This is a genomic window from Collinsella sp. HCP28S3_E9 (genome assembly GCF_052065455.1).
In the GTDB taxonomy this organism is placed as follows: Bacteria; Actinomycetota; Coriobacteriia; order Coriobacteriales; family Coriobacteriaceae; genus Collinsella.
On sequence record NZ_JBQHTZ010000001.1, the window covers coordinates 53,792 to 111,462 of the forward strand.

Consider the following 57,671-nt stretch of genomic DNA (forward strand, 5'->3'; position numbering starts at 1 on the left):
TTAGAGGAGATATCGTGTGGTGGGCCGTCAGGGGGTCGAACCCTGGACCTTGGGATTAAGAGTCCCCTGCTCTACCAACTGAGCTAACGACCCGATATCAACACGAAGCAAGAACTGGGGTGGGTAAAGGGACTCGAACCCTCGACCTACGGGACCACAACCCGTCGCTCTAGCCAACTGAGCTACACCCACCGTGTCCTGTGCGCTTCGCGCTCGACTATTATTGCAAGGAACGCCACGCGACGCAAGCCCCAATTTTCAAGAATTTTGAAAAGAGTTTTTCGGATCCATTTCGAGCAAATCCCACCGGTTCCATAGGAGTAAACTTGCCCCACCCCGATGTTCGAAAGGACAAGTATGAAAGAACTCTCCAATCGCACGGCAACGTTTACCGATTCGGTCATCCGCCGCATGACGCGCATCTCCGATATGTACGGCGCCGTCAACCTCTCGCAGGGCTTCCCCGACTTTGATCCCCCAGCGCAGCTGCTCGAGAGCCTGGGCACCATCGCCACCGACCCTAAGCCGCTCTACCACCAGTACTCCATCACCTGGGGCTCCCAGGCCATGCGCGAGGCGCTTGCCGCCAAACAGGAGCACTTTATGGGCATGCCGATCGACCCCAACCAGAACATCGTAGTCACTTGCGGCTCCACCGAAGCCATGATGGCTGCCATGATGACGGTCACCAACCCCGGCGACAAGGTCGTCATCTTCTCGCCGTTCTACGAGAACTACGGCGCCGACACGATCCTTTCAGGTGCCGAGCCCATCTACGTGCCGCTCAACCCGCCCACATTCGACTTTGACCGCGAGACACTCGAGGCGGCCTTCCGCGACAACGACCCCAAGGCCATCGTCCTGTGCAACCCTTCCAATCCCTGCGGCAAGGTCTTTACACGCGAAGAGCTCACCTTTATCGCCGATCTCTGCAAAAAGTACGACGCCTACTGCATCACCGACGAAGTCTACGAGCACATCGTCTACGCGCCCCACGAGCACGTCTATATGGCCACGCTGCCCGGCATGTTCGAGCGCACCATCAGCTGCAGCTCGCTGTCCAAGACGTACTCCATCACCGGCTGGCGTCTGGGCTACACCATCGCCCCGGCCCAGATCACCGAGCGCATCAAGAAGGTCCACGACTTCCTCACCGTGGGTGCCGCCGCTCCCCTACAGGAAGCCGTCGTCACCGCCCTCAACTTCGACGACAGCTATTACCAGGAGGTCCTCGATCTCTACACAGCCAAGCGCGATCTGTTCTGTCAGGGACTCGATAGCATTGGTCTTGAGCATAACGTGCCGCAGGGCGCCTACTACGTCATGATGGACATCTCTGAGTTTGGCTATGACAGCGACCTCGACTTCTGCGAGGACCTCGCTTCTAAGGTGGGCGTGGGCGCCGTGCCCGGATCGAGCTTCTTCCGGGAGCCCGTCAACCATCTGATTCGCCTCCACTTTGCCAAGCGAGACGAGACGCTTAACGCGGCGCTGGAGAACCTCAAGTCGCTACGCGATAAAATCAAGCCGCGCGGGTAAGGACGGCCCGGCAACTAAAGCACCCAAAGAAGCCCCGCACCGCACGCGCGTTGTGGGGCTTCTTTTTATAGCGCTTTCTTAATTTGTTTAAAGCGCTATACTTTAGTCACGGAGCAACTCGTCCCAGGGGGAGGAATACTATGGCAGAGCAGCAGCTTATCGGAGCGCTCGAGGCCGGCGGCACCAAGATGGTCTGCGCCACGGGCTATGTAGACGGTACGGTTCTGGAGCGTGAGCAGATCGCAACCACGACCCCGCAGGAGACCGTTGAGGCCGTCAACGCCTGGTTTGCAAACAAGGGCATCGCCGCGCTGGGTATCGGCGCCTTTGGCCCCACCGCAGTCAACCCTGCCTCGCCCCAATACGGCAAGATCTTGGAGACGCCCAAGACGGCATGGCGCTACTTTGACCTGCTGGGCACCATCCAAAACGAGCTCAATATTCCCTGTGGCTACGACACCGACGTCAACGTCGCCTGTCTGGGCGAGGTCACCTTTGGTTGCGCCCAGGGCCTCACCGACGTGGTGTATCTGACCATCGGCACCGGTGTGGGCGCCGGTGTGCTCTCGGGCGGCCAGCTCGTTCATGGCATGATGCATCCCGAGGCAGGGCACATCCTGGTCACACGCGATCCGCGCGACACCATCGGCGAGCACAGCGGCTGTCCTTTCCACGACAACTGCCTCGAGGGCCTCATCGCCGGCCCCGGCATTAAAAAGCGCTGGGATGGCAAAAGCGCCGGAGACATGGCCGATGACCCGAAGGCCATGGACCTGCTCGCAGGCTACCTGGCACAGGCGCTCATGACCTACACGCTGTGCTATGCGCCGCAAAAGATCATCATCGGCGGCGGCGTGGCCGACCACACCCCCATCGTGCCGCTCGCCCGCAAAAAGTGCGCCGAGATGCTCAACGGCTATATCGTCACGCCCGAGGTCAACGACATCGATACCTTCATTGTCAACAACAGCCTCGAGGGTAAGCAGGGCATCATGGGTTGTCTGGCCCTTGGCGCACAGGCGCTCCAGTAAAGGGTGCACCAACGACACACGGTATTGCCGGGCCCGTATAACGCGCAGACAACGCTATCGCGTCCTGCAGGGCCCCCAAACGCACAAGGCCGCCTAGGACCAAGCAAAACGTCCTAGGCGGCCTTTTTGGTGCATACAAGCGATCGAAGGAGATATCGGAGCACGACGCCGGTAGCCGCTCCGCAGCAGTCAATCATCACGTCGGTAATCATGCCGGCGCGCCCCGGCACAAATAACTGAATCGTCTCGTCGATTGAGGGGACCAGCAACAGAAAAACCACCGTGGGAAGCAGTCTGTCATAAGTGCGTCGACCCTCGATATCAAAGGCATGTGTCACCAAAACACCGAGCACCATATACTCGGTAAAGTGTGCGCACTTGCGGACGACAAAGTTGGTTACCCATTCATACGGCAGGCTCAAGCTATGCAAAAACCCGCGGACGTCCTCCATGATCGCCAAGCTCAGTGAGCCGGACCCCGTGCCGGGAACCAGTGAATTGCCCCAGATCAGCAACACCATGACGCAGGCCGCAACCGCCCACTTACGATCGATCTTAATCATGCAGAACTAGGCCTCGGCACGAAGCGGCGTAAAACTGGCGGTACCGCCCTCGATAACACTCAAATAAGCACGACCCGTACGTTTGGCGGTAGAGGACTGCAGGCGCTCGATCTCTTCCTCAAGGATCTGATTGACGCGCTCGTGGCGACGGTTTTCCATAACGCCGGCGGCGATAGCCTCGGCGCGCTCGATACTCTCGCGCGAGATACGCGCGGTATCCTCGGGAAACACGGAGCTGTGGCGGCCGACATAGACGGGAGCAACCGAGACAGGTGAGGCTGCAGGCGTGGGCATCGGCGCGGGGGCGGGCTCGGCGACCTCGGCCATGATCGCCATGGCGGCGGCCCACATGTTCTCGTGGCCCGAATAATCGGCCATGGGGATATCTTCCTCGAGGGAGGCATCGGGGAGACTGTCGGTATCCACGCGATTCTGGGCATCGATAGAGGCAGTGATGGCGGCGGGCTCGTCCAAATCGGCGAGATCCACACCCTTGGCATCGGAAATGATGGGCATGCTGGCGAGCTTGGCGTTGTACGGCACCGCCTCCGCGGCCTGCATTTGGGCCGAAGCGCCCCAAAGCGAGCTTTCGGCAGCACGACGAGCGGCGATGGTCTCCTCGTCGACAACCAGGGGCTCATCGGCAAAGGGGTCGGCGACAGGAGCCGGCTGAGCCGCGCCCTGCTGGCCGGTCGAAGCGGCCGTCGCGGCAGAGGCGTACGCAGCCGAAGAAGCACCGTTATAGGCGGCATTGTTGGCGGCGTTGGCCACAAGCGCCACGAAAGCTGCAGTGCTGCCCGCAGGAGCGGCATGAGAGCCCGAAACGGCACGTGCGGCAGCAGCGATGTCGTCGCGGTTATAGGAGCCAGTCTTTTCACCGTTTGTGAGCTCGTCAATTGCGACCTGGTAGACATCGCGCGAGCGAGCGGGATCGCAGCTAACCGGCGAATCGTCGTCGAGCATGCTATCGATCATAGCCCAGGCATCGGCCTCGTCCATGGCGTTGGCGGCACGGGCGATGGTCGGAACGCCATCATCGGCATGACGGCGTTGAAACGCGCCGGTCAGACCGGAGAGAAGCGAAGAGGATTGACCCTGCTCGTCCAAAGTGACAGGCGCAGCAGCCCGGGGAGCGGCCTCCTCCTGCTGAGCGGGAATCGAGGCGGTCTTGAACTCGTTGTAGGTCCGACTAAACTGAGCGGCGCCGCCCACGGCATCGGGCTCAAACAGGCGGCCATCGTGCTCCGCACGATACTCAGAGATGCCCAGCGAGGCGGCATAGATACCCACGCCGGCCACCGCGCCCACGGCAAAGGGAACAGCACCCGCGACGACCGTCTCGTTGATTGACGAAAACGGCAGTGTAGCGGCATACACGACCACGGGTGCGGCAAGGCCGATCCCGCAGGAAAGTCCGGCAAGGACTGCTCGTTGTGTTGCATCAGAAGAAGCCATGAGCTCTCCCCATCTTCCAGCACCCAAATCGCATCATTCAGTTGGCTGCGCGAGAGAAGATGAAGCGGGGCCTGAGCCCCAAAGCAACGGTATAAGGTTCGTTTCATCTGCGTTTTCCGTCGCGAAGCTTAACTGCTATTATGCGAAACCCCCTTGGGGATTGCAAGCGACGAAGCGGAATTGAAACGGGAAAATCGCTGCTTGCCGGTCGTGAGGTCAATAATCGTTGGCGAGCGGCTATACGAAAAGGGCCAGGATCTAAACCCCGGCCCTTCTGGCATGTCTATGGTTGCTGTCGCATGCAGCGGACAAACTAGAACGTCTGCTCGTAATCGCTGTGCTTTTTGGCCGAACGCACCAAAAATTCCTGGTTGGTATTAGTGCCCTTAAGGCCCTTGATAAACGACGCTGCCGCGCGCTCGGTATTGTTCATGCCGGCGAGGATGCGGCGCAGGCCAAAGACAAACGGACGCATTTGCTCGTCGACCAGCAGGTCCTCGTTGCGCGTGCCCGAGGCAACGGGGTCGATGGCCGGGAAGATGCGGCGGTCGGCCAGATCGCGATCGAGCTTGAGCTCCATGTTGCCGGTGCCCTTGAACTCCTCAAAGATGACCTCGTCCATCTTGGAGCCGGTATCGATAAGGGCGGAAGCAAGGATGGTGAGTGAGCCGCCGTTTTCGATATTGCGGGCAGCACCCAGGAAGCGCTTGGGCGGATACAGGGCCGCCGAATCGACGCCGCCCGAAAGGATGCGGCCCGAGGCGGGCGCCGCCAGGTTGTACGCACGGGCAAGACGCGTGATGGAGTCGAGAACCACCACGACGTCGCCGCCCAGCTCCACGATGCGCTTGGCGCGCTCGATGACGAGCTCGGCCACGCGGGTATGGTTGTCGGCGGGCATATCGAAGGTGGAGGCCACGACCTCGCCCTCAATGGAGCGCTGCATATCGGTGACCTCTTCGGGGCGCTCGTCGACGAGCAGGCAGATGAGGTGCACCTCGGGGTTGTTGATCGAGATAGACTGGCAGATCTTCTTGAGAATCGTAGTCTTACCGGCCTTGGGCGGTGACACGATCAGGCCACGCTGGCCCTTGCCGATCGGCGACACGATATCGATGGCGCGACCGGTAATGGAATCCTTGCCATGCTCCAAGCGCAGCGGCTCATTGGGGTAGACCGGCGTGAGATCGCCGAACTTGGGGCGGTTACGGGCCTGCTCAGGATCAAGACCGTTGACGGTCGTAATTTTGGCGAGACCGGCACGCTTGTCGCCGCCGCGCGAGGGACGAAGCGAACCCTCGATCACGTCGCCCGTGCGCAGACGCGCGGAGCGGATGAGGTAGGCGGGCACGAAGGCGTCGTCATTGGACTTCATGTAGCCGTGGGCATGGATGATGCCGGAGCTGTCCGGGCGAATCTGCAGGATGCCCTTAATATCGCGGAAGCCCTCGGCCTTCGCGGCTGTGGTGTAGATCTCTTCGACGAGCTCGGCCTTCTTCTTGCCGGTCGTCTCGATCTCGAACTCCTTGGCCTTCTCGCGCAGCTCGGCGACCTTCATGGCCGCGAGCTCCTCGCGCGAAAGCGTGGGCTCAGTCGGAGCAGCATTGCGCTCCTTATTGCGCTGTTTGCGGTCGCGCTGACGGGTGCGGCGGTCGTTGTTACGATCATCCTTGCGCTCGCTGCGCTCATCGTTACGCTTGTGCTGACGGCGGTTGGGGCGGGAGCCCTCTTCGGCCTCAGCGCTCTCGACGGCAGGCGTCGTGGGCGCATCGGCGGTCGCCGGGGTCTCGCCGTCCGACTTAGCGTCGGACTCGGGCTGTTGCTCAGCATCCCCCTGCTGTTCGGCAGACTTGGTCTTGGAAGATTTCTTGCGCGTGCGCTTGGGCTTCTCGCCTGCCGACCGATCGGCGCCCTCCGTCTCGGGAGTCGTGTCGACACTCGCCTCGGTAGACTCAGCTACCGCAGATTCGGCGCCGGACTTCGCCTCTGCCTTAGCTGGGCGTTTGGCTGCGGTGTGACGGCTGCGCCCGGGACGAACGTCGGCAGGCTCGGCAGCGGCAGAAACAGCGACCTCAGGAACATCAGCACCCTCGGCCGAAACCACGGCAGCCGTTGTAGGCTCGACGAACGCCGGGGCATCTTGGACAGAAGCCGCGGCAGCGGCCGCCTTCTCCGCCTCGACAAATGCCTTGGGCTTGCGGCCGCGGCGATGCGGGCGCAAAGCAGGATCGACGACAAATGCACCGCCGGCCTCGGCAGGCACGACAGACTCAGCAGAGGAAGCGTCCTCCCCCGCCGCAGAGCGAACCGGGGTCTCGGCGGCATCGAACGAAACCTGCTCGGCAGCCTGCTGGACCTTGGCCGCCGTGCGACGGCGCGTGCGTGGAGCCGGCTTTTCTGCTACCTGCTCGGGAGCCGGAGCCGAAGGCGCCTCGGGGGCGGACGGAGCCGCGAGTTCGGTCAGAGCCGCGGCATCGCGCTCGGCGGCACGACGGCGAGCACGAACAACCTGGGCTTCGCTGATCTGCGCAAGCGCGCGGGCCTGCGCAACCTCATCTGAAAGCGGCGCCGAAACCTCGGCGGCAACCGGACGCTTGGCACGCGTCGTGCGCGTGGTGCGGCGTTTGGGCTTTGCAGCCTCATCGCCATCCGCAGCGGGCTTGGCCACACGACGCGTGCGCTTGGGCTTCACGGGCGCAGCCTCCTCCCCGGTAGCAGGTGCGACGGGAACAGGGTTCTCACTCAAAGCCGAGGCAGCGTTCTGGTGTGTCTCGGGGACCGACGCCTGCGACGGTACGGGTTTCGCGATCTGGTCCGACGAAACCGGTGCAGCGGGAGTGGTTTGTGCCGTGCTTATTTCATTTTCTTGCTGTTGATCAGACACAGTGTTTGCTCAACTTTCTTTTAAAGCCCTGTGATCACATGCTCCCTGCATAAACCTTCAGGGCGGCTAAACAGTCTAGCTCCGTTCAAAACACAACGGGCATCATTGATCTGTATCGAGATGATTACGTCAAATACGCAGCGTTAGTGTAACACAACCACTGTCACCTGCAACTTAGTCATTGGACGTTCTTATACAACTGGTCAAAAGGGACACTCTCCCTCAAAAGCGCTTCCTCTGTCGCACCAGAGGAGTGAAGCCGTGGCATACGGAATAGCCGCGCCACGAAACGCGCCTATCTACTACGTTTGACCCGCGACCCCTGACCATCCCCTCGATCTTCCTAAAATCGCAAGCCCGCTACCTGCGGTTTTAATATCGTACTTTTCGGCATGGTTCGGGGTATGCGACTAAACGTAGTAGATAAGCCCGATTCGTGGCGGACGGTTTCGCACCGCTCTCCCACCGGACAAAAATGATCCGTTTTCCTCCGTCCCCAAGGGGTCGTTTTCAAAACATTCGCGGATTACGGTGCAAGAACGGCGTAAGCCAACCATACCCTGCATTTTTAATATTCGGCAAGCCGTCTACCTGCGATTTTATTTTCGCTGCTGTTGCTATGGTCGCCAGGCAGCGATTCAGCCCCGTAAACCGGTATAGTTGCGTTTTTGTAGCATTTTTCAACACGCCAAAAAGCCCCGCCAAACGCAAAAAGCCCGACCTCCGCATGGAGATCGGGCTTATAGGGCTCAGCAAAGCCAAACCTACACGGTTAAACGACCCGTAGATTACATCTGCTCGGGTGCAGAAACGCCAACCAGAGTGAGCACCAGGGCGAGCGTCACGCGGACGGCGTCGCAAGCGGCCAGACGGGCGCGCGAAAGCTCGGGGTCGACGGGACGGCCCTCGCTCGGAAGCACCTGGCAGGCAGCGTAGAAGCTGTGGAAGTCGCCGGCGAGCTCCTCGGCAAAGTGCGTCAGACGGAACGGGGCGCGGTCGCGAGCGCAGCTGGCGATGAGGTCGGTGAGCTCGTTGAGCTTACGCGAAAGGGCAAGCTCGGTGGGGTCGGTCAGCAGCGAGTAGTTGACGTTCTCGCCGATGGCCTTGGCGGCGACGGCCTTCATGCCCATCTCGTCAGCCTGCTCGGGCGTAACGTCAGCGGCACGGCGCAGAATGGAGCACACACGAGCGTGAGCGTACTGCACGTAGTAGACCGGGTTGGAGTTATCACGCTTCTTAACGGCCTCGATATCGAAGTCGACCATCTGGTTGGAGCTCTTGGAGATGAGCGTGTAACGGGCGGCGTCGGAACCGACCTCGTCAACAAGCTCCTGCAGGGTCACCATGGTGCCCTTGCGCTTGGACATACGGACGGGCTTGCCGTTGCGCAGCAGGTTGACGAGCTGGCCCAGCAGAACCTCGAACTTGCCGGGATAGCCAAGAGCGTCGCAGACACAGCGGACGCGGTCGATGTAGCCATGGTGGTCGGCGCCCCAGATGTCGATGACGTGGTCGACGCGCTGGAACTTGTCCCAGTGATAGGCAACGTCGGAGGCGAAGTAGGTGTACTCGCCGTCGGACTTGATCAGGACGCGGTCCTTGTCGTCACCCAGGTCGGTGGAGCGGAACCACAGAGCGCCGTCCTTGGTGTAGAGGTAGCCCATCTTGTCGAGCTTCTCGAAAGCGCGGTCGACGGCGGAGGTGCCGGCGGTCTCGCCCTCGGTGTCCTTCACGTACAGCGAGCGCTCGGAGAACCAACGATCGAAGTCGCAGTTGACGGCATGGCAGAGGTCGCGCATGTTGTCGACCATCTTTACGTAGCCGCGCTCGCGGAAGCTCTCCATGCGCTCCTGCGGATCGGCGTCGACCCACTTGTCACCGTCGGTGCGCCAGAACTCGGCGGCCTCGTCGATGATGTAGTCGCCGCCGTAGGAATCCTTGCCCAGAGTCTCGGCAAAGTTGTCCTGATACGGATGGGTCTCGGGATGCTCGTCGTTCTCATCTGCAACAAAGGCATCGCGGTCGGCAATCAGCAGCTTGTGAGCCGCGTCGATATCCACGTCCTGCTTGGCGATGATGTCGGCAAGCTGCATATAGCGCGTGCTGATGGAGTTGCCGAAGGTGTTCATCTGAGAGCCGTGGTCGTTGATATAGAACTCACGCTGGATATCGTAACCGGCATGGTCCATAACGCGGCAGAGGGAGTCGCCCAGAGCGGCCCAACGGCCATGGCCAATATGCATGGGGCCGACGGGGTTGGCGGAGACAAACTCGACCTGGGTCTTCAGGCCGCCGCCGACGTTGGACTTAGCGAAGTCCATGCCCTTCTCGCGAGCCTCGCCGAAGATAGCGTTCTTGACGGCGACGGAGAGGTAGAAGTTGATGAAGCCAGGGCCGGCGATCTCGACCTTCTCGATCGCGGGATCCTCGGGCATATGGGCAACGACGGCCTCGGCGATCTTGCGCGGGGCGCAGTGAGCCAGCTTGGCGGACTTCAGGGCCATGGTGGAGGTCCACTCGCCATGAGAAGTGTCAGCCGGTCGCTCGATAGCGCAATCGTCAAGTTCAAATGCGGAAAGGTCGCCGGCCTCCTGGGCCGCAGCAAGCGCAGCGCGTACCAGCTCTTCAATCTTCTCGGGCATAGATCCTCCTTGTGTTAAAGCCCCCGAGCTCTTGGTCACTCGTAGGGCAAAAGCCAGAGTTTGCAGCACTCTATCACAAGCGGTAACTACTGTCGCAGGGTAAAGTCAATCGATATTGCATATGCACATAATTGACCACAGTTGTCGCAAGGCCATTCAAAGATGGCGGTCTGCCTGCTGGTTGTGCACCCGCCGAAAATGCATAAACATCTGCATGGGCAGCTCAGAATATCGAATACTCTTACCTATCGGATTTGTGTGCTTTTCCTGCATAAAGTAAGGGTTTGCGCACGTCAGCGTGGTATTCTAGACATACGTAAATTCGTATAAGTTGGAGGTAGCATGTTCTCAATCGGTCAACACGTCATTCATCCGGGTCAGGGAGTCTGCACCGTCGTCGGTTTTAGGGAAGACACACCGCAGCCCATGCTGTTGCTCGAGACCAAGCAGGGACATGCGCAGACGATCCTCATGTACCCCGTGGCGCAGGCCGACCGTCTACATGCCGCCATCTCCCAGCAAGATGCCGAGCACCTACTGAGCCATTACGACGAGCTGGAGTGCGACACCTTTACCGAGCGCAACAGCTCGCTCGAGGAGACGCACTTTAAGCAGCAGCTCAAGCTGGGTGCGCCCGAGACGGTCCGCGTGGCAAAAACAATGATGCACCGTATTCGCCAGGCCGAGGAAGCAGATAAAAAGCCCAGCTCCTACTACATGCGCGTACTCAAGGAAGCCAAGCGCCGCTCCATCGAGGAGATTGCCGTGGCCTTGGGCGTCACCGAGGAAGACGCCGAAGCCCGCCTATCCCAAGCCGCCCTCAACTAACCTGCCAAAAAGGGACAGGTTTATTTTGGCAGGTTTTATCTGGCCAAACGTCAACAAACAATTGGTAAACGGCCGGGTGCTCCGTTTTGTTTGTAAGCCCCGGCCATTTTTCTATCGCCGCGAAAATGCGTGAAGCCCATTTGTGATGACATCACGCGAGGGCCGTCCAGATCGACGCAACCAACGCCCGTATCCGCAACAAGCGTGCCCGTCTTGCTCAATTACCATTAAAAAGCATCAATTTGAAAACGCAATAACATTTCGGCAGGTAGCAGCTATAGTCGGTGAACTGAATCTCGACAACCGAAGCCCCCGAATAAGGTATCTTCAGCCCATCCAAGCTAAAGGAGGGGCCATGCCGAGAAAACCTCGTTCAAAGTCACCAACCGGTTATTTCCACGTCACGTTGCGTGGAAACGGAGGGCAATTGCTGTTTGACGATACCGAGGACCGAATCGCCATGCTTCAGATCCTCGATGCAATCCTCCCCAAACACAATATCGAGCTTATCGCTTGGTGCCTTATGGGAAACCATATTCATCTGCTCATCGACGACCCGGACGACCGCAAAAGCGACGCGATGCACGCGGTAGCCGTATCGTATGCGGGCAGGTACAATGCGCGGACGGAGCATGTCGGCCACGTGTTTCAGGAGCGGTTTTGGGATTCGCCCATTAAGTCGGAAGCATATTTACTTGAGGCAATTCGATACATTCATCTGAATCCACAAAAAGCAGGACTGGCGGCATACGACGAATATCCCTGGAGCAGCCATCGCGAGTATCTAATGAGTGCCAGGTCACGGCCGCATGTCACCGGCAGCGTTGTCGGTGTTTTATTCCCAACACCTCGCTCATACCTTCAACTCATGGAAAGTGCGCCGTCGCTTCCCTATCGCCCCAGCGCAACAGCCAAGGTTCGCGAGGAAGATCTATGCGAATTTGGCACGGCAATCGTGCAGAGTGTCGCAGGATGCGCTCCGACGGAACTCAAATCTGTCTCCAAGCCACTTCGCAATGAGGCGATTCTCGCGCTTCGAAAACAAGGGCTAACCGTTAAGCAGGTTCAGCTGCTGACAGGACTCGGAACATGGATTATCAAGAACGCGTCCTAGCGTCGCGTTTGCCGAGTTACGGGTACGGCGAAGCGCAGCTGCCTGCCGCGAGGCGCCGCCATTCGCAAGCGCCACCATGTTAAACAGAAAACGCTTCCGCTGAATAACGTCCAACGGAAGCGTCTTCCCAGATAAAACCTGCCAAAATAAACCTGTCCCTTTTTGGCAGGTTAGGCCTGGAAGGTGTCGCGGTCGGGCGCGAAGGACTGCATGGCCGCGATGGTGCGGTCGAAAAGCTCGGGGAGCTCCCAGCCCAGCATCTCGGCGCCCTGCGTAATCACGTCGCGCGAGCAGCCGGCGGCAAAGCGCTTGTCCTTGAACTTCTTCTTGAGCGACTTGGTCGTAAAGTCCATGACGCTCTTGCTCGGACGCATGATCACGGCAGCCCCAATCAGGCCGGTAAGTTCGTCGCAGGCAAACAGGATCTTTTCCATCTGCAGCTCGGGCTTGGGCAGCGAGGTGTTGAAGTCCGAGGTATGCGTCTGGATGGCGCGGATGAGCTCGGGCGATGCGCCCTCGCCCTCGAGGATCTCGGCCGCATAGATGGTGTGGTTCACGGGGTCGTCCTCATGCTCCTCCCAATCCAAGTCGTGCAGCAGTCCGACGATGCCCCAAAACTCCTCGTTCTCGGGGTCGAACTCGCGCGCAAAGTAGCGCATGGTGCCCTCGACCGTCTCACCGTGGGTGATGTGAAACGGGTCCTTGTTGTGCTCGTTGAGCAATTCGAACGCACGGTCGCGGGTAATTCCGGCGGAAAGCGTCTGGGACATGGCAATACCTCCAGGTGAGTCGGTGCTAGGACACGGTGTCACTATCGTATATCGCCGCGGCTCAAGCCGAAAGGCAGAAAAGGCATACGGAGAAAAAAGCCGGGCGGACGCGTCGCCCGGCAAAACCGCAGATAAAACCTGCCAAAATAAACCTGTCCCTTTTTGGTAGGTTTAGGGGCGGACCTGGCCGGTGCCGCGAAGCTTGTATTTGTAGGTGGTGAGGGCCTCGGCGGCAAAGGGGCCGCGGGCGTGGAGCTTTTGGGTCGAGATGCCGATCTCGGCGCCCAGGCCAAACTCGCCGCCGTCGGTAAAGCGCGTGCTGGCGTTGGCATACACGGCCGAGGCATCGATCTCATCCAAGAAGCGCTCGCAAGCGTCCGCGTCCTCGGCGATGATGGCCTCGGAATGCATAGTGCCATAGCGGTTGATGTGCACGATGGCCTCGTCCTCGTTCGCCACGACCTTCACGCTCATCTCGAGCGCCAGGTACTCGCGGCCCCAGTCCTCCTCGGTCGCGGCCACGTAGTCGTCGCCCTCGGCAAGACCGGCGGCGGCGCATGCGGCACACATGGCCTCGTCGCCGTGAATCAGCACGCCGTGGTCGTGCAGCACGGCCACGACCGCCGGCAAAAACGAATCTGCCACGGCGCGGTCCACAAGCAGCGACTCGGCGGCGTTGCACACGCCCACGCGCTGGGTCTTAGCATTGACGATAATGTTGAGCGCCTTGTCAAAGTCGGCCGACTCATGCACGTAGATGTGGCAGTTGCCCGTGCCCGTCTCGATAACCGGCACAAGCGACTCGCGCACGCAGCGCTGGATCAGGCCCGCACCGCCACGCGGAATAAGCACGTCGACGATGCCGCGAAGCTTCATGAGCTCGCCGGTGGCCTCGCGATCGGTGGACTCGATCATCGAGATAGCCTCGCGCGGGAAACCCTTGGCCTCGAGCGCATCGGCCAGCAGTTCGGCAATCATGGCGCACGAGTGATAGGCCAGCGAACCGCCGCGCAGAATGCAGGCGTTGCCGGTGCGGATGCAGATGCCCGCGGCATCGGCCGTCACGTTGGGGCGCGCCTCATAGACCATGGCGACCAGGCCCAGCGGCACGCTCACGCGGGTGAGGTCCACACCACTTGCAAGTACACGGTGGTCGAGCACGCGGCCGACAGGGTCGGGCAGCTCAGCGAGCTTCTCCAGGCCGGCGGCCATGCCCTCGACGCGCTCGGGCGTCAGCAGCAGACGGTCGAGGAGCCCCGCCGAGGTCCCCGCATCGCGCGCAGCGGACATATCGAGCTCGTTGGCGGCGACGATGGAATCGACGCCATCGCGCAGAGCCGCGGCCATGGCGCGCACGGCCTCCTGGCGCTGCTCGTCGCTCGCCGTGGCAAGCGAGGCCGACGCTGCCTTGGCGGCAACGGCAAGATCGTGGACATACGTGGCTATATCGACCGACATGGGCGGCCCTTTCTCTTAGAAGTTTGCCAACCATGGTAGCCGATTTGTGCGCATCCTCGCTGGCGGCGGTAGAATTGGTCAACCCGAAACACCGCAACGAACGGAAGTACCGCATGGCCCTCATCACTTCGTACCACGTCCCCGGCCTCTATGTCGAGGACCACAGCACCGACGTCCCCTTGGATTGGCGCGGCCTGGAGCCAATGCTTTTGGCCTTCGGCAGTACCATGCGCCGCGGCGCCATGCCGGCGCCCATCGCCGGCGCACCCGAGAGCATCAAGCTTTTCTACCGCGTGGTTTGCGCTCCCGACCGTATCAACGACGACCTGCCACTCCTCCTCTTTTTGCAGGGCGGCCCCGGCGGCGAGAGCCCGCGTCCGCTGTCGCCCACAAGCGACGGCTGGATCGAGGAGGCCGTCAAGCACTTCCGCGTCGTCCTGCCCGACCAGCGCGGTACCGGGCGCAGCAGCTGTGTAGACGGGCGCACGATTGCCGCACTGGGCGAGCGCGCCGAGGCGGCAGGCTCCGATGCGGCCCGCTCGCAGGCGGATTTTCTCAAGCGCCACCTCGCCAGCTCCATCGTGCGCGACTTTGAGTACCTGCGCCTGGTAGGCTTTGGCGGCAAGCCCTGGGTCACACTCGGCCAGAGCTACGGCGGCTTTTTGACGTTGAGCTATCTGTCGCTCTTCCCCGAGGGCGTGGCGGCGAGCTTTACCTGCGGCGGCATTCCGCACGTACCGGCGAGTGCCAGCGAGGTCTACGCGCACACCTTCCCGCGTATGGCGGCCAAGACTCAGCAGTATTACGACCGCTACCCCACCGACGTCGAGCGCGTGGCGGCCCTGGCAGATGCCCTCGAGGAGCAAAAGCCCGCGCTGCCCGACGGCTCGCCGATGACGGTCGAGCGCCTGCAGCTCATGGGCAGCGACTTTGGCATGAAGCCGAGCTTTGAGCGCATGCACTGGATTATCGACCATGCTTTTGTTGACGGCGACGGCACGTTGAGCTGCGGATCCTCGGTATCAGAAAGCTTTTTGATGCGCGCCTTCGAGCGCACCAACACGCGCACGAATCCGCTGTACTGGACGCTGCAGGAATTCATCTACGCCGATGGCGACACGATGCCCATTGGCTGGGCAGCCGCCGAGGAAAAGGCCCATCGTGCCGAGTTCGACACCCTCGCGCGCCCACTCATGTTTACCGGCGAGGCCATGTTCCCGTGGATGTTTGAGCAGATGCCCGAGCTCAAGCCCTTCAAGCCCGCCATGGACCTGCTGATGGAAGACACCAGCTGGGACAAGATCTACGACCCGCAGCGCCTGGCCTGCAACGAGGTGCCGCTCCAAGCCGCGGTATATTTCGACGACATGTACGTGGATTCGGGCCTGCAGCTCGACACGCTCAGCCGCGTGGGCAACTCACACGCCTGGGTGACCAACGAGTTCGAGCACGACGGCCTGCACGGCAGCGTGGTGTTCAAGCACCTCTTCGACGAGTCCCTCAACCGCGGAGACCTGCGTCAGATCTTCTAGCAAAGGAGTGTCCCCCATCAGCCGGCACAAAAGGAACGTCCCCAAGTGCCGGCACGAGAAAGACAGCGCTGCGGGAAACGATCCGCAGCGCTGTCTTTCTTTATGCAAAGACGATCAAGTTGTCTCGGTGGATCGCGGGCTTCTCGGCCAAGTCTGCCAGCAAGCGGTTGCCGGCAATCTGGTCCTGGCGGCGTCCGGCTGCAAGCTCCAGCACGTCCGAATCGGCCTCGGCGATACCGCGGGCGACAACCATGCCGCTCGGGTCGCACACGTCGAGCACATCGCCCTCGGCAAACGTGCCATCGACCTCGCGAATACCCACTGCAAGCAGGGAAGAACCGCGGCTGACCAGCGCTTTCGCGGCGCCGTCATCGACCGTCACCGAGCCATGCGCCTTGTCGCCCAGTGCAATCCACAGCTTGCGGGGCGCAATGTCCAGGCGCTCCGCCGGCGGATCGAACAGCGTACCCACGCTCTCGCCGCGGGCAAGGCGCACGAGCGCATCGGGCTCCTCGCCCGAGCAAATCACGCTCTGAATGCCCGCCGTCATCAGGATGCGGCTCGCGCGGATCTTGGTAATCATGCCGCCTGTGCCAACCGATGTGGAAGAATCGCCCGCCGAGGCGATAATCTTGGCATCGATCTTATGCACGACCGGAACGAACTCGGCCGTGGGGTCCTCGTGCGGATTGGCGGTATAGAGGCCATCGATGTCCGAGAGCGTCACGCACAGGTCGGCAGAAACCAGGCAGCCCACAAGCGCCGCCAGCGTGTCGTTGTCGCCAAACTTGATCTCGTCGACGGTAACGGTGTCGTTCTCGTTGACGACCGGCACCACGCCCAGTTCCACCAGACGCAGCAGCGCGTCGCGCGCGTGCAGATAGGACGTGCGACGGGCCGTGTCGTGACGCGTGAGCAGCACGAGCGAGGTGAGCAGGTCGCGCGCATGGAACTCCTCGTCGTAGGCCGACGAGATGATGCACTGACCGGCCGAGGCGCAGGCCTGCAGGCTCGGCAGGTCACCGACCGGCTTGCGGTCAAAGCCCAGCACGGGATAGCCACAGGCAATGGCGCCCGAACTCACCACGACCAGACGCCAGCCGAGCTTGCGCAGGGCAGCAGCCTGACCGGCGAGCCCGCCGATAAAGGCGCGGTTGACCTTGCCATCGGCGCCCACCACCGTGGACGAACCGATCTTTACCACCATCGTTTTATAAGAAGTCGTCATACGTCAAACCAATCAACTGTTGAGGGTTCGGGCGAGCTGACGGCCGAGGGAACGTAATTCCACCCTACACCCAACAAAATTAGCGAGCCCAGGGGAAGGCAGAAGCCGCGGCCATATTCTTGCGCACGAGCTCGTCACGCACCTGCGCCAGGCCCTGCTCCATGCCCACCACATAGGTCTGCGGGTACAGGAAGCGCTTGTAGACCGGATCCAGATGGTCCAGCGCCCAAGCGCAACGCTCGCGTGCGGCCTCGATGCTCTCGCGCGGGGCAACAGCACTACCGTCTCGCACGATCGGCGCCAGCAGCTCGCGATACTCAAGCTCGGACACGTCGGTCACTAGAGCGGCATCGTTCACGGCCACGAGGGTATTGCCGCGCGCGGCGCCCTCCCCCGCCAGATGGTCCTCGTCATAGATCATGTCGCAGACCGGGCCGCCAAAGCCGTCGTAATAGCGGCGCACGCGCTGCACGCCCGGAATCGTGCGCTTGTAGGGCTGCTCGGAGAGCTTGACCACCGGCGTCCACGGGTCCGCCTCGCTCGCACGGCGGGCGGAAAGCTTGTAAACGCCGCCCAGCGCCGGTTGGTCGTAGCAGGTCGCGAGCTTGGTGCCCACGCCAAAGCTATCGATGGGCGCGCCCTGGTCGAGCAGCGACTGAATCGTGTATTCATCCAGATCGTTGGAAACCGAGATCCCCACATAGGGCAGGCCCTCGGCATCGAAACGGCCGCGGACATACTTGGACAGCTTGGCGAGGTCGCCGGAATCGATGCGAATGGCCGACAGACGCTCGCCCACCGCCTCCATCTCCTTGGCAACCGTAATGGCATGCTCGCAGCCCTCGCGCACATCATAAGTGTCGATGAGCAGCGTGCAGTTCTTGGGGCTCGACTTGGCAAAGGCACGGAAAGCCTCGAGCTCGGAATCGAAGCTCATCACCCAGCTGTGCGCATGCGTGCCAAAGACGGGAATACCGTAGCGGCGACCGGCGAGCACATTGGACGTAGAGGAACAGCCGGCAACGTAGCTCGCGCGCGCGACGGCCAGACCGCCATCGGGACCCTGGGCGCGGCGCAGGCCAAACTCGGCCACAGGACGGCCGTCCGCCGCCAGCACCACGCGCGCCGTCTTGGTGGCGACAAGCGTCTGGAAGCCGACGATGTTGAGCAGCGCCGTCTCGAGCAGCTGGCACTCCAGCGCGGGGCCGGTGACGCGCACCATGGGCTCGCGCGGAAAGACGAGCTCGCCCTCGGGGACGGCGTCGATGTTTACATGCGCACGAAAATCGCGCAGGTAGTCGAGGAATTCGGGCTTAAACATCGCGCCGCCGGCCGGGGCCTGGAGCGATGCGAGGTAGTCGATGTCCTCGGGCGTAAAGCGCAGGTTCTCGACCAGCTCGGGCAGCTCGGCGGTGCCGCACATGACGGCATAGGCGCTGCCAAACGGATGGTCACGGTAAAACGCGGTAAAACAGCCCTGCTCATTGGCCTTGCCGCTCTCCCACAGGCCCTGGGCCATAGTGAGCTCGTACAGATCGGTGAGCATTGCGATGTCGGTGGGATGCGAGATGTCGGTCAAAGCCATGGGGCGACCTTTCGGATGCGTTGTGCAGAGGTTGAGGGTTGGACGAGAGCAGAGCATGCGGACATGACGCCCGATGCAAATCGGTTAGAGCAGGCCCATGCTGGTCATGATCGTGTAGCCCATAAAGACGACAAACGCGACCAAGGCGAGCGCGATGATGATCTTTTGAGCCGGGGCCATACCGGGGATCTCGCCCTCGGCCGTGGGCTCCTTGGAAGTGACCATGCGCTGGGCAAACGTCATCTCATCACGGCTCGGCTTGGGCTCGGCGGGCTTGGGGCGGGCGGCTTTCTTAGGCTGAGGCTTGGGTGCAGCAGGCGCAGGCTTCGCAGCGGCGGGCCTGGGCGCGGGCGCGGGCTTGCGCTCGGATGCGGCGCTCGCGGCAGCCTCCTCGGCCTTCGCATGCTCGGCACGCAGGGCGGCCAGCTCCTCACGCTCGCGACGGGCCTCTTCCTGGGCCTCGCGGCGGGCCTTCTCGGCGCGGAGCTCTTCCAACTCGGCGCGCTCCTCGTCGGACAATGGTTGGGAATCAAGCTCGGCCATAGTGCAGCCCTTTCTTTTTAAAAAAAGCCGCCGACACAATGTCGACGGCTTATCAAATCCAAGGGTGGAGACGAAGGGAGTCGAACCCTCGGCCTCTGCCATGCGACGGCAGCGCTCTCCCAACTGAGCTACGTCCCCAGGACAAGTTGATATTTTACCTACGGCTCGCCAACTGTCAACGCCCAATACCCAGTCTTTTTGGGACGGGGCTTTTTTGACTACTTTTCGGATGGTAGCTCGACCCCCACCGGGAGCAGTCTTTTTGGGACGGGGCTTTTTTAGCTACCCAGGCAGATAGCGAAAACGATTTGGACGATTAACGGCAGGGGCAGCTAAAATAGCCCCGTCCCAAAAAGACTGCTCAAAAGAGCTACTTTGCGCTGGTGAGGACGCCAGTGGTGTCGAACGCCGGGGTAAAGCTCTCGTCTACCGCGCCGCCCTCTTGCCAGAACATCGTCGTAAAGCCCAGGTCGTCGGCATGGTCGAGCACCCGCTCGTACTCCTCGCGCGTCACAGCTCGCGCCAAGTCGCCGCCCTGCTCGCGCATGAGCGCGTTGGGCGTGTACTGGTTCATGACCGAGATCGGCACATCACCCACCGTCTGCCACACCAGGTCTAGCACGCGACACGAATCGTCCGCATGTCCCGGCAGAACCAAATGACGCACGATCATGCCGCGCTTCATGAGCCCGTCCTCGTCCACCAGCTCTCCCCCACGGCGCTCAATCTCGCGCACCATTTGCGCCAAACCCGACACGGCCACACGCGGGTAGTCCCGAATATGAGAGAGCGACTGCGCAAGCCTCGCATCGGCATATTTAAAGTCGGTTAGCCACACATCGACCAGATCGCCGAGCGCCGCCACGGCACCCGCGCGCTCATAACCGCTTGTGTTGTAGACGATTGGAACAACCAGCCCGCGCGCCCGTGCCGCGGCAATCGCAGCCGGCAGCAGGTGCGCGTAGTGCGTCGCCGTCACCAAGTTAATATTGTTTGCACCCTGGTCCTGCAGCTCCAACATAATCTCGACCAGGCGCTCGGGCGAAATTTCAAGCCCAAAATTGCCCGTCGAGATCTCGTGGTTCTGGCAATAGACGCATTTGAGCGAGCAGCCGCTAAAGAAAATCGTGCCCGAACCGGCCTCGCCCGAGATAGGCGGCTCCTCCCACATATGAAGCGCCGCACGGGCCACCTTGAGCGTGTCGTTAGCACCGCATACGCCGCGCGCACCCTCATCGCGCGCCGCGCCGCAACGGCGCGGACACAAATGGCAGGCGGGCGAAAAAAGTTCGGTCAACGACGTCGGCATAAAAACATGCTCCAAAACAACGATTCAGCAGGTCAAACGCAAAAGGACCAACCGCGCAGACGGCTCGAGCCCAAGGCGCCGTAATCGTCCGACACGATTTTTGTAATGTCAAGACTGGAATCGATAAAGTGCAGCTTTATGATGTAGGTATTCCGCCCCCCGCGGAGCAACTGGGTGAACCGTCGCGTTTATTTAGGGAGCCCACACAGTCGTACGTAGTACAGGTATCCTTCGTTGTTAAGGACGCTGGAACGGTCGATGAGGGCACCCACCTGTTTTAGGTGGGTTCATTTTCGTAACGTGGGGGGTGGTTTTCTTTTGCCGATTTTGCCAAAAATTGCCATCGCAGATCCCGTATGACACCCAACGACACTCGGCAGAACCCCCGCCACCATCCCAATATCTGGTAAGCGCGTGATTATCGATTGGCGCGATTCCCCGCACCCCCTTTGGTCGAGTATCATGGGTCAGCTATACCCTTTGCGGCATGGCATCCTTTGACCTTTTCCTTCGACGCTTGGCGGTTTTTGATACATGGCTTCATCCACGAGCTACATACCGTTCCTTTGCGTGGCAGCCGCGGCATATATCACGACCTTCCTCACGGTGCCCCTGGTTAAACGTCTGGCAATCAAGCTCGACGCCGTTGACTATCCTTCAAAACGCCGTATCAACACCAAGCCCATCCCGCGCTTGGGAGGTACGGCGGTCTTTTTGGGCCTGGTCGTTGCCTGCATCGTTCAGATTATGGGCACCTGGCATCTGGGCTGGCCGCCCGTCTTGGTCCCGCATCCGCGCCTGCACATTAGCTACCCCATGCTGGCGCTTTCTTTTACCGTCATTTTTGCGACCGGCGCGATCGACGACGTCTTCCAGCTTAAGCCCAAGCAAAAGCTCGCCGGCCAGGTCCTCGCCGCGCTCATCGCCTGCGTGGGTGGCCTAAAAATCGGCGTCATCGTCAACCCGGTTGCCCCCGGCGAGATTATGCTCGGCTGGCTTGCCTATCCCATCACCGTGGTCTACCTGGTGGCGTTCACCAACATTATCAACCTTATCGACGGCCTCGATGGCCTGGCCACAGGCATCTGCGGCATCGCATCGTTCACGATGTTCTCGATGGCCGTTCTCTCGGGCCGCATCGATGCCGCCGCGCTCTCCATCGCGTTGTTTGGCGCCTGCCTGGCCTTCTTGCGCTACAACTTCAACCCCGCGAGCATCTTTCTGGGCGACTCGGGGTCGCTGCTGCTGGGCTTTGCGCTGGGCTCCATTTCGCTGCTTAATGTGAGTCGCACCGCCGCGCTCACCTCGCTTATCATTCCGCTCATCGTTGCCGGTGTGCCCATCATCGACACGTTTAGCGCCATCGTGCGCCGCAAGCGCGCCCACATTAGCATTGGACAGGCCGACAAAGGCCACATCCACCACCGCCTCATTCAAGAGGGCTATAACCAAAAGCAAGCTGTGCTGCTTATCTATGCCTGGTGTGTCCTGCTTTCGGCCGGTGCGGCCGCCATCAACCAGGTCGAAGTCCCCATGCGCGTGCTCATCTTTACCGTCCTTGGCATTGGCTCGGCAGCCTTCGCCAAGCACCTGCACCTGTTTGAGCCCGTGCTACGCCACCATTACAACAAGCGCACGCACGAAGACGAGCTGATAACCCCCGACGACCCCGCCTTTAAGCAGGAGGAGCAAGCGGCCGAGGAGCGTAAGGGAGAGCGCCACCACAGGCATTAAGGTTTGCTGCAGAAGGTTGGTCTGCTTACCGTCGGCCGCTCGTGACCGCGCCTCGACCGCCACGCATGTCTCGCCTTACCACCCCCTTGCCCACTTTCGCCCGCCCCTCTCAATAAACGCGTTATCATCTTGACCCATGAACATACGTTAGGAGCAATCATGCCAAACGAGAACAGCTACGAAGTCGCGCTGCAAAAGAGCAACGCCATTCGCGAGGGCCTGGCCAAGACGCCCGAGAAGTTCACCATGCTTACCGGCGACCGCCCCACCGGCCGTCTGCACCTAGGCCACTACTTTGGCACCCTCAAGGGCCGCGTGGAGTTGCAGAATATGGGCGCCAAGACCAACGTGCTCATTGCCGACTACCAGGTCATCACCGACCGCGACACCACCGAGCACATCCAGGACAACGTGTATAACATGGTCATGGACTACCTTGCCTGCGGTATCGACCCCGACAAGACCATGATCTACGCGCACTCCGCCGTGCCCGCCGCCAACCAGCTCATGCTGCCGTTCCTGTCGCTGGTCTCCGAGGCCGAGCTGGCGCGTAATCCCACCGTCAAGGCCGAGATGGAGGCCTCGGGCCACGAGCTCACCGGCCTTCTGCTCACCTATCCGGTACACCAGGCCTGCGACATCCTGTTCTGCAAGGGTAACGTTGTGCCCGTCGGTCGCGACCAGCTGCCGCACATCGAGCTCACCCGCACCATCGCCCGCCGCTTTAACAACCGCTACGGCAAGGTGTTCCCCGAGGTCGACGCGCTGCTGTCCGAGACCCCGCTGCTGCCCGGCCTGGACGGCCGCAAGATGAGCAAGAGCTACGGCAACGCCATCAATATCTCGATGACCGCCGAGGAGACGGCCAAGCGCATCAAGAAGAGCCAGACCGACTCCGAGCGCATGATTACGTTCGATCCCGAGAACCGCCCCGGCGTGTCCGGCCTGCTTTCGACCGCCGCCATCTGCACTGGCCGTTCCGAAGTCGAGATTGCCGAGGAGATTGGCATGGGTGGCTCCGGCCAGCTCAAGAAGTACGTGACCGAGGCCGTCAACGGGTACTTCGCACCTATCCGCGAGCGTCGCCAGCGCTACGAGAACGATCTGGACTATGTGAAGGACGTGCTGCACGAGGGCAACCGTCGTGCCAACGAGATCGCCGAGCAGACCCTGGCCGAGGTTCAGGACGCCATGGGCATGGTGTACTAGTCGAGAGCAATAAACAACACTCAAACTAAACCGCCGCGATTGGCACAATCCTCGTTGCGGCGGTTTTGTTTTCTTCAGAGGTCGGTCGCCGAGATATTCAGCCGCTTGGCAGAACCCCTAAGTCGCAAGTACCTTGAGGCTATATCCTGTTAAGCAATGACACCCTATTGTTTAACATGCGGCAGCTTTTACGGCAGACCCGACCGACCGGAAGGAGTCCCATGAGCTCAGTTGCGTTTTGTACCTGCAACGACCGGAAATGCCCATTTAACCCTGTCAACCACGAGAAGGGCTGCACACCGTGTATCGCTAAGAATCTGCACGAGCACGAGATTCCAACGTGCCTGTTCAACGCGATTTCTCCCGATCGGCTTGAGGCCGATAAAGACGAGTGGTCGTGGCAAGCGTTCGCGCGGCATGTAGAAGCATATCTGGGAAGCGACAGCCCAAGAATCCCCGCAGGCGAAGAAGCGCCGCAGGGATTTACCAAGATCGGTTGCTGTAAGCGGGACTAACAATCAAAGTTAGTGCCCCCCCTAAAACCAAACGTCAGTACCTCATTATGGGATAACAGACCTGATGGGTTTGCCCCATGCTTACAGGAAAGCGCCCGCCGACCATGGCAGCCGACGGGCGCTTTCCTGAAGTACACCGTTGAATCGCACAGAGGGGAGGAATGCGAATCAAACTCAACAGGGCAGGCTTTTTCATCGCCTACGGCCTGCTCCGTTGCTGAATACAATATAGTTCACCATTGTTTACTTTGCCGTATCAAACCGCGCCGCCACACCTTCTGCATAAGTTAACCTTTGTAAACCTGCCAATTAGGGACAGGTTTGTTTTGGCAGGTTTTATCTGGGGAAACATCAATGGAGCCAGCGTTCCGCCACAAAGAGGACAGGCACCTTTGTGGTGGTTTTGGCCACGGCAGAGTCGCTATAACCCAGCCGGCCAACGACAGGCAGCCAAGTCGACGTGCATGGGATCGGCAAACACCACGCCCTCCCCCAGCAGGAGCTCGCGCTGAGCGTCGGGGCCGCCAAAGGCAAAGCCCTCGCAAATGCGACCATCGGCAAACACCACGCGGTGACAGGGAATCTCGCCGGGGCGCGGATTGCTATGCAGGGCATACCCCACGTACCGCGCACTTCGTGGACGGCCGGCGAGCAGCGCCACCTGGCCGTACGTGGCAACCATCCCCTCAGGGATCTGCTCGACTACCTCGTACACCCGCTCAAAAAAGCCCTCAGACGCCATCGATGCTCCTTTCCGCCCGCAACAGCATAAATCAAATGATCCCTCGGGGACGGCAGGGTTGCGGATCATTTGCGGCCTCCGTGAGGCCGATGGTCCGCAACCCCGTCATCGCCGAGGGATCACATGGCATGGCAGGTAGCGTTTGCCCAGATAAAACCTGCCAAAATAAACCTGTCCCTTTTTGGCAGGTCGGTTAGTTGGCAGGCTGGAAGAAGGCTACGGCTACGGCACCGGGGCCTACATGGGTGCCGATGGTGGCGCCGATGGTGTGAACGGGCAGCTCGCCCTCGGTGTGGCCAGCCCACAGCGCGGCGCTGTCCTCGATATACTTCCTGAGCACCGCATCCGAAAGGCCCGTATAGCCGAGCGCCAGCGGCATGGAAAAGTCGACGCCGCCCGCCTTTTCGACCTTTTGGTTCAGCAGGTTGCGACCGTTCTTGGAACCGCGCGCCTTGCCCAGCTGCACGATCAGACCGTCCTCGGCAGCCACCACGGGCTTTACGTTGAGCAGCGTGCCCACGGCGCCGGCCGCAGCAGACAGGCGACCGCCGCGCACCAGGTACTCCAGCGTCTCGAGCAGGCCGATAACCACCACGCGGTCGCGCACGGCCTCGACCGCCGCCGCGATCTGAGCCGCGCTACGGCCCTCGTCCACCAAGCGCAGGGCATACTCGACCAGTACGCGCTCGCCCAGGGTGACGTTGTTGCTGTCTACCACGAACACATCGCCGCCCGGTGCCTCGGCAAGAGCGGTACGGGCACTCTGATTGGTGCCGGAAAGCTTAGCGCCCACGGTAATAATCACGGCCTCATCGCCGGCTTCACGAACCTCGGCGATAGCCTGCGAAAACGCGTACGGGTTGACCTGACCGGTCTTGGGCAGCTCATCGCGCTCCACGAGCATCTCGTAAAAGCGCTGGTGATCGATGTCGACGCCATCCATGTACACATCGGTACCAAAGGTAACGGACAGTGGCAAAACAGCCAGTGCCGGGTGCTCCGCCGGCGACATATCGCTTGCGGAATCGGTAATAATGCGGACGGACATAGCGAATCCTTTCTTGCGCAGGTCCCGCGCAGGGAATTTTGACAGCAATGCCCCGGCACGGTATACGCGCTCAAACGGGACGATGCAGTTGTTAGTGGAAAGCAAATGCCTAGGCGGCCCTACAGCTCGCGCAGGGTGTCGAGAATCGTACGCAGCGACGCGTACATCTGCTCACGCTGCTCCACGCCCATGGCCTTGCCGGTGGCGTCGAGCACCTCGCGAATAATGCGATCGGCCTCATTCATGCTCTCGCCGCCCAACGTGGTCAGGCGAACCGGGGCGCGATACTTAACGGCGGCATCGCCCGAATCGTCGACCTCGACGTAGCCGCCCTCTTCCAGATGCGCCAGCGTGCGCGAGACGGCAGCGCGGGTCACGCCTGCCATGCGGGCGAGGTCGGCACCAGTCAGGCCGTCCTTGCTGCGCTCAAGATAGTACAGGCACATGATATCGGAACCCTTAAGGCCCAGCCTTGCGCCCTCAGATGCCTTAATGCGCTGGATCTCCTTGTAGAGCCCGCTAATCAGTCCGACAAAGTCCTCAAAACGTGTCTCGTCGTTCTGCTGCATGGGAGACGACCGCCTTTCGCTTGCATGATGCTAACGGGTAAACATCTTAGCCGCATGCCCGAACCCCCGTACCCAAATATCCCAATTGTTAACTCATCAACATAAAAACCACCACAAAGGGGATAGCACCTTTGTGGTGGTTTGTGTGGTGGTTTGGCCCGAGCTAGAGTTCCACGCGCGGGTTATCGCGGGTCACAAGCGTCTTAACGACAACCGTCGCTCCCAGATAGCGCTCAAGCAGCTCGGCTAAGCGATCGATCGCGGCCTGACAGTCCCCCATTCGCTCGGGCTCAACACACTCAATCGCCAGGAACGCATCGGCAGAATCGTCGGACAGAGCCGTTCGAACGCCGTCGCGCCAGTTCCAGCAGCGGCACACGGCACCCGCATCATCGATGTAGGCGAGCTCGCCGGGCAGCGTCGGGTCATCCGCCTCCTCGCCAAGCGGCAAGAACGCATCGCCACCGTCGGTCACCTTCAAGCGAAGGTCTCCCTCAATCGCGTGCAAATCCTCGCCTCCCACGGGCAGCGCGTAGGTCAGCGACACCGTGTTGTAAATATCCACCGCCGGTGTGATATGACCGACCGGCTTGCCCTTGAGCACGCGCTTGAGCAGGTTCTCGATTGAGCAACGCGCGCCCTTTTTAGTCTTGAACAGGCGATAGGCCTCGCGCCATGCCTTGACCGGCGCGTTCTCGCTGATGGTATCGCTTGTCAGATGACGCTCCGCATCGATATTGGCGCGATCGAGCAGCGCCGCAATCGCGTCCACGTCCTCCTGGGGAATCTGAGCCGCGGGCTTCATGCCCTTTACGACCACGACGCCGACCGCCGCCTGTGGAAATAGCTCCCAAAATGAATCCTCGGCAACAAAGCCCTTCATACGCTCTCCCTTCATTGTGCGCGCCCGAGCGAGGGCACCTAAACAAAAAGCGCCCTTACAACGGCCACCTTCAAAGTCCTACGGTGCCGTCACAAGAGCGCTTACGCTGTCCCCATCCGGAGAAGGAGACGATATGTCAGGCGCATTGTAACCCGAGTCATCCACACGAGCAAAACCACCACAAAGGCGCCTGCCTCTTTGTGGTGGATATGGACTCGAGGCGACGCTAGTGGCGGAGTCCCAGTAGGCCGCGGCCGCGATGACGGGCCTCGGCGGACACCTGAGCGTGCGGGCCGGCGGCCTTGACGGACTCGGGCAGGTGCGAGTACTTCTTCTCGAAGTTCTCCTCGAACATCACCGCCAGGTTGTGCGCGGCCTCGTCGTAGCGCGCTGTGCTCTGCCAGTACTGGCGCGGCACCAGGATGCCGTCCGGCACACCGTGGCACGTGGTGGGAATGTCGACATTAAAGATATCGTCGTGCAAGAACTCGCTGTCCTCGATGGTACCGTCGAGGGCGCGTGCGACCAGGGCGCGCGTGTAGGCAAGCTCGATACGATGGCCCACGCCATAACCGCCGCCAATCCAGCCGGTGTTGAGCAGATAGACGCGGGTGCGACCGTCGGCGATACGCTCGCCGAGCATCTTGGCATAGACCATGGGGTCGAGCGGCATAAACGGCTCTCCGAACAGCGAGGAGAACGTAGGCGTGGGCTCGGTGACGCCGACCTCGGTACCGGGGATCTTGGCGGTGAAGCCCGTCACAAAGTGATACATGGCGGCATCGGCCGTCAGGCGCGAGATAGGCGGCAGCACGCCAAAGGCATCGCAGGTCAAAAACAGCACGACGCTCGGGGTGGTGCCCATGCCCTTGGTCCACGCGTTGGGGATATGCTCGACGGGATAGGCAACGCGCGTGTTGTGCGTGATCGAGACGTCATCGTAGTTGGGCTTGCGGTTCTCGTCGAGCACCACGTTTTCGCAGATCGCGCCAAAGCGAACGGCGTTGAAGATCTCGGGCTCGTGAAACTCGTCCAAGCCCTCGCACTTGGCGTAGCAGCCGCCCTCGATGTTGAAGATGCCCATGTCGGACCAACCGTGCTCGTCGTCGCCGATCAGCAGGCGCGTGGGATTGGCCGAAAGCGTGGTCTTGCCGGTGCCGGACAGGCCAAAGAACACGGCGGTCTCGTGCGTGACGGGATCCATGCTGGCCGAGCAATGCATGGGCAGCACATCGTCCTCGACGGGCAGCAGGTAATTCATGACGCTGAAGATGGACTTTTTAATCTCACCGGAGTAGCCGGTGCCGGCAACCAGAATCACGCGCTCCTGGAAGTTGATGACCACGGCGGCGCTGGAGTTGAGGCCCTTGATGGCGGGGTCGCACTGGTACCCGGGTGCCGCGAGCACGCAAAAGTCCGGCTCGCCGGTGCGCGCAATTTCGCGAGCGAGCGGACGGGCGAGCATCTGCTTAATGAAGAGCGCCTGGCTCGCGCGCTCGCAGGCAACGAGCAGGCGACGCGTGTGGTTGCGGTCGGCACCCGCCATGCCACGCGTGACGAACACGTCGCGCTCGTTGAGATAGTCGACGATGCCGGCCTTGATGGCCTCGTAGCTCTCAATCGAAAGCGGGCGGTTGACGGCGCCCCAGGCGATCTTGTCGTGAACATCGGGGGTGTCAACGATAAAGCGGTCGTTGGGAGAACGGCCGGTGCGCTCCCCCGTCTCGATTACCAGCGCGCCGTTGGATGCCATGCGGCCCTCTTCACGGCGGATGGCGTGCTCGACGAGCTCCGCAGCAGGTAGATCGACCAGCAGACGCGGCTGATTCTCGGCGGGATCTTCGACCAGCGTAATACCAAAGTTGGACAGAACTTCTGCAGGGGTAACACCAGGCATGGGGCCTCCTTTAAAAGCGCGTCACGCGGGCGCGGCGCGCACTTTACTCACGTAAAGTTCGTTGTACCCGATATGCAAAAACGTTTTTGTGGCAAGGGGGGCAAGCCCGCCCAACGGTCAAAAATCGCAGGCAAGCGGCCTAGTCATTGGGTAGTCATTGGGGACGTTCTTAAACGACGAGTCGTTGGGGACACTCTTGAACAGGCAACATTCAAGGAGTGTCCCCGGATGCCGGCACTTAGGGACGTCCCTAAGTGCCAACTATAGCGGCAAGCCTTGGCCGAGCATGGCGATGGCGCTCATAAGGACCAGCATGCCGGCGGCGTAGGGCAGGACCGCGCCCAAGAGCTCGGCATCCTTGCCGCGCACGTGCACAGCGGCCAGGCCGATGGCAAGCGTCTGCGGCGAGATCATCTTGCCGGCGGCGACGCCAAGCGCGTTCAGCGCGACCATCCAGTAGTCGCTCACGCCCAGCGCGGTGGCAGCCTGGCTCTGGATGGGACCAAACAGCATGCCAGAAGACGTGCCCGAACCGGTCACGAATGCACCGACCGCGCCGATCCACGGAGCCAGAACCGGGTACAGGCCACCGGCGACCGCAATGCAAAACGCGCTGATCGAAGAGATCATGCCCGCATAGCCCATAACCTTGGCACAGCCCAGAACCGAAAGCATGGTAATGACCGTCGGCATCATCTGCTTGACGGTCGCGGCCAGCACCTTGCCCATCATGCGCGGCGAAGCACCCTGAATGGCGCCGCCGACAAACGCCGCCAGGAAAATCCAGACGCCCGGCGTGTTGATCCACGAAAACGTGAGCGTGCCGGGGTTCTCGCCGCAATACACCTGCACCTGGCTCGCAAACGGTGCGAGCGCAGCATGCACGGCAGGCACCAGGTTAGACGTCCCCAACAGCAGCACAAAGATCAGGATGAAGCACGACCAAGCCGAAAGCGCCGACTTAGCGGTGAGTTGCTCGCCGGCCTCGATATTCATGTGGAAGCGTGCGTCCAGATGCCCCGACTTCTCGGCACGCATGGCAAGCGCAGCTGTCAGCGCGAGCGAAACGATGGAACCGACGACGACGGCAAGCTCGGGACCCACAAACATAGCAACGACAAGAGCCGCACCGGCAAAGGACACGCCGGAGAGCACGGCGATGCCCGCCACGCCGTTCAGGCGCTCGGCAACGCCCGCAACATTACCCTGGTCATCGGCGACACGACCCGCAACCAGCACGATAAACAGCGGCATCATCACAAAGAAAGGCGCCAACTGCACCATCTGAACGGTCGCCAAATGCAGCGGGTCCAGGCCCACCAGACCGGCAACGGACACCGTGGGAATGCCAATGGAGCCGTAGGGCGTGGGCACGCCGTTGGCCAGCAGACAGATGAGCACGGCGGGCACGGCCTCAAAGCCCAGGCCCGCGAGCATGCCGGCGGGAATAGCGACGGCGGTGCCAAAACCGGCCATGCCCTCCATAAAGCCACCAAAGCACCAGGCCACAAGCAGCGCCAGAAGACGGCGATCGCTGCTGATGGAGGTGATCATGCTGCCGATCACGTCCATGGCGCCCGTGCGAACGCACAGGTTATACGTGAACACCGCGGCGATGATTACCAAAACGATGGGCCACAGGGCCATCAAAAAGCCTTCGAGCGAGGCGGTCGCAATCTGCGCTGCCGGCAGGTGCCACCATGCGAAGGCAAGCACGCACGAAAGGACAAACGATCCGATGGCGGCTTTCCAAGCTGGCCATTTAAAGCACAGCAGCATCACGACAAGCCAAATGATCGGCACAAGAGCCAGCAAGAATGCGGCGACGTCCATAGGTAGAAGCTCCTTGGTACCGCGCGGGCGGCATCGTGGTATCACATAACTTCAACAGGATACCGCACGCTCACCGACAATTTACTGCCGCCCCCCGAAAAAATTGAACAATCCGTTCAAAAACATGAGTGACACCGTCGCGTCTATGCTAGAACGCAGCAATAGAAAGGACCCGCCTTGAGCATCTCGCCCCTCGATAGCATCCGCCGCGCCATCGCCCGCCGCAACGGCATCGCCAACCCCGCTGTATCGAGAGGCGGCACCGCAAAGGCCCAGGGCGGACGCATCGAGAACGGCCTGTTCCCCGCATCGCACACCGCCGAGGAGCTCGCGCGCATCCAGGAGCTGAGTCAGCGCAACGCCGGCGGTCCAAATAGCGGCCAAGCCACGCGTCGTCGGCGCGAGCGCGATCGCGAGCCCGGTCCTGTCCGCCGTATGGTCAACGCCTGGTGGAACCGCCTGCTCGGCGCCGTCTACGGCGGCGGTTTCTCCATGCAGGAAGCCGAATACGAGGAGCACGCCACCCGTCGCGACTACCTTTGGAACACCCTCGGCACCGCCGTGTGGGGCATGGCGTTTCCGCTGCTCACTATCGTGTCCACGCAACTCGTGGGCGCCGAAGAAGCCGGCAAGTTCTCCATCGCCTTTGTCACCGGCACGCTCATCATGATCGCGTGCAACTACGGCGTACGCAATTTTCAGGTCTCGGACATCGACGAGAAGACGTCCTTTGCCTCCTACCAGCTCAACCGCTGGCTTTGCGGAGCTCTCGCCCTAGGCTGCGGCCTCATGTACAGCAGCGCCCGCGGCTACGACGCGCACATGGCGACGATCGGCCTGGGCGTCTACCTGTATAAGGTAATCGACGGCGTGGCGGACGTGTACGAGGGCCGTCTGCAGCAGGCCGACAAGCTCTACCTAGCCGGCATGAGCCAAACGCTGCGTTCCGCCGGCGTCATCGCGGTCTTTAGCGTGGCGCTGTTCCTTACGCGCAGCATGCCCATCGCGGCCATGGCTATGGGTGTTACAGCGATCGCCTCGCTTGTGCTGGTCACCGCCCCACTCGCCCTACTCGAGACCGAAAAATCGCGTCGCGTGAGCATACGCGAAGTCGGCCGCCTTTTTGCGCAGTGCGCCCCGCTCTTTGGCGCGCTCTTTTTGTTCAACCTTATCGAGAGCATGCCCAAATTTGTGATGGAAGGCACGCTGGCCTACAAATATCAGCTGTATTTTAATGCCCTGTTCTTTCCGGCGCAGGCCATTTTGCTGAGCGTTGGTTTTATCTATAAACCGCAGCTCTTGCGTTTGTCGAGCATTTGGGCTAACCCGCGCAAGCGTCGCCGCTTTGACTTAATTATTGTCGCCGTCATGGCGCTGATCTTGGGTTTCACTGGCGCATGCGCCGCGTTTATGGCAGGCCCCGGCATTCCCCTTATGAGCTTTATGTACGGCCTCAACTTTGAGCGCTACCGCACATTGGCGCTGCTGATGGTCGTCGCCGGCGGCATCACCGCAGCCATCGATTTTATCTACGCCATTATCACAGTGCTGCGCCACGCCGGCGATGTCACCAAGATCTACCTCATTTGCTTTGCCGTGAGCGTGGTGCTCCCGATGATCCTCATCAACCTACTGGGGCTGATGGGTGCCGTCGTGAGCTACCTGGCTATCATGGCCCTACTGCTGGTGCTGTTGATTGTCGAGTACGCCCACATTCGCCAGCGCATAGAACGAGCCCGCAACCCGTACGGTGTCTAATTAGCTGCCTCGGCCACCGGAATTTGCGATGGAATTACCCGGGCTGGGGTCTTGTTGCGGACAATATGCATCACGCAAAACTAAGTGAGTAGACTTTTACCGAATCCCCGACCACACCGACAAAGCACAAGTCTGTGACCTGCGGTTTTATTGAGGCAAATATGTTGGGTGCTCGGCATTTCCAAAAAAGTCTACTCACTTAGCCAGCGGGCAGCCAAATGATTATGTAATCCCCGCCCCAGAAAAATCATTTGATGGGCAGAAGGGCAAAAGTAGTCAAAAAAGCCCCGTCCCAAATTAGCTACCCTTTGCACCGATTACTCGCCAGGAAGAATGTTTGCATAGAACTCCGCACCATCGTCCAGGCGCAGAATGCCTACACGGCCGAACTCGGAGCCGGTGGCGGCGGCGCAGTCGATGTCGATGCGGTCGGGAACGCCGGCGGTATCCTCACCGCCCAGGCGCACAATCTGTCCGCGGCCCGACTCCTCATCGAGCCCTGCCAGGCCGCCGACCTCGCAATAACGTCCAAGCGACACCGTGGGCGTGTGGCCGCTCACCACGACCGGACCTTTGCCCTCGGCAGAAAGCAGCCCCGTCGGGGCATCCCAATAGCCATGGCGAATCCACAGCAAGTCATCGGACGACTGCACGGCAAGCATTTGCTGCAGCAACTCGCTATCGGCATCGACCGCTCCCCTGCCGTCACCGCAATCGACACCATGCTCAAGCAAAAACGCACGCGCCGCCTCGGTCTGAATGCCGGCGTGCACCAGCAGATACGGTCGCTCGGCAGTCTCTGCCACCGCATAGAGCGGCAGGGCAGCAGCCCAGCGCACCAGCTCCTCGTATGCCTCAAACTCCATATCGTTGAGCTGCTGGCGCGTGGTCCAACCGCCGTTGATATCCCAGGTCTCGGCATCGAGCGGGTCCTGGCCAATGATCGCGTCGAGCATAATCTGCTCGTGGTTACCCTTAAGCACGCGAGCGTTGGGCAGCGATCGCACCAAGTTAATGACGCCGACCGGATCGGGACCGCGATCGATCATGTCGCCCAGCACATACAGCGTGTCGTCGGACGTTAGCGAGATCTTGGAAAGGGCCTCGTCCAGCGCGCGCACGTGCCCGTGAGCATCAGATGTCACATAGATCGCCATGGAACGCCTTTCCCTGCATTACGGCCGAAGCCCGGAGCCACAACTAAAACTTCAAGTTGAACTTAAACGTTACCCATTGTACTCCGTTGCAATAAAGCTGGGAAGAGCCCCGCGTCGCCAACGGTCGTTAGCGGCCGCACGCCCGCGCGCGCAGTTCACGGTGCACCGCCGACAGCTGATTCCCGACCAGCTTCGCACACGCCGCAGCCTCGTGTCGAAAATGCGCACGCCCGCAATCCACCTCCATAACCCACCATCTTTGGGTACATATAACCGCAGATAACTGACCGTGCCACGCCAACCTCCCAGGAGCGGACACTATCCATGAACCAGATACTTCTCTTTATAGGCCTCGTCATCATTTTGTGCCTGACCATCAAACCCGTCGGCAAAAAGCTCCCCTTCCCCACCCTGCTCATCTTCATCGCGCTGGGCATGCTGCTGGGCGTCAACGGGCCGGCGCACATCGACTTTAGCGACTACGCACTCACCGAAACCGTCTGCAGCACGGCGCTGCTGTTCATCATGTTCTACGGCGGCTTTAACACCAATATCGACCGCGCCAAACCTGTCGCCGTACCCGCAGTGCTGCTGAGCACGCTCGGCGTCGTCATTACCGCCGGCATCACGGGCGCCTTTGCGCACTTCGCGCTAGGCTTCGACTGGATCGGCGGTCTGCTGCTGGGCTCGGTCGTGGCGTCGACCGACGCAGCGAGCGTCTTTAGCGTGCTGCGCGAGCACAGTCTGTCGCTGAGAAGTGGCACTGACTCGCTGCTCGAGGTCGAATCGGGCTCCAACGACCCCGTCGCTTACATGCTCACCGCGGTACTCGCCACGCTCGCGGCGGGCGGCGACATTAACATCCCTGTGCTGCTCGCCAAGCAGATCATCCTGGGCGTGGGGCTGGGCCTTGTCATCGGCTGGGCATCGGGCCGCCTGATCGAGCGCGCGCACGCAACAGCCGAGGGCGCGCAGACCATCTTTTTGTTCGCCGTGGCGATCGTCGCCTACGCGCTGCCGAGCTACCTAGGCGGCAACGGCTTTTTAGCCGTGTACCTTGCCGGCATTGTGCTAGGCGCCAGCGACATCACCGGCAAGGTCGAGATGGCGCACTTCTTTGACACCCTTACCGAGATGGCCGAAATGACCATCTTCTTTTTGCTCGGCCTACTCGTGACGCCCGCACGCCTGCCGCAAATGCTGCTACCCGGCCTGGCGCTCATGGCGTTTATGCTCTTCGTGAGCCGCCCCATCGCCGTCGGTCTGCTCCTGGCGCCCTTTAAGTCCAATCCTCGCCAGGTCGCACTTGTAAGCTGGGCGGGCCTGCGCGGCGCGGCTTCGGTCGTGTTTAGCCTCTTTGCCGTGGTGGCCGGTGTTCCCGGCGGTCACGACCTGTTTGACCTGGTATTTGTGATTGCCGTTTCGAGCATAGTGGTGCAGGGATCGCTGCTGCCGGCAGTGGCGAAAAAGCTCGACATGATCGACGCGGAAGGCGACGTGCGCCGTACCTTTAACGATTACCGCGACGAGGACGGCATGTCGTTCGTTAAGCTCAAGGTAGGCGCGGGCCATCCATTTGCCGGACGCTCGCTCGCGGACATTGGCAGCGCCACAGATATGCTCGTGGTCCTGGTACTGCGCGGCGGCGCGCACCCGGTGCTGCCCAACGGCGATACCGTCATCGAGGAAGGTGACCTGCTGGTTATGGCCGCGCCAACGTTTGAAGAGCGTGCCGAGGTTACACTGCGCGAGGTCACCGTGACGCCCCACGGTCGCCTGGCCGGCCAGCGTCTTCGCGATGTGCCGCAAGGCAAGCACCCCTTTATCGTCGTGATGCTCAAGCGCGACGGCCAAACGATCATCCCCGACGGCAACACCCTCATATACGCCGGCGACGAAGCCGTCATCGCCACCCTGGCGTCGTAGCGGCAAGGGACAGCCATCCCGAATTGGCTACATTTGAGCATCAATCGCCCCGGCTGGGGTCTCGTTGCGGACAATTAGCGCCTCTCAAAACTAAGTGAGTAGACTTTTGTCGAATCGCCGACCACGTCACCAAAGCACAAGTCTGTGACCTGCGGGTTTGTTGAAGCAAATTAGTCGTGTGCTCAGGATTTCCAATAAAGTCTACTCACTTAGCCAGCGTGCGATCAAAATAGAACAGTCGCGAGCTCATTAGACTCCATTGGGACGGCTTATCATGCATTTTCGCGCAGCGACGGGCGCAGACGACCGTCCCAAATTAGCTACCCTTGTCACATTCCTAGTCATCGTCGACGGCAAAGTCGCGGAGGTCGAGGCCTTCGCGTTCGGCTCGGGCTAGGAGCTCTTGGGGCGACTCGTCCTCGATATCCACTACGTCGAGCATGGCAGCAGGAAAGCCCACGCCTGCCGCGCTCCCAGCGCGATCGAGCAGGCTCTCGCGCAGTTGGTCCACATCAACTTCGATCTTCATGGTGAAACCTCCTGCCGGACAATCGCGACCGAACAAACCGTACGCTCCAAATGATGTGCAATAAATCCCAGATACGGCCATAATAAAACAATGAACATCAGGGAGGTTGCAGACGATGGATAAACTCGATGTCATGACGAAACAAGTCAGGGACTTTTGTGATGCACGCGACTGGCGCAAATATCACACGCCAAAAGAGCTTGCCATCGGCATGGCGACTGAGTCCTCCGAGCTCCTTCAGCTCTTTCGTTTTATGAGCGACGAGCGCATTGCAGAAATGTTCGAAGACACCGAGCAGCGCCAAGTCATCGAAGACGAAGTCGCCGACACGCTCCTTTTCCTTCTGCGTTTCGCAGATTTAAATGAAATCGACCTGGCAGCGGCGCTTTCGTCCAAGCTCAAGCGCAATGGCGAGCGCTATCCTGTCGACGCATCATCTAACGAATACAGAAAGGCGGACCATCATGAGTAATGAGTTCGCCCTTCGACAATACACGCTTCCCCTGCCCCAGCCCTTTGAGACAAGCGAATCACTTCAGGACTTTGGAACGCCAAAGCCTGGAGCCCATCATGACGAGAGTTGGCCCGTCCTTTACATTCTTACCAACAGCAGTAACAAGACGGCATACATCGGCCAAACAACCAACTACCAGCGCCGTATGAAACAACACGCTGCAAACGTGGACAAGGATTTCGATCGAACACTTCTGATCGACAACCCTACATTCAATCAATCAGCGACATTTGAGTTTGAAAACAGGCTCATCGAACTGTTCTGTGCTGACGAAAAATACCAGGTCACCAATGCCAACAACGGCTATGCCCAATTCGATTATTTTGAGCGGCCTCAATATCGCCAGAAGTTCCGAGACCTCTGGACAAAGCTTCGCGAAGAAAACTACGCGATTCATCCGATTGAAGAGCTCGAGAACTCCGATCTGTTCAAGTTCTCACCTTTCAAGACGCTTACGCCCGACCAATACGAAACGATCGAGACGATTTTTAAACGTCTCGAACAGGAGCATGAAGACGCAAAACATGGCGGCTCAAAAAGAGAACGTATAACCGTCGTGAATGGCGCACCGGGAACAGGTAAAACAATCCTCGCCATCAGTCTCATGTTCAAAATCAAAAATGAGCCCAACCTTTCCGGCCTGCGAGTCGGTTTTGTCACCCCCATGGATTCCCTGAAGAAGACCCTCAGGAAACTCACGCACTTCCTTCCAGGGTTAAAGCCTGGCGATATCTTGAGCCCCAGCGATGTTACCAAAAACGATCGGTATGACATCCTGCTTGTCGACGAAGCACATCGACTAGGTAATTATCTAAGCATGGGCGCCGGCATTGGGGCTTTTTACAACACCTGCGATCGCCTCGGCCTTCCGCATACGAGCAACCAGGTTGACTGGATATTCAAATGCTGTGACAAGGCGTACCTGTTCTACGACCCCAAACAGCAGGTTCGCGCATCCGGACTCAATCGAGACGGCCTTGAGCAGCGACTCAATCAGCTCGAAGAAGCAGGCATTGAAACTGAAGAGTTCAGCCTAAGCACACAAATGCGCGTACGCGGTGGTGACGAATACCTCGATTTTGTCTATGACTTACTCAACAACAAGGCGTTTATGCATACCGGCATGAAGTTCAACGAACTCTTTTCATCGGAGCCTTACGATTCGCGAGCCGGGGATCCGGACAGCGATATCCCCAGATACCAGTTTGGAATCGTCGACCGATTTGAGGATTTCTGTTCCCTGCAGCAAGCCAAGGAAGAAGAAGTTGGTCTATCCCGCATGACGGCAGGTTTTGCGTGGAAGTGGGAAACGAAGAAACACAAAGACGCTTTCGACATCGTCATCGAGGGCATTCCCAAACGTTGGAACTCAACCCAAAAGGATTGGGTTAATTCTGCCAACGCCGTCAACGAGGTTGGATGCATCCACACGGTGCAGGGCTACGACCTCAATTACGGATTCGTCATTCTGGGGCCAGACATTTACTACGACACCGATAAAGGAGCCGTCTGCGTTAACAAAGCGAACTTCAAAGATGCTGTCGCAAAGAAAAAGGCGAGCGAAGATGAGCTACGGAAGATTATCGTCAACGCCTACTATGTCCTCATGACGCGTGGCATGCTGGGAACGTATCTCTATGTGTGCGACCCCGCACTCAAGGAGTATTTGTCGCGGTATATCCCGGTGATATAGGCTGGCGCCCACACATGACATGAATAGCAACGAAAGCAGCAGCGAAGCTCCTAGGAAACAATCTCGGATTCACAAAGGGCGGTGGGGCGCGCCGGCGCCCTATCCAACCAATACTGCTCCCAGAACATTTGCGAGCTTCTTGGCGGGGCGCCTATTCGCTTTTTCACCCATCGCCACGAGCGCATGGTTGCAGTCATCCCCATTCATGTCGCAAACAATTCTAAGCTCATGCCGCGCCCTCGAAGCAGCCGTATAAAACAGAGTTCCAGGCTCAGGCATGTAGCTCATGGACGGCTGTTCCCATAAGGCTTGATCAACATCAATCATAATTACCGCAGCAGCCTCCATCCCCTTGAACTTCCTCACCGTATGGACGGGAACCTTCTGACCTTTCCATCTCTTTAAGCTCAGATCGCCAGTGAAACAACTCGACAGCTTAGAGTTTTCCAGTGTCTTGCATGTGATAACCACAATGTCATTAATACCAGCGTTCTTGAGTAGATCAATGTGCTTATCCACAAATGCCTCTTGCGCGGCGGCGTCACAATCAATCATAAGCAATGGAGGTTTTCCGAGCCTAGCCATAACCTGCATTCTAAAACCATGCGCCTCACCAAGAGCACTCAAGGAAGACCTCTCGATAGCCTCCGTATTCCGGCAGTTTACATAAAGCGTTAGCTTGCAATCGGCATCCATAAGGAAGCTGGGCATAGTTGAGCCTTGGACAAACTGCCTTTTGTCGTAGAAGAGGTACATCGTGCTTTCCGGCCTCGAGTCCACGATAGAACGCAAGGTTTCGAGCACCATCGCATCTTCAATGGGTTTGAGGCCAAAGTCTTGGCCTTCGTCTATTACGATGTGCTGATAGGGAAACGAGTCAGGGTGCTCCATGAGTTCTTCGGTCAGGCTGGCGTAGTTTGGCTCGAGAGAATTGCAGACCTTGCAGGCGTAGCCCGGAATTGTATAGACGTCAATTTCCGGGACATCGTCGCACCTTCTAGTAATCTCTTCCTTCAAAAGCGAGTTAAAGCACAAAAAGAGAACCCTGCCCGTACAGGCGGCCTGCCTAGCTCTCTCAATTGCAATGAGAGTTTTGCCAGTTCCTGCCGCCCCGTTAATTACCGCTGTCTTCTGATCCTTTATGAAATTCAACACGCGAGCTTGCGAGTCCAGCAGCCTTGCGAACACGAAGTCGTTATATCGATAGTCCACCGAATTCGTCGGGACGATATCGAACTCCGGCAGGAGCACTTTATGCAAGACCTCTTGAGCCTCGGTCTTGGAGAGTCTCGTCTCCCTTCCCCCGACTTCCATACTCATGATGCGAACGATTTGAGCAGTTGGATCTCCAAGGTCTGTCTTGCACAGAGTAATATCGCGAGAAGCCTCGGGGGAGTAATCAATAAAGCCAAGTTCATGTGCCCCCAGGGACGGAAGCCAAACCGCATGAGCAACCTTGCACCTACCGCAAAGCTCTCCTAACCCTACATCCTCAAAGCGATTAATGAGCTTCCATTTGATGCTATCCGCCTGTCGATAAGGCCCTCCATGCCTCCTCATCGATATGCCGCTACCGTATAGCCACTCGCCGTTTTCGCAGCGAATCTTTCCCGCCTTCGCCTCGATGACAAGGATACCGAGCCTGCGATTAAACACGACGAAATCGGCTTCCCTCTGCTCAATAGCGTTTCCATCCACAACATCCAACATCTTGTATGAATGGATAACCGTAAAATCATCGGGAAGCTTGCTCAGCGCGTAATAAATCTCCCCCTCACGGCTCCGATCGTCGTATTCAGCCGGGCCAAGGCTCGGTATCATTCTTGCAGCCACAGCTACGCCTCTTTATAAATCTCGTCCATCACATCTTTGGCGGAGCACTCGCCAACGACAAACAGGCTCCAACCCGAAATGTTGCGCCAAGCAGGCCCAAATACATCTTTGAAATCGCTCGCCGCTTCTTCATCAAGAAGAATGACCTTGGACTTACGCCAAACAAACGTGGCGTAAGCGCTGTCGCCGCTAGCATTAGATAGATCCACGTCTTTGTCCGGAGTCTCCCAACGCAAATGCGGATCGTAGCTCGCCATCTCACAAACCAGCTCGGCCCATTCATCCGTAGAACCAGATTGGATTGACAGTTTCATCGCTTCGGCCAACGATAGCGCCTTGTTGTTTGCGCCATCATCAGAGGCATATAGCTCAAACCCAGCAACCGAGTCCGAGGCATCCGGCTCGCAATCGAGTTCTTTATCCTCATCGGCATTGCCGGCAGAACAAACGGAAGGCGACACAGCAAGAAGAGTCCCCAAAATTCGCTTTGCAGCGCCTCGAGAAAGATTCGCCTGCACAGCTTGGTTGTAATAATTTGCAATACAACCGTAGCAGCAAGTTTCTTCACCGCATCCGCAATGACCGTCTACGACCTTATATGCCTCTTCAATTAGTTCCGCCACCTCTTTGCTGAGCTGGCGCACATGACCGGCTCCTCCAGGCACGTCATCATAGATGAGTATTGAGAAGCTGCCTGCCTCATTTTTGTATGTAGTCCCTCCGAGTTCGGTCTCGGGAACCTCAAGGATTTTAGCCGCAGCGGTAACCAGCGCCCACATCACAGCTTCCCAGTCGCCATCGCAGCAAACCGTCGCCGCATCAAAATCAAATACGAGCTCGAGAACGTCGCTCACAAATGCCGTACCCAGTGCGCTGAACCTATTAATCTTTGGAGCAGCGCCGCTCTTCTCGCACCAGTAGGCATGTTGAATCTTCTCTCCACCAACAGCAGCGCGATTGCAGTAAGAGCAGACTTGGAAGCCCTTAGCAGGGCTATTGAGCACACAAAGTTGCCCGTTCTCGGCATATTTTACTTTCACCGCACCGCCAGGAAAACAAAACTCTCCGGTCGCAGTCTCGTTAGGCCAGTGCTGGCTAAAGTGCACCGATGCATACCCCTTTGGCCTCGGCCTTCTAAGCCCGATGCCTTTTTTGTTTTCTGTTCCGACAAAACCATAGGAAGGTATGAGCATATTCTTTTCGAGAGCAAACTCGGTATGGCAAACGGGGCACTCGCCTTTATCACTGTAGTTTTCAATGGGCCATACAAATGTTTCGCAATTTGGGCACTTTCCATACCTGCGCTTTCGCAACTCTTGCCCTTTCGGCTTTCTGAGTCCGACGGACTTCCAAAGCGTCTTGCCGGCAACGATTTCCGCCCCCGGTGCATATTCCCTAATGGCTTGACGCATACCCCTAGAAAGCTCGAGCCTGTTCTCACCTACAGAATTCTCAATATCAAGAAGATGGAGCTCTACGAGATCAGTCGGAAACCCGTACTTAGGCAATACTCCGTTCTCGGCAAGAATTGCGATAGTTCTCTCCTTCTTGAGTGCATCCCTAGACTTTAAAAGCTTGGATGCGAGAATGTCGTTGACGCCCATATTCAGTTCAATACCATCCTGAACACGCTCAAAATCAGCATGCTTAAGGCTATGTGCAAGGAGAAGCCTGCCACCGCCTCCATTCTCAGCCGAATCGATTGGCCCAACGAGCTTTGCTATCCACCCCCACTCGTTTACGCCAACTTCTTCCGCCACAGGCATGCCTTGCGGAACAACGCGGACGAGCTGTTCATAGACACTCTTTGGCCGCGATGCAAGGAAGCGGCGAAGATCTTCGAGGCCTTCCGGCTCCGATTTAGAAAGATCCATAAAGTCGTTGTATCCATGAGAGTAGTCTTTGCCCAAGCTCCGGCTCGCGTAGCGAAAGAACTCAGACATAGCGACAGCGAAAACATGCCGTATCGCAATGGCATCGTTATTCAGATAACACATTGGCACTCTCGTGTTGCCGCCAATTATCTTGGCTGGGTCCTCAAAGTACGCGACATCATGGGGCCGCAAGCGAGCAAATGTGATGGCATATCCAGGCTTGCCAGCGCGGCGTCCAACGCGTCCAGCACGCTGTGTGTAGTTTGCAGTGCTGGGCGGAACATTTCTCATAAAGATTGCCCTCAAATCACCGACGTCTACACCCAGCTCAAATGTCGTTGTGCAACTCAAAACATTAACGGCGCCCTTAATAAAATCGCTCTGTATTTCCCTGGCCTTTTTAGAAGACAGCTGCGCCGTATGCTCTTCGATTTTGAGAGGAAGCGCCTCATCTTGATATACCGTTTTATAGTAGCGGTCTTTGCCTCTTGCCTCTGCGAAGCTCATTTTCACCATCGTGCCGTTGCATTTCGTTGTCATGCAAACACCATGCGTATCCAGGTGAGTCTCACATCCGCACGCATCACAACGATAGACAATATCATCGTTGGAATGCGGATACATAGTCCAAATATCTCTGCCAAGCCTAAAGTGTTCACGCGAATCGATCAGATATCCTTCGCCCCTAAATAGCTTGCAACTTAGATACTCCCCCATAAACTGGAATAGACTTTGCAGAATCGGGCGAACGTCCTCACGGGTCAGCTCGATACCGTGGACCCTTTTGACGTACTTGCGAATAAAGGCGCTGCGCTTATTTTCTGTACCACGTACCGCATCTCCCGCAAACTGAACAATATCCTTTGACGCAGAGCTGTCGCTCTCAAGCACGACAAGGTTGCCGCGCTTCTCATGATTGTTTCTTAGTTCAGGGACCCCTTCAGGAACCTCGATAACGTTTTTCTCTCGGAGCAGTTCAAGACAGGTCCTTGCAAACAAAATGTAGTCTTCGCATGAAAGCCAGGTGGCCCCATCGGCATTAAGTATATCCACTTGCCTTGCGACAAGCTTTTTCGCCCCAGGATGGGAAAACCCCTTGTTAAATTCAGTAGGCTCGATCCTTACAACGCCAAGGCCTTCAAGGCTGTTCCGCGAATCCTCGGCCGCAAGCTCATCGAGAACCCAGGCCGTCGCCTGGCCCCTCTTGTTGGAACCCAAGACCCCCGGATATCGCCTCTTTGCAACACTTGTTATCCAATCAATAACTGAGCTCGGCTTACAGCCTTCACCGTCGCGAGACAGAGCCTCCACCGCTTCTCTTATCAGCTGACGACGTGTGATGTTTCCATAAGTTCTGTCCAATGCGGGCGCGAAGAAAGCCGCGTCCTGGCGCTTGTCCGAGAAGCAAATAACACTTCCGGCCCTGCGTTCTTCATCGAGGTCTGCAAACAAATCATCCTCGTCAGCCTCCTCATCAAAAGGAGGAATATCCCTGACTAAGTCGTAGCAAACGACACTGCCCGCAGCTTCAGGCGAAACGCGCATAGGCTGAATTGCCACAACGGACTGATATCCACAATGGCGACAACGCGCTTCTGCCTCATCTGCTTGTTTTTTCTCGTTTTGGTTGAGCGCAATTGGGATGCGGGCGACAATCTCATGCTCGAAACGATGAGCACCACCCTCGGCTTCATGATACAAAGACCCGCATATCGGGCACAGCCATTGGATCTTCTCATCGGGATCTCTCTCCGATTCGTCAGAGAGAAGACGGTAATAGACCCTCGGAAGAAATTCGTCGTCGGAATCCGTTCCTTCATGTCGAGGACTAAGCCACGCAGTCTTCACCTCGGGATCGGAGCTCTCCTCACCAAGGATGTATGCCTGCCCACAGTGGCGACAGACCGACACCTCATATACAGGAGTATCGTTTACATCGTCATAATGCTCCGCAATCGTTTTGTGAGGAGTCAGCTTACGTGTATGCAGATTTAAATAGATGCCCTCAGGAGCACGCAAGAAGGAATGGTAGCGACTCGTAAGAATGGGGACATCCTTGGAGCGCTGCGCAGAGGAAAGCACCTCAACCATGGCAGTGAGGATTTCCACACCTCTCTTATCTCCCGTGAGCCCTTCGATCTCAAGCTCCTCAATGGTGTCAAGATCAGTGAGGTCGAAAAGACGCTCGCAGCGTCTCACCAGTTTTGCCGCAGACGATTCACCCAGAAGGATCTTTCCTAGTCCCATTAGGGGGGACTCGCCGTCTAGTCTCGCTACAACCTCTTCAGGAGCTCCACCAGATGCGAGTGTGCTGCGAATGTCTTCTACGTTTACGTTTTCAGGATCGGAAAGTTCCCTGCGAAGTTCCGCCCAAGTGTCTAGAGAAAGCGTGCCCCAAGGCTTTTCATCAAGAGCATCTTGGGGCTGATCTTTCTCGCTCGTGATGACATCGAGATCTGCGGGATCACCCGAGAAAGGCTCGCCAAAAAGATCCCGAGCAAATTTAGCCACCTTCGGCATATCTTCTTCCGAGCCGATTGTTGCGGAAGTTGCGTAACAATGAAGCTTGGGCAGCTCCCCCGTTTCCGATTCGATACGAGCCTTTACTCGACGCAGCAAATATGCGATTTCGGTGCCAAGCGCGCCCGAATAAACGTGCGCCTCATCGATGGCGATATGCCGCCAGTTTGCACCAAATGCCCCTTCGAACAGCGGCGCATCCTCCGGACGCAGAAGGAGATACTCAAGCATAGAGTAGTTTGTAAGCAAAATGTTGGGTGGGTTCTCACGTATTTTCTCGCGAGAGATGATTTCATTTGGCAGTCTAGTTTGATCCGGGTTTTCGTCTTTCCACTTACGGAGAGCCACGGACTCTTTCTCCTCAGTGTCGCCGGTATAACGCCCGAAGGTAATATCGGTCCCCTTCAGCAACTGGCGCAATCGTTTAAGCTGATCGTTTGCAAGGGCGTTCATCGGGTAAAGAATCATGGCACGGACGCCAGCGGAGCGCCCACTCTTTTCAAATTCTGAGAGGATGTCATTCAGAATCGGAAGCAAGAAGCACTCAGTCTTACCCGAACCCGTGCCCGTAACGACGGCGTAATTACACCCGGCAACGCTCTTTTCAATAGCCTTAACTTGATGCACATATAAGGGGCGATAGGGGTCAAAATTACGTGCCTCTCCGCCGCCTAAACTCATCATGCCCTTGCAGAGAAGCCCCTCGTCCACCAGGTCGGCCACAGTTTTATCCTTGCGGTACGGAGGCGCCGCCTCAAGAAACGGTCCCTTTGCAAGATATCCCGGCTCGCAGAGAATCGTCTCAAGCTGCTTCTGCAAATCCGCGTCATCAAAGTGAATAGTAGTGGCAATGTATTCACGATAAGAGTCCTCCACTTTGCGCGCAGTCTCAATGGGGTTGAATTCTTTTACATCCGTCATTATTTGCTCCCGCTATTTAAGAATGATACTGGTCGCGTATTCTCGCCGAGGGTCTCCAAAGAAGTCGCTCGGTGACATTTCAACTGCGACCTCTCTCTTGTTGCCCAGCTGCCTCACCACGCTTGATGGAAGGGCGACCTCCGCAGAGCCCTTTTCCGCAAAGGCCGTAGCAATCGGCTTTTCGCCCCTTTCCTTATACTTGGAAAGTCCAAAAAACCTGAAATGAATGTCGCATAAGGGCTTGCCTTCGAACCGAAGGACATACCCAAGAGAATCGGCCGGCAATAACTTCCAGCCGTTAATGCCGAGCCCTTCAGCGCAGTCAAGCATTTGAACATCAGTCCAGGCCGGCTTCAGTTCTCCCGTTGACACGTCATCGCCATACCACAGGGACAGCTTCAAGGGAAGGCGGATGGGCGCCTTATTATCAGCTTGTTGTAAGAGACTTGCATGCCTAAAAAGATTGAATCCGTATTCGCCAGGCTGCTTGAGTGCCTTGAAGAAAAGGGGTCTTGAACCGAGTAACGCCAGCACGGCCCTGTTATACCTCCAACCATAGGAGACAATCTTAAAGTTTGCCGCGCTAGGACCGAGCTCTAGCGCATCCGCCAAACAGATTGGACGCTCTTCGGATAGATTCGCTAGTCTATCTGGTATGTCAACATCTATTGCAGCAAGGGCCAGCTTGGCATCAGTTTCTTTGCCACTCCCTTTCGATCGGATGCGAACGCGCAAGAACTCATCCTTCAGGAGAGCCTTCGCTTCATACCGCTCCCACGCATTGAGAGAATCGGGACTGTCGCATTCGCCTGCCATATCAGCCTCTTCACGAATACGCACAACATCAATGGGAAGGCACGCCTGGAAACCATATTCAGCTACAGCACGCCCGTGATCAATGCTGATGGACAGAGGCCTAAATTCTTGTATGGGTACCACTGCGAATCGGTAGCGGAAAACAACCTTACCACCGGCAGATTTCTGCCTCGCCTCTAGGACGCATTCTTCAATATGCCAACTGAATAGACTCGTTTTTGAGAGATTGAGTTCTATTCTTGCAATACCTGAATTTTCAGTATCGTCCTCATATATGGCGCAACGAGGCATCGACACCAGCTCGCCATCGCAGCAGCACATGATGTCCAAGTCTTTTAGGGCGCTCGCGCCATCAAGCGCTTCAATGCTCACAGAGGGCAGGCCGTCGCTGGTATTGAGTTCGTTCGGAACGCACCCATACAAGTCAACGCCGTCGCTCGTTTCTCCGATAATGCGATGCTTATCAACCTTTGCGACATAACGTTCTTGCCAAACGGCAACTTCCTCGCCCGTAAGCTCGTCAACAACCGAACCTGCCGAACCGGGCTCAACGTCGTAGATATAAATCTGGTTATCGTTCCAATCGCCAGAAGCCTCATACTCCGAAACGGCTTTCATGCCTTGCCCGGGAACGATCTTGTATCCGTCTTTAACAATGTATGCGATACGACGCTTTTTCGTTAACCGCTCGTTCTTGCCACGCAAGCGATAGAAGCCCTTAGCGTCCTTTATAAATTCAAAACAACCGGGCTTGTTCCTACTGAACGACTGGCTCAAAGAGCTAAGCTCGATGTAGTCACCCGCTCGCTCATCTTTCTGCATGAGCTTCAATTCCACGTCGTAACGAGCCCGAGGGTTAACGGCAATACTGACGGCATTCAAAATGCATTTTCCGACACTCATATCGAATTCAGAGCTTGCCTTTAGCTCGCCGTCAACATAATAGTCAATCTTGTCACCAGCAAAATGCAGCGGGAACTGTTGGCGCGGCCAGCGCATGGTCACAACACCCTCAGATAAATCCAGCTGCAAACTGGCAATCGGAAGATAGATTAATCGGTGGGTGCCACTTCTCCGCTCTTGCGTCTCAGAAGCAGCCCTTCCTCCGGTCGCCAAGGGCTGCACACGCTCTTGATTGTCACGAAGGGCCTGCATTGCAGCTTCAGGCAGACCGAAACTAGATAGCATCGTGTAGCGGCTTCCAGCCCTATTCGTGTCAACAATTTGCGCCGCCACGCGCATGGACGCCTCAAATAATGGAGCAATGGTTGAATCGGGCGCTTTCTCAAGAATGTTAAGGACTGCCTTTTCGGGAGCATACCGACTCTCAGGGTTCTTTAGCTCCCTAAGAACGGAGCGCCCGTCCATCTCTCCGCCAAAACCTAAACTGCCTTTAGAAACTTCTTTCGCAAGCGGAAGTAATTTCTCCCACAGGTTTGACCAAGAATCTTCCGATAAGCCTCCGTGGAGGAGTGTGGTGTAGAAGTAGTAATTAACTTCCTCATCACGGCCGTACAAAGGCATTCCACGCTCTTCAACATGTTTCATGAAAATATGCTTTACAAGCCCCTGTACGTTACTGTCGAAAATGCCAAGACTCGCGAAGAAATTGCCCCATAAGTTATGATCGTTGAAAACCCTGCGCGCCTTGTCAGCAACATAAACCATAAATGCGTTCGGCAAACACCTATCAATCAGCATCAGAACAATGCGAGGTTTTGTCGGGTAACGTTTTATGAGTTCTTCAAAAGCAGCGCTGAGCTCATCAAGGTCTGCCGAGAATTCCTCAAACGTCTGATAAACCATGACGTTTTCAGACCTTGAGTCAAGGTCGTCAAAGGCACCCCGAGCTCTTTCTTCAAATTCCTCCAACTTTGCCGAAAACAACCCATGCGAGCGTGTGAGCGGAAAATGGCTCAAGTCGTATTCATATTGCTCTATCGAGGACGCTGTCTCGGTATTTGACTCGCGAGGAGATTGGCTTTTCGGCAGGACTTTCACGTTCGTCGTATTCTCGACCATCTTGGGCTGAAGCATGGAGGCCGCGAAGTCGTCGGGGGCCGCACGGTATTTCTTTCGCATCCTTATGATTGAATCGGCATATCTGCTATCAAAACGAGCGTCTATTTCTTTATCGGCAAGAGACAAAAGATCGGGCAAGTAGCAGAAGCCAGCTTTCTGAATTGAACGCTTCAGCCGTACATCATCAAAACTAAGCTCCGAGATGGACGTTTTCTCCAACCTCTCCAAGTAGTTCGATTCGCTCATCAGCATCCCCTATGCCGCGATTGCATTTGATGCCGTCATTTCTGGCCTTTTATTAACACCGGTCTGGCATGACGTGCTTTTAATCATACCGTGAGACACATACGCAACCCAACGAACAAAGCTGTCCAATGGGCCGTTTCTGCAGACGGTCGTTATCATCCGGTGAACAGCGCTTGGAAGTACCTGCTATAGCTCAAGTGTCTTTTATTGCACAACAAAACCGCCGCCAAAATGATTCGATTGTGAACATAGATGCACGGATCTGCCGACCGGGAGTCTAGGTTTTCCCTACGGTCTGTCGCCTTGCCCCAATCCCGCAAGGTGCCCACACGCTATTATCGATATAAATTGAATGGGCAAGCATTACAGGAGGGGCTCTGCGTGCCAATTGAAAAGCAAGTTCCATACTTGCAAAACGCTTCTGGCTCGGTAATTGACAACCACCACGAAGCTCATAGGGCTGTCCAGCTCTCCATCGCCCGCGGCTACGCTGACCTCACCAACAGTCGCGTGCGCCCCTGGAAACAAGCGAAGACCGAGGCAGATCGGATGCGAGCCATCAGGTAAGGTCACCCCTCCCCCATGTAACCATCCTGTAAATCATAGCGGCGTGGTCGAGTTTTACCGTGATGCGGTCGCGCCTAGCGCTCCACTGTGCTAAAGTATCCCGAACGTTCAAACGACTACGAGGGGAACTAGAAGATGGCACGTGTGCACAACTTCTCAGCTGGCCCGGCCGCGCTGCCTACAAGCGTGCTCGCCGAGATCGCCGACGAGATGATGGACTACCGCGGTTGCGGCATGTCCGTGCTCGAGATGAGCCATCGATCTAGCATGTACCAGCAGATCATCGACGACGCCGAGGCAACCCTGCGCCGCCTGCTGAGCATCCCCGACAACTACCGCGTCCTGTTTTTGCAGGGCGGCGCCACGCTGCAGTTTGCGGGCATCCCCATGAACCTCATGCGCCGCGGCCGCGCCGGCTACGTCGTGACCGGCAACTTCGCCAACAAGGCGTACAAGGAGGCCGCCAAGTACGGCGAGGCCGTGCTGCTCGCGAGCTCCGAGGACACCAATTTCGACCGCATTCCCGCCATGGCCGACATAAACGCGCGCATTGCCGCCGAGGCCGCGGGCGACGGGCTCGACTACGTCTACATCTGCCAGAACAACACCATCTTTGGCACCATGTACCACGAGCTGCCCGCTTGCGGCGATGTGCCGCTGGTCGCCGATGTCTCGAGCTGCTTTCTGTCGCAGCCGCTCGACGTCGAGCGCTACGGGCTCATTTACGCCGGCGCGCAGAAAAACGCCGGCGCCGCGGGCGTGACCGTGGTCATCGTGCGCGACGATCTCATCGCAGATGGCCCCGCCTTTGCGCAGACGCCGCAGTACCTGGACCTTAAGACCCAAGCCGCCAAGGGCTCCATGCTCAACACGCCCAACACCTTTGGCATCTACGTGTGCGGCAAGGTATTCCGCTGGGTGGAGCAAGCCGGCGGACTAGCCGCCATGGCCGAGCGCAACTGGGCCAAGGCCAACCTGCTCTATGACCTGCTCGAGCACAGCGAGCTGTTCCATGGCACCACGCAGGCCGGCAGCCGCTCCATCGCCAACGTCACCTTCCGCACCGGCGACGCCGATCTCGACGCGGCCTTTGTCGCAGGCGCGGCCGAGCACCAGATTCAAAACGTCAAGGGCCATCGCCTGGTGGGCGGCATGCGCGCCAGCGTCTACAACGCCGTAACCATGGAAGACGTGCAGGCACTGGCCTCGTACATGAAGGACTTCGAAGCGCAGCATAGTTTGAGTCCGCGATCTAACTAGCCCGCAACCCGCGGGCCGACCAGCCACTTCAAACCACTTGTTATAAACAAACCCGCTAAGGAGTTTTTCATGCGCAAGATCAAAACCATCGACGACATAACCAAAGACGGCAAGGTCGAGTTTGGCGAGGGCTACGAGTTTGTGGGCACCGCCGAGGAGGCCGACGCCATCCTGATGCGCTCCACCGACCTGCACGGCTACGAGCTGCCCGAGGGCATCCGCGCCATCGCCCGCTGCGGCGCCGGCGTCAACAACATCCCCATCGAGGAGTACGCCAAGAAGGGCGTCGTCGTCTTTAACTCCCCCGGTGCCAACAGCAACGCCGTCAAGGAGCTCGTCCTGGGCATGCTGGTGCTTTCGAGCCGCGGCGTGGTGCAGTCGATGAACTGGGTGCGCGACAACGCCGACGACCCCGAGATTCAGGTCGATGCCGAGAAGGCCAAGAAGGCCTTTGTGGGCCGCGAGCTCAAGGGCAAGCGCATCGGCGTCATCGGTCTAGGCAACGTGGGTTCCAAGGTCGCCAACGCCTGCGTCGACCTGGGCATGGACGTCTACGGCTACGATCCGTTCATTTCCGTCGAGCACGCGTGGGTGCTGAGCCGCGAGGTGCAGCGCGTGGGCACGCTCGAGGACCTCTGCCGCGGCTGCGACTACCTCACCGTGCACGTGCCCAGCAAGGCCGACACCATCGGCATGATCAGTACCGAGCAGATCGACCTGCTGGCCCCGGGCGCCGTGCTCATCAACTACGCGCGCGAGACCATCATCGACGAAGACGCCGTCGACGCCGCCCTGCGCGCGGGCAAGTTGAGCTGGTTTAGCTGCGACTTTGCCACGCCCAAGACCGTCAAGATGCCCAACACGTTTATCACCACGCACTCGGGCGCCGGCACCGGCGAGGCCGAGGCCAACTGCGCCGATATGGCCATCAGCGAGCTCAAGGATTACCTGGAGAACGGCAACATCGCGCACAGTGTCAACTACCCCGCCTGCAGCATGGGCAAGGCGCGCGCCGCAAGCCGCATTGCCTGCCTGCATGCCAACGTGCCCAACATGATCGGCCAGATCACGGCGATCCTGGCCAAGGACAACGCCAACGTGCAGCGTATGACCAACGAGTCCGCCGGCGAGAACGCCTACACCATGTTCGACACCGACGAGCACCTGGACAGCAGCACCATCGAGGCGCTCAAGCAGATTCCTTCGATGTATCGCGTACGCGTGATCAAATAGCGTCGGCGCCAAGCCTGCCAGACAGGCAATGAAGCTCATTCGGCCCCCGTTTTCGCGAAACGGGGGCCGATTTCGTTGCTCCGGCTGGTTTTGAAAATGCTACCCAGAATAAGTTTTTTCGGATAATCGACAGTCATGCCCAAATCACTGAGCACACCTGCTTTGATAAACACCTTTATCAGTGGTTTTAGTAGGTAAAAATCGATCTCTATATGCCAAATTTAGGTTGACTGTCCATTTTCCGAAACAACTTATTCTAGATAGCATTTTTAGGGCCATCCAAAGGCGAAATTGAAGCCTTTTTGTGACCAAAACTCTAGTCCGCGCGACCGTTTTCCACCCGCACGGCTACATTCCCGCCCAATCGATAAAAATCTCCTCACGAAGCCGCCGTTCGAGCTCCTGCTGCCGCGGCGTCTTGTCTTTCAACGGCACATCGAGATAGGACATGATGAGTTCCATCACCACGCGGAAGGCATCGGAGTCGACCAGCTGACCATAGGTCATCAGAACGACAGGATATCCCATCGCTTGAAGGGCCGTCGTTCGATCGGAGTCCGAGATCTTGGATTCTATGGATCCGTGAATGGCTTTACCTTGACATTCAACCAGGCACTCTCTGCTGCCGTCCTTATTTGACAGCAGGATATCGGCGTAGCGCCTATCAAGCCCCGAAATCAGGCGGGCGCTGCGCGTCATGCGAATCTCGACGTTATTGGTAAGGCGCAGCCCTTCGCCGCCACGCAACCTCGTAAGGCCAAACAGCATCGAAGCCTGGACCTCGAGCGGCGATGCCACAACCCCCGTAATGCATTTCGCGGCACGCGTGAACGATTTAGCACCGCGGAGCCCCTGGATCTTATCGACGTACTCGGCTAGTTCAGAGAGCTCAATCAAGGGCGGTCGTTTCCACAGGTCCGTTGGATTCCCCGAGGCATCCTTTACGTTTTCCCAGCCCAACCGTGCGTCACCCCACCGGCTCCCATATGCCTGCTCAAGCGCCGACTTTACCTGAGGCGCAATCTTGCACACGGCAAAGGTGCCGCACATCTCATACATGCACATGATCAGGCGCTCATTTGAGACCGAGGAAGCCAGGGTCAGCAGGGTAAAGAGCGGGGACGCGACATCGAGGCCAAACTCTGTCTGCCGCACGGAGCCAAACGGCCTCTCCCCGTTCCAAACATGCCTGACAATGCGGCCGCCCTTACGCCCGCAGACGCCCCGCGCCAACACGTGTAACGGGGTGCCCAGGAAATGCTTGACAAGCGGGTGCTCACAAAGATGCTCCCTGCGCGGATCGTCCGCAGAATCGGGCAGGTCCGGCATTATTGCCAAGACCTGCGGAGGTATCCGGTGATACCGAAAGGCAGATATGTCGCACAGCATGTCGTCCATAAAGGCTACGTACCCACCGCGTCGTCTGTAAACCCGCCTGGACGCCAAACGCGATGGCTCGGCCTGTGAACGGTTAATACTGCTACGCACACGTCGCGAATCTTCCAGGTGGCTTACAATCGGTTTTGGAAGCAAACTGATTGTGAGGTTACATATGGTTGATGAGAACTTTGCCTGGGGGCTTACGCAGGAGCTCGTGAAGATTGATAGCTCGGACCCGGGCGCCTACGAAGGCGAGATCGAACACTTCATTAAGAGGCTCATTGAACAGCAGCTGGCGCAGCTTGATAGTCCTGCGCTCGATGCCGTGCAGGTTGCAGAGCTCGAAGTACTCCCCGGGCGCCGCAACCTTATGGTCACCGTGCCGGGTGTGAGCGACGAGGCGCGACTCGTCTACATCTGCCATATGGATACCGTCACCCTAGGAGATGGCTGGAACGCGGACACACCGCCACTCGGGGCGACCGTGCGCAACGACAAACTCTTTGGCCGGGGCGCCTGCGACATGAAGGGCGGTCTGGCTTGCGCCATTACCGCGCTTGTCCACGCACTCGAGCGCGTGGCGGCGGATGGTGAGCTGCCCCACCGTGGCTTCTCGCTTATTTGCTCGGTCGACGAAGAGGACTTTACGCGCGGCTCCGAGGCCGCCATCGATGCCGGCTGGGTCGGCTCGCGCGAATGGGTGCTGGACACCGAGCCCACCGACGGACAGATTCAGGTGGCGCACAAGGGTCGCACGTGGTTCGAGATCGAGATGACCGGCGTCACGGCGCATGCGAGCCAGCCCTGGAAGGGAGCGGATGCCGTCGCCGCCATGGCCGAGGCCGTCTGTGCGCTGCGCCATGCGTTCGCGGCGCTGCCCGTGCATGATGAGCTGGGGGCTTCGACCATCACGTTTGGACAGATCGAGGGCGGCTATCGCCCCTATGTCGTGCCCGACCGCGCCAAGGTCTGGGTCGATATGCGCCTGACGCCGCCGACCGATACGGCCGCCGCGACGCGCATGGTAGAGCAGGCCATCGCCGACGCCGAAGCCGCAGACCCCGGTTGCCATGGAAGCTATACCGTGACAGGCGACCGCCCCGCCATCGAGCGCGATCCGGTCTCTCCCCTTCTAGCCGCGCTCGAGCGTGCCGCCGATGACGTGACAGGCGCGGACACGACCGTCGGCTTCTTTACCGGCTACACCGACACTGCCGTCATTGCCGGCAAGACGGGTAACCGCAACTGCATGAGCTATGGCCCAGGCTCGCTCGCGCTCGCGCATAAGCCAAACGAATATGTGCCCCACGCCGATATCGTTCGCTGCCAGCGGGTGCTGATCGCGCTCGCCGACAACACGCTCTGGGGCGCGAATAGTCAAGTTGGGGCATAATAAGCCGCGAACAAACCGACTCGCGCGTTAGGACTGTCCATGAAAGCTCTTCCGTTTCCCTGCATCCGCCCAGCTCAGGATCGCGTGCTCGAAGCGCTGCCTGCGATGGACAGCATTCTGAGTGACAACGACGCCCTGCGCGGTGCGATTGCCGATGGGCTCATGCTCAAGGATCCGGGCGCGGCGTATTACGTGTACGAATGCTCCGGAGAGCCAGGGCGCGTGACGGGCGTTGTGGCAATTTGCCCGGTCGGCGTACTGACGGGCGACGACGCAGCTTCCGCAGATGTGGCCGCAGCCGCCCGTACAATCGCCGAGCTCAAGGTGCAGCCGCGCCCCGTGTCGCTCGCCTACGAAGCCTCGCCCGTCATGGATATCATCCTGGGCGCCGCCAAAGAGGGCGCGTCGCTCTATGCCGTCACCGACCCCACCGGCATTACGCATCGCGTATGGGAAGTCAAGCGCGAGGACGCCGTTGCCGCCATCCGAGCCATGCTCGATCAGGCACCGGAGCCGGCGCTGGCCGATGACCCCGCCTACGCCGCCGCTCTGACCGGGGCGTCGCAGTTGCTGGCCGATGAGGCCCGCGCAGCCGGCACCTACACGGGCAAAGAGCCGTTCAACTTTTCCGTGGCCGTGCTGTTCCCCGCCGCGCAGGTCAGCGGCGGCGCGCCGCAGGTTCCGACGGGTCTGCTCACTCACCAGATCTCACGGTTCTAACGGGGCCTAAACGCCCAGCACAAAGACTCGGCAGCTCAACAAGCAAGGGGCGGGGATACATGCGCATGCATCCCCGCCCCTTTCGCATCGAGCAATTACGCCGGCGACCCGCATCGCCGCGCCCGCGCTACCCGCGCCGCGGGCCCGCTGCCGCCACGAGTGGCTCTAGCCCCAGCTCACGCGCATAATCTTCCTGCGTAAAGACTTCGACCAGTTCAAACGTATCGGTTGCATCGTCAAACGCAAAGTGCAGTACCGAACAGTTGCCCGGCACGCGCTCGCGCTCGTCGGCCGCCGCCCCCCTAGAGTGGTCCAAAAACTCCTTGATGGCCGAGGCATGGCTCACCGCGAGCACGCACGAATGGTCCGGGCGTCGCATAAGATCGGTCAACGTCGTCACCATGCGCTCACGTACCTGCATCTGGCCCTCACCGCCAAACTGACGATAAAAGTCACGCCACGGACGCTCGGGCATCAGCATCACGCGCTCGGCCTCAAAGTCGCCAAAGAACCACTCGCGCAGGCCATCCAGACGCTCGTAGGCAAGGCCCGGCCACAGGCTGGCGATAGTCTGCTCGGTGCGGTGCAGCGTCGAGGTGTAGGCGTGATCGGGCTCAACGCCACGCGCACGCAAGAACATACCGGCACGCGCCGCCTGCTCGCAGCCCAACTGCGTGAGCGGCGAATCGCTCCATCCCTGAATAATGCGTTTAAGGTTGAATATTGTCTGTCCATGACGGACCAGATACAGATCTTTGTTCATAGGGGTCCTTTCGTTCGTTACCAATCAAGGAGCGAAAACGCCCCGTCGCAATAGCCAAAATGAAGCACGGCACCGTTGTCGGGCTGCTCTCCCCCGCCGGTCACGCATCTAAGAAACTCCTGGCAGGCAGAGCCATGAGAGACCGCAAGCACACGATCGTGCTGCGGTCGGGCCATAATACGGGACAGCGCCGCGACCATGCGCGCCCGAAGCTCGCCTTCCGACTCGCCACCAAAGGCCACCGGATAATCGCCCCAGGGCTGCGGCGGCATATCGCGATTTGATGTACCCTCCAGCGTGCCCAGGCGCCACTCGCGCAAATCATCGACCGGCTCTATGGGAAGATCCTCGCCAACGATCAGCTCGGCCGTGTGGCGCGCCCGACCCAACGGAGACGAATACGCGTGGTCAAAGGAGATGCCGCGCGCCTCAAACGCCGCGCGCGCCGCCAGTGCCTGCTCGCGCCCGCTCTCCGTGAGCGGCGAGTCTTGCCAGCCCTGCAAAATGTTCTGCACGTTAAGCTCGGTCTGCCCATGCCGAACCAAATACAGATCGGACACACGCCCTCCCCTCGCACCACCACAAAGGGTCAGGCACCTTTGTGGTGGTTTGCCGCCGGATCGCGCCGCAACGACGCAACTACACCAGCACGTCGGCAAGCGGACGCTTAGGCACGTGATGCACCTGCGCCTCGTCGCGCCAGTAATTAATAGAACCGTCGGGGTTGGAATCGATCGCGTCGATAACCTGGGTCTCGGCCGGCACGCCAAAAGCCATGATCAGCTTGAGCTCGTACTTGTCGTTATCGAGCCCCATCGCATCGATCGCGCGGGGCGTAAAGGCCTTGAACATGCAAGCCGCCACCTCGGGCGTTGCGCTGCGCGCGGCGAGCATCATCGTCTGAGCCGCGATGCCCGTGTCGACCTCGGTGATAGGCGCGGCGGGCTTGCCGGGAACGGTGCGCTCGGCAAGAATTGCAATGTAGCCGGTCGGACGCTCGCCCTCGACAGGACCCGGCCAGTCCTTGAGCGCCCCGGCCCATGCAAGCTCGTCAAACACGCGAGCGCAGTCCTCGGCACCGCTCACCACATGAAAACGCAAGCGCTGAGCATTGGCGCCACAGGGAGCCAGGTGCGCCAGCTCTGCCAGCTCGAGCAAAAACTCGCGCGGCACGCGCATGGACTCGTCAAAACGGCGGCATGTGCGGGCGCGACGGACCAGCGCATCAAACGCATCCAGGCCGAGCTTTTCGCAACCCTGCTTTGCCATCGACTCGGCGCTCGACGGCGCCGCGGGAACTGCTTCGTTCATAGGGACCCCCAAAAAGCCAATTGTTCTTAGGAAAATCTAACCTAAAACGCAGGCAATAACGAACAGAGCTGCAATGTTCTACACCTGTTGAATAGAAAATCGCAACGTGGGGAACAACGGAAACAAATCGGGGCCTTTGAGTTGCGTTTCGCCCTCCCCGGCCCATACGCCAGCTCCTTTAGGCGATACTGGTTGTAACGACCGCGGCTTACGCCGCACGGAAAGGAGGCCTCATGGGCATCTTTAAGAATGACGACCAACAATCGAGTCTGTTTGGATTTGACGAGAAAAGCATGGCAGGCAAGGCGATTAAAGCCGTGCGCT

General features: G+C 58.8%; 42 protein-coding genes and 3 tRNA genes (1 of these 45 cut by a window edge). 17 read left to right on the forward strand and 28 right to left on the reverse strand.

The window, feature by feature from the left end; genetic code table 11:
• Positions 1-17: 17 nt before the first annotated feature.
• Both ACTNA2_RS00350 and ACTNA2_RS00355 read right to left on the reverse strand, forming a co-directional pair.
• Positions 18-93: transfer RNA gene (locus ACTNA2_RS00350), tRNA-Lys, on the reverse strand.
• Positions 94-115: 22 nt separating this feature from the next.
• Positions 116-192 (reverse strand) — tRNA-His (locus tag ACTNA2_RS00355).
• Between the two features lie 165 nt (positions 193-357).
• Here ACTNA2_RS00355 and ACTNA2_RS00360 point away from each other — a divergent pair.
• Entirely contained in the window at positions 358-1,539 is a 1,182-nt protein-coding gene (locus ACTNA2_RS00360) for a pyridoxal phosphate-dependent aminotransferase (protein ID WP_441048205.1), read from the forward strand.
• A 140-nt stretch (positions 1,540-1,679) separates the two neighbouring features.
• Positions 1,680-2,570 (forward strand): ROK family protein, encoded by an 891-nt coding sequence (locus ACTNA2_RS00365; protein WP_441048206.1) that lies wholly within the window; start codon positions 1,680-1,682, stop codon positions 2,568-2,570.
• 113 nt (positions 2,571-2,683) lie between these two features.
• Here the strand turns inward: ACTNA2_RS00365 and ACTNA2_RS00370 are convergent, their stop codons facing one another.
• From ACTNA2_RS00370 to argS, 4 genes are all read right to left on the reverse strand, one after another.
• The gene (locus tag ACTNA2_RS00370) at positions 2,684-3,133 is read right to left on the reverse strand and encodes a VanZ family protein (protein WP_441048207.1); all 450 of its coding nucleotides are present in this window, start codon (positions 3,131-3,133) and stop codon (positions 2,684-2,686) included.
• A 6-nt stretch (positions 3,134-3,139) separates the two neighbouring features.
• Positions 3,140-4,588, reverse strand: a complete 1,449-nt coding sequence (locus ACTNA2_RS00375) for a hypothetical protein (RefSeq protein WP_441048209.1) — start codon at positions 4,586-4,588, stop codon at positions 3,140-3,142.
• A 313-nt stretch (positions 4,589-4,901) separates the two neighbouring features.
• Positions 4,902-7,280 (reverse strand): transcription termination factor Rho, encoded by a 2,379-nt coding sequence (rho, locus tag ACTNA2_RS00380; protein WP_441048210.1) that lies wholly within the window; start codon positions 7,278-7,280, stop codon positions 4,902-4,904.
• Between the two features lie 980 nt (positions 7,281-8,260).
• Positions 8,261-10,114, reverse strand: a complete 1,854-nt coding sequence (gene argS, locus ACTNA2_RS00385; RefSeq protein ID WP_441048211.1) for an arginine--tRNA ligase — start codon at positions 10,112-10,114, stop codon at positions 8,261-8,263.
• 342 nt (positions 10,115-10,456) lie between these two features.
• Between argS and ACTNA2_RS00390 the strand changes: the two genes are divergently transcribed.
• Together ACTNA2_RS00390 and ACTNA2_RS00395 are read left to right on the forward strand one after the other, a co-directional pair.
• Positions 10,457-10,942: a CarD family transcriptional regulator gene (locus tag ACTNA2_RS00390; RefSeq protein ID WP_427727935.1), complete on the forward strand. Its 486-nt coding sequence runs from the start codon at positions 10,457-10,459 to the stop codon at positions 10,940-10,942.
• 355 nt (positions 10,943-11,297) lie between these two features.
• Positions 11,298-12,056, forward strand: coding sequence for a transposase (locus ACTNA2_RS00395; RefSeq protein WP_441048212.1), 759 nt, complete (start codon positions 11,298-11,300; stop codon positions 12,054-12,056).
• A gap of 170 nt (positions 12,057-12,226) precedes the next feature.
• Here ACTNA2_RS00395 and ACTNA2_RS00400 read toward each other — a convergent pair whose 3' ends face one another.
• Together ACTNA2_RS00400 and ACTNA2_RS00405 are read right to left on the reverse strand one after the other, a co-directional pair.
• On the reverse strand, positions 12,227-12,826 hold the full coding sequence (locus ACTNA2_RS00400; protein ID WP_427747469.1) for an HD domain-containing protein: 600 nt from the start codon (positions 12,824-12,826) through the stop codon (positions 12,227-12,229).
• 171 nt (positions 12,827-12,997) lie between these two features.
• Positions 12,998-14,284 (reverse strand): glutamate-5-semialdehyde dehydrogenase, encoded by a 1,287-nt coding sequence (locus ACTNA2_RS00405; RefSeq protein ID WP_441048213.1) that lies wholly within the window; start codon positions 14,282-14,284, stop codon positions 12,998-13,000.
• Between the two features lie 113 nt (positions 14,285-14,397).
• On the opposite strand from ACTNA2_RS00405, the gene ACTNA2_RS00410 reads away from it, so the two are divergent.
• On the forward strand, positions 14,398-15,816 hold the full coding sequence (locus ACTNA2_RS00410) for an alpha/beta fold hydrolase (RefSeq protein WP_441048214.1): 1,419 nt from the start codon (positions 14,398-14,400) through the stop codon (positions 15,814-15,816).
• Between the two features lie 100 nt (positions 15,817-15,916).
• Here ACTNA2_RS00410 and proB read toward each other — a convergent pair whose 3' ends face one another.
• The 5 genes from proB to ACTNA2_RS00435 all read right to left on the reverse strand — a co-directional run bounded on the left by proB (position 15,917) and on the right by ACTNA2_RS00435 (position 20,481).
• Positions 15,917-17,044, reverse strand: coding sequence for a glutamate 5-kinase (gene proB / locus ACTNA2_RS00415; protein ID WP_441048215.1), 1,128 nt, complete (start codon positions 17,042-17,044; stop codon positions 15,917-15,919).
• Positions 17,045-17,123: 79 nt separating this feature from the next.
• Positions 17,124-18,629 carry a nicotinate phosphoribosyltransferase gene (locus tag ACTNA2_RS00420; protein ID WP_427794587.1) on the reverse strand — a complete coding sequence of 502 codons (1,506 nt, stop codon included), beginning with the start codon at positions 18,627-18,629 and terminating at the stop codon, positions 17,124-17,126.
• Positions 18,630-18,713: 84 nt separating this feature from the next.
• Positions 18,714-19,172, reverse strand: a complete 459-nt coding sequence (locus ACTNA2_RS00425) for a hypothetical protein (protein WP_441048216.1) — start codon at positions 19,170-19,172, stop codon at positions 18,714-18,716.
• 65 nt (positions 19,173-19,237) lie between these two features.
• A tRNA-Ala gene (locus tag ACTNA2_RS00430) sits at positions 19,238-19,310 on the reverse strand.
• Between the two features lie 232 nt (positions 19,311-19,542).
• Positions 19,543-20,481 (reverse strand): radical SAM protein, encoded by a 939-nt coding sequence (locus ACTNA2_RS00435; protein ID WP_441048217.1) that lies wholly within the window; start codon positions 20,479-20,481, stop codon positions 19,543-19,545.
• A 534-nt stretch (positions 20,482-21,015) separates the two neighbouring features.
• Between ACTNA2_RS00435 and ACTNA2_RS00440 the strand changes: the two genes are divergently transcribed.
• The 3 genes from ACTNA2_RS00440 (at position 21,016) to ACTNA2_RS00450 (ending at position 23,939) form a co-directional block, all read left to right on the forward strand.
• Positions 21,016-22,215, forward strand: a complete 1,200-nt coding sequence (locus tag ACTNA2_RS00440; protein ID WP_441014800.1) for an MraY family glycosyltransferase — start codon at positions 21,016-21,018, stop codon at positions 22,213-22,215.
• 159 nt (positions 22,216-22,374) lie between these two features.
• On the forward strand, positions 22,375-23,424 hold the full coding sequence (gene trpS, locus ACTNA2_RS00445; protein ID WP_441032995.1) for a tryptophan--tRNA ligase: 1,050 nt from the start codon (positions 22,375-22,377) through the stop codon (positions 23,422-23,424).
• A gap of 221 nt (positions 23,425-23,645) precedes the next feature.
• On the forward strand, positions 23,646-23,939 hold the full coding sequence (locus ACTNA2_RS00450) for a DUF6485 family protein (RefSeq protein WP_195838532.1): 294 nt from the start codon (positions 23,646-23,648) through the stop codon (positions 23,937-23,939).
• Positions 23,940-24,360: 421 nt separating this feature from the next.
• Here ACTNA2_RS00450 and ACTNA2_RS00455 read toward each other — a convergent pair whose 3' ends face one another.
• The 6 genes from ACTNA2_RS00455 to ACTNA2_RS00480 all read right to left on the reverse strand — a co-directional run bounded on the left by ACTNA2_RS00455 (position 24,361) and on the right by ACTNA2_RS00480 (position 30,911).
• Complete coding sequence (locus ACTNA2_RS00455; protein ID WP_441048218.1) at positions 24,361-24,681, reverse strand: MGMT family protein; 321 nt, start codon at positions 24,679-24,681, stop codon at positions 24,361-24,363.
• 193 nt (positions 24,682-24,874) lie between these two features.
• Positions 24,875-25,729, reverse strand: a complete 855-nt coding sequence (locus ACTNA2_RS00460; protein ID WP_441048219.1) for a DegV family protein — start codon at positions 25,727-25,729, stop codon at positions 24,875-24,877.
• A gap of 119 nt (positions 25,730-25,848) precedes the next feature.
• The gene (locus ACTNA2_RS00465) at positions 25,849-26,298 is read right to left on the reverse strand and encodes a MarR family winged helix-turn-helix transcriptional regulator (RefSeq protein ID WP_154515655.1); all 450 of its coding nucleotides are present in this window, start codon (positions 26,296-26,298) and stop codon (positions 25,849-25,851) included.
• A 163-nt stretch (positions 26,299-26,461) separates the two neighbouring features.
• Positions 26,462-27,181 carry a B3/B4 domain-containing protein gene (locus tag ACTNA2_RS00470; RefSeq protein ID WP_441048221.1) on the reverse strand — a complete coding sequence of 240 codons (720 nt, stop codon included), beginning with the start codon at positions 27,179-27,181 and terminating at the stop codon, positions 26,462-26,464.
• A 226-nt stretch (positions 27,182-27,407) separates the two neighbouring features.
• Positions 27,408-29,078: a phosphoenolpyruvate carboxykinase (ATP) gene (gene pckA, locus ACTNA2_RS00475; protein WP_427719537.1), complete on the reverse strand. Its 1,671-nt coding sequence runs from the start codon at positions 29,076-29,078 to the stop codon at positions 27,408-27,410.
• A gap of 261 nt (positions 29,079-29,339) precedes the next feature.
• Entirely contained in the window at positions 29,340-30,911 is a 1,572-nt protein-coding gene (locus ACTNA2_RS00480) for an L-lactate permease (protein ID WP_441048222.1), read from the reverse strand.
• 177 nt (positions 30,912-31,088) lie between these two features.
• Between ACTNA2_RS00480 and ACTNA2_RS00485 the strand changes: the two genes are divergently transcribed.
• Positions 31,089-32,669, forward strand: coding sequence for a lipopolysaccharide biosynthesis protein (locus tag ACTNA2_RS00485; protein ID WP_441048223.1), 1,581 nt, complete (start codon positions 31,089-31,091; stop codon positions 32,667-32,669).
• A gap of 317 nt (positions 32,670-32,986) precedes the next feature.
• On the opposite strand, the gene ACTNA2_RS00490 is transcribed toward ACTNA2_RS00485, so the two are convergent.
• On the reverse strand, positions 32,987-33,826 hold the full coding sequence (locus tag ACTNA2_RS00490; RefSeq protein WP_441048224.1) for a metallophosphoesterase: 840 nt from the start codon (positions 33,824-33,826) through the stop codon (positions 32,987-32,989).
• Positions 33,827-34,150: 324 nt separating this feature from the next.
• Between ACTNA2_RS00490 and ACTNA2_RS00495 the strand changes: the two genes are divergently transcribed.
• On the forward strand, positions 34,151-35,752 hold the full coding sequence (locus tag ACTNA2_RS00495; RefSeq protein ID WP_441048225.1) for a potassium/proton antiporter: 1,602 nt from the start codon (positions 34,151-34,153) through the stop codon (positions 35,750-35,752).
• 337 nt (positions 35,753-36,089) lie between these two features.
• On the opposite strand, the gene ACTNA2_RS00500 is transcribed toward ACTNA2_RS00495, so the two are convergent.
• Positions 36,090-36,281, reverse strand: coding sequence for a hypothetical protein (locus ACTNA2_RS00500; protein WP_427727982.1), 192 nt, complete (start codon positions 36,279-36,281; stop codon positions 36,090-36,092).
• A 115-nt stretch (positions 36,282-36,396) separates the two neighbouring features.
• Here ACTNA2_RS00500 and ACTNA2_RS00505 point away from each other — a divergent pair, with 115 nt between their 5' ends.
• Both ACTNA2_RS00505 and ACTNA2_RS00510 read left to right on the forward strand, forming a co-directional pair.
• Entirely contained in the window at positions 36,397-36,753 is a 357-nt protein-coding gene (locus ACTNA2_RS00505) for a nucleotide pyrophosphohydrolase (RefSeq protein WP_441048226.1), read from the forward strand.
• Positions 36,746-38,488 carry a DNA/RNA helicase domain-containing protein gene (locus tag ACTNA2_RS00510; protein ID WP_441048228.1) on the forward strand — a complete coding sequence of 581 codons (1,743 nt, stop codon included), beginning with the start codon at positions 36,746-36,748 and terminating at the stop codon, positions 38,486-38,488. Before ACTNA2_RS00505 ends, ACTNA2_RS00510 begins: the two co-directional genes overlap by 8 nt.
• Before the next feature lie 99 nt (positions 38,489-38,587).
• Here the strand turns inward: ACTNA2_RS00510 and ACTNA2_RS00515 are convergent, their stop codons facing one another.
• The 3 genes from ACTNA2_RS00515 to ACTNA2_RS00525 are packed head-to-tail and all read right to left on the reverse strand — an operon-like array spanning position 38,588 to position 48,720.
• Positions 38,588-40,321: an ATP-binding domain-containing protein gene (locus ACTNA2_RS00515; RefSeq protein WP_427727988.1), complete on the reverse strand. Its 1,734-nt coding sequence runs from the start codon at positions 40,319-40,321 to the stop codon at positions 38,588-38,590.
• 2 nt (positions 40,322-40,323) lie between these two features.
• The gene (locus tag ACTNA2_RS00520; protein WP_441048229.1) at positions 40,324-45,636 is read right to left on the reverse strand and encodes a DEAD/DEAH box helicase; all 5,313 of its coding nucleotides are present in this window, start codon (positions 45,634-45,636) and stop codon (positions 40,324-40,326) included.
• Between the two features lie 12 nt (positions 45,637-45,648).
• Positions 45,649-48,720 carry a hypothetical protein gene (locus ACTNA2_RS00525; RefSeq protein WP_441048230.1) on the reverse strand — a complete coding sequence of 1,024 codons (3,072 nt, stop codon included), beginning with the start codon at positions 48,718-48,720 and terminating at the stop codon, positions 45,649-45,651.
• Positions 48,721-49,422: 702 nt separating this feature from the next.
• Between ACTNA2_RS00525 and serC the strand changes: the two genes are divergently transcribed.
• The gene (gene serC / locus ACTNA2_RS00530; RefSeq protein WP_441048231.1) at positions 49,423-50,547 is read left to right on the forward strand and encodes a 3-phosphoserine/phosphohydroxythreonine transaminase; all 1,125 of its coding nucleotides are present in this window, start codon (positions 49,423-49,425) and stop codon (positions 50,545-50,547) included.
• Positions 50,548-50,616: 69 nt separating this feature from the next.
• Positions 50,617-51,780 (forward strand): phosphoglycerate dehydrogenase, encoded by a 1,164-nt coding sequence (locus tag ACTNA2_RS00535; protein ID WP_154515718.1) that lies wholly within the window; start codon positions 50,617-50,619, stop codon positions 51,778-51,780.
• A 348-nt stretch (positions 51,781-52,128) separates the two neighbouring features.
• Here ACTNA2_RS00535 and ACTNA2_RS00540 read toward each other — a convergent pair whose 3' ends face one another.
• On the reverse strand, positions 52,129-52,935 hold the full coding sequence (locus ACTNA2_RS00540; protein ID WP_441048232.1) for a hypothetical protein: 807 nt from the start codon (positions 52,933-52,935) through the stop codon (positions 52,129-52,131).
• 397 nt (positions 52,936-53,332) lie between these two features.
• Between ACTNA2_RS00540 and ACTNA2_RS00545 the strand changes: the two genes are divergently transcribed.
• Both ACTNA2_RS00545 and ACTNA2_RS00550 read left to right on the forward strand, forming a co-directional pair.
• On the forward strand, positions 53,333-54,553 hold the full coding sequence (locus tag ACTNA2_RS00545) for a M20 family metallopeptidase (protein ID WP_441048233.1): 1,221 nt from the start codon (positions 53,333-53,335) through the stop codon (positions 54,551-54,553).
• 39 nt (positions 54,554-54,592) lie between these two features.
• Complete coding sequence (locus ACTNA2_RS00550; RefSeq protein WP_441048234.1) at positions 54,593-55,273, forward strand: DUF1015 family protein; 681 nt, start codon at positions 54,593-54,595, stop codon at positions 55,271-55,273.
• A 127-nt stretch (positions 55,274-55,400) separates the two neighbouring features.
• Here the strand turns inward: ACTNA2_RS00550 and ACTNA2_RS00555 are convergent, their stop codons facing one another.
• The 3 genes from ACTNA2_RS00555 to ACTNA2_RS00565 all read right to left on the reverse strand — a co-directional run bounded on the left by ACTNA2_RS00555 (position 55,401) and on the right by ACTNA2_RS00565 (position 57,347).
• Complete coding sequence (locus ACTNA2_RS00555; RefSeq protein ID WP_441048236.1) at positions 55,401-56,036, reverse strand: histidine phosphatase family protein; 636 nt, start codon at positions 56,034-56,036, stop codon at positions 55,401-55,403.
• A 17-nt stretch (positions 56,037-56,053) separates the two neighbouring features.
• The gene (locus tag ACTNA2_RS00560) at positions 56,054-56,596 is read right to left on the reverse strand and encodes a histidine phosphatase family protein (RefSeq protein ID WP_441048238.1); all 543 of its coding nucleotides are present in this window, start codon (positions 56,594-56,596) and stop codon (positions 56,054-56,056) included.
• A 79-nt stretch (positions 56,597-56,675) separates the two neighbouring features.
• The gene (locus ACTNA2_RS00565; RefSeq protein WP_441048240.1) at positions 56,676-57,347 is read right to left on the reverse strand and encodes a nitroreductase family protein; all 672 of its coding nucleotides are present in this window, start codon (positions 57,345-57,347) and stop codon (positions 56,676-56,678) included.
• A gap of 233 nt (positions 57,348-57,580) precedes the next feature.
• Here ACTNA2_RS00565 and ACTNA2_RS00570 point away from each other — a divergent pair, with 233 nt between their 5' ends.
• Positions 57,581-57,671, forward strand: the 5' end (the start) of a protein-coding gene (locus ACTNA2_RS00570) for an HdeD family acid-resistance protein (RefSeq protein WP_118099399.1). Its footprint extends 512 nt past the window's final position; only the first 91 of its 603 coding nucleotides appear in the window; the start codon lies at positions 57,581-57,583; the stop codon falls past the right edge of the window.

Excerpts from the sequence above, each read along its gene's own strand:
- ACTNA2_RS00360 (WP_441048205.1), top strand. The coding sequence starts at position 358 with ATGAAAGAACTCTCCAATCGCACGGCAACGTTTACCGATTCGGTCATC.
- ACTNA2_RS00365 (WP_441048206.1), top strand. The coding sequence starts at position 1,680 with ATGGCAGAGCAGCAGCTTATCGGAGCGCTCGAGGCCGGCGGCACCAAG.
- ACTNA2_RS00370 (WP_441048207.1), bottom strand. The coding sequence starts at position 3,133 with ATGATTAAGATCGATCGTAAGTGGGCGGTTGCGGCCTGCGTCATGGTG.
- ACTNA2_RS00375 (WP_441048209.1), bottom strand. The coding sequence starts at position 4,588 with ATGGCTTCTTCTGATGCAACACAACGAGCAGTCCTTGCCGGACTTTCC.
- argS (WP_441048211.1), bottom strand. The coding sequence starts at position 10,114 with ATGCCCGAGAAGATTGAAGAGCTGGTACGCGCTGCGCTTGCTGCGGCC.
- ACTNA2_RS00390 (WP_427727935.1), top strand. The coding sequence starts at position 10,457 with ATGTTCTCAATCGGTCAACACGTCATTCATCCGGGTCAGGGAGTCTGC.
- ACTNA2_RS00395 (WP_441048212.1), top strand. The coding sequence starts at position 11,298 with ATGCCGAGAAAACCTCGTTCAAAGTCACCAACCGGTTATTTCCACGTC.
- ACTNA2_RS00400 (WP_427747469.1), bottom strand. The coding sequence starts at position 12,826 with ATGTCCCAGACGCTTTCCGCCGGAATTACCCGCGACCGTGCGTTCGAA.
- ACTNA2_RS00405 (WP_441048213.1), bottom strand. The coding sequence starts at position 14,284 with ATGTCGGTCGATATAGCCACGTATGTCCACGATCTTGCCGTTGCCGCC.
- ACTNA2_RS00410 (WP_441048214.1), top strand. The coding sequence starts at position 14,398 with ATGGCCCTCATCACTTCGTACCACGTCCCCGGCCTCTATGTCGAGGAC.
- proB (WP_441048215.1), bottom strand. The coding sequence starts at position 17,044 with ATGACGACTTCTTATAAAACGATGGTGGTAAAGATCGGTTCGTCCACG.
- ACTNA2_RS00420 (WP_427794587.1), bottom strand. The coding sequence starts at position 18,629 with ATGGCTTTGACCGACATCTCGCATCCCACCGACATCGCAATGCTCACC.
- ACTNA2_RS00425 (WP_441048216.1), bottom strand. The coding sequence starts at position 19,172 with ATGGCCGAGCTTGATTCCCAACCATTGTCCGACGAGGAGCGCGCCGAG.
- ACTNA2_RS00435 (WP_441048217.1), bottom strand. The coding sequence starts at position 20,481 with ATGCCGACGTCGTTGACCGAACTTTTTTCGCCCGCCTGCCATTTGTGT.
- ACTNA2_RS00440 (WP_441014800.1), top strand. The coding sequence starts at position 21,016 with ATGGCTTCATCCACGAGCTACATACCGTTCCTTTGCGTGGCAGCCGCG.
- trpS (WP_441032995.1), top strand. The coding sequence starts at position 22,375 with ATGCCAAACGAGAACAGCTACGAAGTCGCGCTGCAAAAGAGCAACGCC.
- ACTNA2_RS00450 (WP_195838532.1), top strand. The coding sequence starts at position 23,646 with ATGAGCTCAGTTGCGTTTTGTACCTGCAACGACCGGAAATGCCCATTT.
- ACTNA2_RS00455 (WP_441048218.1), bottom strand. The coding sequence starts at position 24,681 with ATGGCGTCTGAGGGCTTTTTTGAGCGGGTGTACGAGGTAGTCGAGCAG.
- ACTNA2_RS00460 (WP_441048219.1), bottom strand. The coding sequence starts at position 25,729 with ATGTCCGTCCGCATTATTACCGATTCCGCAAGCGATATGTCGCCGGCG.
- ACTNA2_RS00465 (WP_154515655.1), bottom strand. The coding sequence starts at position 26,298 with ATGCAGCAGAACGACGAGACACGTTTTGAGGACTTTGTCGGACTGATT.
- ACTNA2_RS00470 (WP_441048221.1), bottom strand. The coding sequence starts at position 27,181 with ATGAAGGGCTTTGTTGCCGAGGATTCATTTTGGGAGCTATTTCCACAG.
- pckA (WP_427719537.1), bottom strand. The coding sequence starts at position 29,078 with ATGCCTGGTGTTACCCCTGCAGAAGTTCTGTCCAACTTTGGTATTACG.
- ACTNA2_RS00480 (WP_441048222.1), bottom strand. The coding sequence starts at position 30,911 with ATGGACGTCGCCGCATTCTTGCTGGCTCTTGTGCCGATCATTTGGCTT.
- ACTNA2_RS00490 (WP_441048224.1), bottom strand. The coding sequence starts at position 33,826 with ATGGCGATCTATGTGACATCTGATGCTCACGGGCACGTGCGCGCGCTG.
- ACTNA2_RS00495 (WP_441048225.1), top strand. The coding sequence starts at position 34,151 with ATGAACCAGATACTTCTCTTTATAGGCCTCGTCATCATTTTGTGCCTG.
- ACTNA2_RS00500 (WP_427727982.1), bottom strand. The coding sequence starts at position 36,281 with ATGAAGATCGAAGTTGATGTGGACCAACTGCGCGAGAGCCTGCTCGAT.
- ACTNA2_RS00505 (WP_441048226.1), top strand. The coding sequence starts at position 36,397 with ATGGATAAACTCGATGTCATGACGAAACAAGTCAGGGACTTTTGTGAT.
- ACTNA2_RS00510 (WP_441048228.1), top strand. The coding sequence starts at position 36,746 with ATGAGTAATGAGTTCGCCCTTCGACAATACACGCTTCCCCTGCCCCAG.
- ACTNA2_RS00520 (WP_441048229.1), bottom strand. The coding sequence starts at position 45,636 with ATGACGGATGTAAAAGAATTCAACCCCATTGAGACTGCGCGCAAAGTG.
- ACTNA2_RS00525 (WP_441048230.1), bottom strand. The coding sequence starts at position 48,720 with ATGAGCGAATCGAACTACTTGGAGAGGTTGGAGAAAACGTCCATCTCG.
- serC (WP_441048231.1), top strand. The coding sequence starts at position 49,423 with ATGGCACGTGTGCACAACTTCTCAGCTGGCCCGGCCGCGCTGCCTACA.
- ACTNA2_RS00535 (WP_154515718.1), top strand. The coding sequence starts at position 50,617 with ATGCGCAAGATCAAAACCATCGACGACATAACCAAAGACGGCAAGGTC.
- ACTNA2_RS00545 (WP_441048233.1), top strand. The coding sequence starts at position 53,333 with ATGGTTGATGAGAACTTTGCCTGGGGGCTTACGCAGGAGCTCGTGAAG.
- ACTNA2_RS00550 (WP_441048234.1), top strand. The coding sequence starts at position 54,593 with ATGAAAGCTCTTCCGTTTCCCTGCATCCGCCCAGCTCAGGATCGCGTG.
- ACTNA2_RS00555 (WP_441048236.1), bottom strand. The coding sequence starts at position 56,036 with ATGAACAAAGATCTGTATCTGGTCCGTCATGGACAGACAATATTCAAC.
- ACTNA2_RS00565 (WP_441048240.1), bottom strand. The coding sequence starts at position 57,347 with ATGAACGAAGCAGTTCCCGCGGCGCCGTCGAGCGCCGAGTCGATGGCA.